Genomic DNA, 57,671 nt, shown 5'->3' on the forward strand with positions numbered 1-57,671 from the left:
TATTGGCCTGCGTCAGTATCGCCTTATCAGCCAGTAATTTTGCCAACAAGCGTTATGACCATGCCGCCTTACTGCGTTGCTTTGGCTTATCACGCTGCCAAACCCTATTGCTATTTAGCCTGCAACTTTTACTGCTTGGCGTGCTCGCCAGCCTCATTGCTATTGTTTTAGGTTGGTTTGGTCAGCAGGTTTTATTTGCGTTACTGGCCGACTTGCTGCCTGAAGACATTCCCCCAGCTGGGCTAGGCGCTAGCTTAACCGCTCTTTTTACCGGTTTAATCAGCCTACTGGGTTTTGGTTTGCCACCGCTGATAGCGCTAGGACAGGTATCGCCTTTACGGGTATTACGTCGTGATTTGCAGCCCATGCCCACTGCTGGCTGGCTGGTTTACTCACTAGCCATCACTGCTCTAGCATTGATTATGTGGCGCTTAAGTTTAGACCTGGGCCTAACGCTGGTTCTTTTATTTGGCGGCTTAGCCTTTTCCTTAGTTTTGGGGGCAGGTATTTTATTATTGCTTAAGCGTCTCACCGCCCTGTTAGCTCGTCGCAACCTCGCTTGGCGTTTAGGCTTAGGCCACCTGTTACGCAACCCGTTCTTGGCCGTAGGGCAAATCCTAGCTTTTGCTTTGATTATTTTCGCCATGGCTCTGGTGGTGCTGCTGCGTTCCGAGCTGCTAGAGAACTGGCAACAGCAACTTCCTGAGCAAGCCGCCAATCACTTTGCCTTCAATATCATGCCCCATGAGCAGGCTGACTTTGCCCAGCAACTGCACAGCATCAGCCCACAGATTGCTGAATTTTATCCCATGACCCCGGGCCGACTGACGCATATTAATGATCAGCCTGTGTTAGATCGCCTTGACCCAGACTCACGCGCGCTAAGTACCGTACAGCGGGATCTGAACCTAACCTGGAGCACCCAGGTGCCCAAAGACAACCAGATTACCGCCGGACAGTGGTGGTCAAATTCTGGCAATCCTCCAAGCGAGATTATCGAAATATCCGTGGAACAAGAGCTCGCCGAACGTCTTGACTTGCAGCTTGGCGATAGGGTCACTTTTAATTTAGGCGGGCAAATCATTGAAAGTCAGGTGAGCAATTTTCGCTCCGTGGACTGGGGCAGTCTGCAGCCGAATTTCTTTGTGATTTTTGCACCTGAACAGCTTGGTAATGTGCCCTACACATGGATTACCAGCTTTTATTTAGCACCCGAACAAGACACACAGCTGCGCCAATTAAACCAGAACTTCCCAGCGGTAAGTTTATTGCGGATTGAAGCGTTGCTTAGCCAACTACGAGCTATTTTGGCTCAGGTCACTTTGGCAGTAGAGTTTATATTGCTCTTTGTACTGGCTGCCGGCATCACTGTATTGCTTGCCGGCGTGCAGAGCACACTCGCCAGCCGCATTCATCAAGGTGCATTATTGCGCGCACTGGGAACACCCAAAAAGCTACTACTGAAAGTGAATATGTACGAATTTTCCACTTTGGGATTGGTCAGCGGCGTGCTGGCATGGTTGGGTTGCGAGCTAACCAGCTGGCTGCTGTATCAGTTCGTTTTCAAGCTCAGCTGGCAACCCCACCCTTGGTTAATACTGCTGCCACTACTTGGCGCACTGCTGATTAATATGGCGGGTTTTTTGGGGACACGTAAAGCTCTGAACAGCAGTCCTTTACGCATACTCAAAGACTAAGCACTGGCCAATGCTTGACTGAGCTGCATTCGCTGCTCAGCTTGGCTGACATTTAACGCATCCGTGCTCTTGCTTGTGCATTTGATTATTGCCGGAATGCTCATTTCAGCGTACTTGGCATAACGCCCTTTTTGCGTCCCGTAGTGCAAGATATTGGCGGCAATAACTACGTCTACATAATCAGGCTCTGCCTTGCCTGTTTCACGCAACACCGCCTCATGCCAGCGCGCCATCTGCACGAGCTCACCCGTCATGCCCCAATGTTTTAACAACATTGCACCCACATAAGGATGCAAAACCAACTCAAACTGCAAACGTTCTAGCTTCGAAAGTTCCACTCGCTGCAACAAGAAATCACGCAAAGGCAGCTTGCCAATATCGTGTAACAATCCACCCAAAGAAGCCAACTCTGCATCAAGACCTACATGCTGTGCTGCCAAGTTGTGGCACAGCGCACTGATATGTAAGCCGCTGGCAACGAACCCCTGCAAACGTGCAGTATCTTTACTGCCACGCATGGTTTGTAAAATAGCCAGCTGGGTCACCAGCGAGCGTACCTGATTGAACCCCAGACTCATTATTGCTTGTTTTAGCGCCGTGACAGGGATGCCGCGCCGCAAAGCAGAGCTATTAGCCACCTTGATGAGACGCGCTGCTATCGCTGCATCCTTAGCTACCTCACGCTCCAATACAGAGACTGAGCAGTCTGAATCGGCGGCCAACTCTCGCACCCGTATCGCCACTTCTGGCAAAGAGGGTAAAATCAAACGGTTGCTTAAAATATCTGTCTGAATCGTTTTTAACAGGTTTTGTGCACGCTCTTTCACCAGCCACCTTCCTTAACCGCTTATTCCTTAACCGCTTAGCTAATCGTATTGCACTGTTTAAAAACTCGACACATATGTTTTCAAGCCCCATACTTAATTCCATATTTTAAGTGCGCGCCAATGATATACTTTTATTGATTTTATAGCCATGAATCGACTATTGACAAACAACAGCTGTTTGCCGAAAGTCATTAGTGCAGACCTAGCAGCCATCAGCAATATCAGGAGTAGATATGCAGCTAAAACAATTATTAGTGGTTATTGATCCTACCGCTAAAAACTCACAACCTTCGCTCGAGCGTGCCGCTTGGCTGGCTTCTCAGACAAAAGCCGCTGTTGAGCTACTCATTTGCGATCATAACCAAGCCTTAGAAGATGGCTTTTTTAGCGATAAAGATACCCAGAAAAGAGCGCGTACAGCTTTACTGACCGAACGTCTTGATTGGCTGGAATCGCTCGCCGCCCCACTACGCGAGCAAGGCATTGAAGTAACCACCAAAGCTCGTTGGGGCAAGCCGTTGTACGCAGAAATCCTTAAGCATGTAGAAGAACTTAAGCCGGATCTGTTACTGCGCAATGCAACTACGCACGGTACGCTGCATCGCCTATTATTTAACAACACCAGCTGGCAATTAATCCGTTTCTGCCCTGTCCCACTATGGCTCGTTCGCAGCGGCGAGTGGAACCCTAAGAATATTGCTACAGCACTTGATCCCGTTCATTCAGCAGACAAACCTGCATCACTGGATCACAACTTAATTAAAGTAGCCAAACTACTGGGCGAGGAGCTCAGCATGCAGACGTATTTTGTCCACAGCTACAACCCCCTGCCAAGATCCTTGGTTTTTGAAGCTGAGCTAGTGGTTTCTTACGACTCTTATTTGGAAAATACCGAACAACGCCATAAGCAAGCTTTTAACGATTTACTTGGTCAGTATGACATTAGTAATGAGCAGCAGTTTTTACTCAGAGGGGTTACTGAAGAAGCAGTACCTCAGTTTATTAAAAACAAAAATGTCAATTTGCTGGTTATGGGTGCTATCTCACGCGGTAATATTGAGAACGCACTAATCGGTAATACGGCAGAGCGCGTTTTAGAAAACTCAGATTGTGACTTGCTCATCATTAAGCCCGAAGGCAAATAACGTATTACGCGTAAAAAAAAGCCGCACCCAGTGCGGCTTTTTTAATACAAACCTCAGAACAACCAAATCTTTGGATTTGCAATTGGCTGATTCTGCTCTAAAGCTTTCATGCCTTTGACGCAGCGAACAATGAGCCAAACGTAATACCCTAACAGCAATAAAAAACCTATAACTACAACCATCAGTAAAGCAGAAATAAACACATACAGTAAACCAATCCAGAATGTTCTAATTTGATACTGATAGTGGCTCTGCATCCACTCAGGCGCATCGTTTTTATTAATGTAGGCCATAATTACGCCAACCAGCGAAGTAATGCCAACGACAACTCCCACAAGATAGAGAATGTAGATTAGTTTGACATTTTTAGAGTCGTTACTGGCAGGCTGTTGTACAGGTACATCTGTCATAGTGCTTTCCATTCCTTTAATAGTGCTGTTTTAACGTGCACCACACAATAGCTGCCCCAAAGCCAGTACAGCTCGGCCTGCTGCGTATCCATGCGTGGTTCCATTATTAAGTGTGCGCCTACGCCTTTACTCTAAGCTGAAACGCATGCTTAAAGGCTGTTTGACATCACAAATAGATTCTAGCGTACTTTTAACAAAAGAACCCGTTAAACGCTGTTTACGACAACAGATACACTTCGCCAATATTTATTTTTTACGTAATTCTGTTACTTGCTCACCTTGAATGCCCCAGTTATCCGTATTGACCTCATCGATCACTACCACTGTAGTCGCTGGATTTTTATTAAGTACTTTTTGTAGTAACTCGGTTGCACCTTTAATGAGTGCTGCTTTTTGTTCTTTGGTGACACCTTCGTCGGTGATTTTAATATTTACATACGGCATGGTTTTTTATCCCCTAAAGCTATGCGCTACAAAATCTGTTGCGCCCTGACTGCTTGGCAGCATACAGCGCCTTGTCTGCTGCTTGCAACAAGGCTTGTTTATCCATAGTTAGGGTTGGTATCAGCGTAGCAATGCCAATGCTGACAGTAACCCTGCTAGAAACAGTTGATTTCTCATGTGCAATACCGATGGGCAACTGCATCACTTAGTCTCTGCGCAATATACAGCCCAGTATTCAGATATGCATTGCTGTAATGATGACCGTAGAGCACCTGCACATCCCTACTGACGCCAACCAACAGCCCGCATCCATATGCAACTCTGCTGGGTTAACGGTATGCAGCGCAAGCATGCGGTGTTCGTTCTGTGGCACACCTCTTACCTGCTGCAAAGTCAGTAGTTCACTAGCTTTTAAATGCTGAGCATAAGCTGGTTGCAGCAAGCCGGACTCAACAACAAGACCTTCTTTATACTCGAATGCTTTCGGCAAAGCCTTGCAACCGTTTACGCACAAATATGCCGCGCTCATCTTGGTGAATACATTGATGGACAAGCAAACAATTAAGTAAATTAAATTTTAGTAGCATGTTTCAGCAATGTGCTCAATATTCATTAATTGTCGTGCTGAAGAGAAGAAGCGTAACTGGCCTGTTAACGGATCAATAAAACGCAGGCTGCGGGCCAAAAGCTGTAAAGGTCGTTGGTAATTGTCCTGCTGAGAGGTTGTTAGCTGCGGATAAAAATCATCGCCCACAATAGGCGCACCCAAACTGGCCAGGTGCACACGCAATTGATGCTTGCGTCCAGTAACAGGATAAAGTACGTAGTGCCAGTAGGTCGGCCCTTGCTTAAGCACTTCAATACGCGTTTGACTGTTAGGCACTCCATCCTCCTCACGCATTAAAAAGAAACATTCAGGGTCTGCCTGTAACTGACTTAAGTGAGTGTAGGGAAAGGTTAGCTGAGGCAAAGCGGGTGCAATAGCTTCGTAGGTTTTCTCTACCGCATGCTCGCGAAACAGCCGCTGGTAAGCATCACGGTCTTGTGCGCGCTTAACCAGCAATAAAACGCCTGCAGTCAGCCGATCCAGCCGGTGCGCAGCGACCAGCTCCGGAATGTGCAAACGCCGTTGCAAACGCCGTAACACAGTTTGCTCAACATAATTGCCGACCGGTGCTGTAGCTAAAAAATGCGGTTTATCTACTACCAGTAGATGTTCATCTTCAAACAAGACCTGCTCTTGGAAAGGTACTTCAGGCTCGGCTGATAGCTCACGAAAATAGTACACCGTAGCACCAGGAACAAAAGGTGCGTCCAGTGCTATAGGCTGATATAGCTCGTTAAGGATCTTTTGTTGCAGGAAACGCGTGCGCCACACTTCAGGTGCGATGTTGGAAAAGTGTTGGCATAGATAAGCCAACACCGTTGACCAGCCACCCGCAGGTAACCTTACACGACTTACCCCTAGTGGTTTGCTGGCCATTACTTAGTGCAGCGTATGATTCGTGGCGCCGGTCGATTCTTCATCACCTTCTTCAAAATCTTCGGCTACCAGCTGCCCTGCTGTTTGCAAGCCTGCATGAAACATAGACTTGGCCACGTCAATGTACTTACCTTTCAGCAACTCACGCGCTTCCTTGGAAAACATCAGAGTAACCATAGGCGGCTCATCTTCTGAACGGCGCAAAATAATACGCCCATCGGGTAATTCAACAATTTCTAAAAATTCTTTTGACATAAACTTCCAATCTAAGACATTCACTCGACTGCCATTGCGGCCTAACGCTCGTAAAAGGAGTGGTATTGTACGCTAATGGTAATTAATTTCGACTGTTGATCCGCAATACCTGAAATAGATACCAGCGCCATGCTTTCACCGTTTGTATTCTGCGCTGGAAGGTAGAGTCTGTGCTCAGGCCATTGTTAAGCCTTGACTCAGCGCAGATAAATGGATTTTCCGCATGCAAGTGCGCGTTGAAAATATCATTGGAGAAAGCAGTTTGTGCAATATAAAAAACGCGCTCTTGCTCGGATAACTCGAGCAACTGATGACCTATTAGCGTTAACCTGAAATAGCCCTCAGCGCACTTAAACACTAACCCAAGCCAAATTAGCGCATTTAAATAATAATCCCATTGCCGCGGTACTAGCGCGTAATCAGCAAACAGTTCTTCTTTGCTGTACAGCTCATCGGCTGCCATGCTTAATAGCAGATTTAACAGGGTGTCCATGCTGTCCGCCTGTGGGAAAGGTGCACCGAAACCGGTCAACATTGGATTAATAGGTGTATTAAATAACTGCTGCGGATTCAGCAGCATCGGCTGCTCTAGCTTAAACAGTCGATAACCCACGTAATTAATCTGAGGAATACCGTTGTAATAGGTAAAGGGCAAAAAATGAAACAAACCGCCCGTCTCATAAAACATCAAATAAGTAACCACAGGTTTGCGCAATAATGCACTGTAATTCAGCTGTGGATAAAGGAGCTGCCTGAGGTTCATGTTGTTGGCAAAACCCATTTTCGCTTCAACCAGCAAGAGCCGATTTTGGCTTTCATAGCCGCCATCAACCTCTAGCTGCACCCCTGCGACCGGATAATGAACTTTGTAGTCATGGATGTCAGTTAAAGCAAACTCAAAGTTGGTCGAGTAACTGCGACCGCGCACCGTTAAATGTAAATACTGCACCTGCTCCAGCTCATGCAGCATCCCTGAGGCATAAGCTGCATCGAGGGCTTTAGACTCACTGGTAATATGTGCTGCTGCTAGGCTATGCAGGTAGTTGGGCAGCGCAAAGGTTTTATCAATGACTTTATCCTGCAGCCAATTGGTATTTATATCGATAAAGGGATGGGTGCGCGCCAACCTATACTGCTTATTCACAATAGCTAACACTGAAATGCTTAGCTGTTTTAAAATCTTGGGCTGCTGCTCAAGAAAATCAATTTTGCACATCAGGCGTGGCTCACGATAGTTCTTAAGCACACTCGACTGAACATCACAAAACCCATAGCTGTCGATGCACTGCAGCACCGCCGGGTTTTCCTGTAAAAAATCGTACCAAGCAACGTCATTAAGGGTATAGGTCATGTTTGATAATTACGCACTATAAGTTCAGTTACCTTGCCCCGCCCAGAAGCTTTGCTGTTCACCGCACGGCTGGCTTGCACCTCAATAACTTCATAGTCCTGATACAACTTATAAATCAGAGGAGCCGCGGAGTTAGACAGCATAAATTTCGCGCCAATAGCATCTATGTAATCACAGAGCTCTTTTAATCGCTGTTGCATGCTGTGGTCAAAACCCTGATCCGTATAGGAGGTAAAATTAGCGGTTGCAGAAACGGGCGCGTAGGGCGGATCTAAATACACAAAAGCATCTGCGCTTAATAATGGCCTGATAGCGTCAAAATCACCCTGCATAAGCTGCACATGCTGCAAAAACGCTGAGCACGCATAGATGGTTTCAGAATCAACAATAGTCGGATTCGCGTAGCGACCAAAAGGCACATTATGCTGACCTTTGGAGTTAACTCGATACAGACCGTTGTAACCGGTTTTATTAAGGTAAATAAAGCGGCTGGCGCGCGTTACTGCTGTGCGACGATTAAAATTATCTTGACGGTCCAGCGCACGCTGCTCGTAATAATAGGTTTCTGTATTGCGATGCTTGGCCAGACTGTCCAGCAACTGCCGCGGCTTGTCCCTCACCACCTGGTAAGCATTAACCAGCTCAGCGTTGTAGTCATTAATAGTGATGCTGCGTAGCTGCTGCGGATCAAGTGTCCACAGCAAAGCCCCCCCACCAATAAAGGGCTCAAAATAATCCGTTATTTTCTCTGGCAAATACCTTTGCAACTCAGGTAATAACTGCCGCTTGCCTCCCACCCACTTGATAAAGGGTTTGGGGCGGACAGTATCAAGTGGTGATACGTTCAAGGTCATAAATAAGGCAACAAACTAGCTTCTTTTAAACAATAAAAACAAACCACCGCCGGAAATCCAGCGGTGGTGTATCACGAGTGATTGAGTGTGTGCGGCAAGTAACTCACCGTTCTAAACTCTACTTTTTCGGCTTGCGCTTGTCTTCTACCACCCACTTATTGCCGTCATACAGTGCGCGCCAGCCAGAGGGTTTGCCATCTATTTCAGACTGTACGTATTGCTCTTTAGCTTTGCGGCTGTAACGCACCACGCTAGGTAAGCCATCGGGATCATGGGTTGGCGCGCTAAACAAGTAGCTGTATTTAACGTCAATCTCGTCTTTGTGCGGCAACAACTCGATCAGCAGGGGCGCACGGGTTTCGCGTTTTTTTGGAAACTGACTGGCAGCCAAAAACAAACCTGCGGCACCATCACGCAACACATAAGTATCATCCACTTTCTGGCACTGCAGCTCCGGCATAGGCACAACATCCATTTTAGGTGGAGCGGCCTCACCACTGGCTAAAAGCTTACGGGTGTTTTTACATTCAGCATTAGTACAGCCAAAAAACTTACCAAAACGACCGGTTTTTAGCTGCATTTCATTACCGCACTTATCGCACTCTAAGCTTGGACCTTCATAGCCCTTAATGCGGAACTGTCCCGTCTCAACTTCAAAGCCGGAGCAGTCTGGGTTGTTACCACAGATATGCAATTTGCGTGTTTCATCCAGCAAGTACGCATCCATTGCCGTACCACACTTGCCACAACGGCGTTTGTTACGTAACAGTAAAGACTCTGACTCACCTTCGTCATCTTCGGCAATTTCATTACCGGGCACAAGATTCATCGTTGATTTGCAGCGCTCTTTGGGCGGCAAGCTATAACCTGAGCAACCCAAAAACACGCCGGTGGTTGCTGTGCGAATCATCATCGGACGACCACATTCTTTACAAGGAATATCGGTGAGCGTCGGAGCATTTTCACGCATGCCGGCTTCGGCACTGTCAGCCAACTCTAACTTACCCTTAAAGTCACCGTAGAACTCATCCAGCAGCTGTTTCCACTCCAATTTACCGTGCGCCACATCGTCAAGACGCTCTTCCATTTTTGCGGTAAAGCTATAATCCATCAAATTGGCAAAGCTTTCGCCTAGGCGCTCGGTAACGATATCGCCAATTTTTTCCGCATGAAAACGACGGTTTTTCAAAGTCACGTAACCGCGTTCTTGAATCGTAGAAATAATCGCTGCATAGGTGGATGGGCGACCAATGCCCTGTTTTTCCAGCTCTTTAACCAAACTTGCTTCACTAAAACGTGCAGGCGGTTTGGTAAAGTGTTGCGTCGGATCCAGTTTAACCAGTTTTAATGCTTCGCCCTTTTGCAAGTCCGGTAACACAGCATCTTCAGCGTTCTTACCCTGCGGCGGCAACACCTTGGTGTAACCATCGAATTTCAAAATACGCCCACGTGCGCGCAGCTCGAACTCACCTGCCGCCACCGTAACGCTAGTCGACAAATATTCAGCCGCTGGCATCTGACAAGCAACAAATTGACGCCAAATCAAATCATAGAGACGCTCGGCATCACGCTCCATGCCTTTTAGCTCAGTAGGACGCACCGCCACATCCGAGGGGCGAATCGCTTCGTGCGCTTCTTGTGCACCTTCTTTGCTGCTGTAAAAATTAGGCTTGTCTAATAGGTATTTTTTGCCAAACTCATCTTCAATAAAGCCACGCACCATATCAATGGAATCGCTCGACAGGTTGGTCGAGTCGGTACGCATATAAGTGATGTAACCAGCCTCATACAAACGCTGGGCCATCATCATGGTTTTCTTTACACCATAACCCAAACGTGTGCTGGCTGCTTGCTGTAACGTTGAAGTAATAAAGGGCGCACTGGGACGACTGGAAGTAGGTTTGTCTTCGCGCTTAACAACCTTATAGTCAGACTGTTTTAAGAAGGCTAAAGCTTTGTCGGTTTGCTCTTTACTAACCGGGCGGAAGTTTTGTCCCGCCTCGCGTACCACCTCAAAGCGCGCGCCCTGCTGTTTTGGATTGGTTAAATCCGCATGTACTTGCCAAAACTCTTCAGGAATAAAAGCACGTATTTCTTTTTCCCGCTCAACCACTAACTTTACGGCTACCGACTGCACACGTCCTGCAGATAAACCGCGAGCTACTTTTTTCCACAGCAGCGGTGACACCATAAAACCAACCACACGGTCCAAAAACCTACGCGCTTGCTGAGCATTCACTTGGTTCAGATTGAGCTGACCGGGTTCAGCAAAGGCATTTTCAATGGCTTTTTTGGTGATTTCATTAAATACAACTCGCTTAAAGCGGCTTTCGTCACCGCCAATGGATTCGCGCAAGTGCCAAGCAATGGCTTCCCCTTCGCGGTCCAAGTCCGTTGCCAGATAGATAGTGTCGGCGTCTTTGGCAAGGCGTTTAAGTTCATCAACCACCTTTTCTTTGCCCGGCAGAATTTCGTAACGTGCTTTCCAACCGTTTTCTGGATCTACTCCCATACGCTTGACCAACTGCCGTTGGGCGCGCTCTTGGGCGCTGAGCTTTTCGTCGGTTTTTTCACGCTTGGTTGCCCCGCCACCGCTTGTTGGCAAGTCGCGAATATGACCCACACTGGACTTCACCACATACTGGTTACCCAGATATTTGTTAATGGTCTTGGCCTTGGCCGGGGATTCCACAATAACCAGCGATTTACTCATTGCTTAGAAATTTCCCAAGATAAAAAAGATCGTGTTTGAAGAGGCTATATATAACTGAGCCTGCCTTCTGGTCAAGCATTTGCGCCTAGTAACCAGAAAAAGTGTAATTTTTAGGCTCTACACCTTAAAGACTTGCCTTGTTATTGTCCAATACTCAAAGCATTGCCAAGCATAATCAGCGTTAATCTTCCTAAAAACATGGGCTCGTGTAACATTTTTATAAGAAGTCTTAGGCTTGTTCCTGCTGAACACAATATTAAACGGCTTATTTATAAGTGGGCGTTGAGTTAGTCCCATCACCGAAACATTGCATATCGCTAGCTGGTACTGTTACTCGCCGATCCGAAAATGTATTGCCTGCGCTGCTAGCTGCTCATCCGGCAAGGCAACTGTTTGCGGCAGCAATACTTTTGCCTGCACCTGATCACTGTAATGAATATCTAGCAGCTGTCCGCACTGCTGTTCCAGCCAATAACGCAAGTATTGTTCTTGAGCAAAGTTGCAATTCACCAGCCACTCTTGCATAGCAATAGGCCTAACCAACTGTAACGCCTGCACTACACCGTCTGCTGCTTGCCCATAGGCGCGCAGCAACCCGCCTGCACCTAACTTAATACCGCCAAAATAGCGCACCACTATCAACATTAAGTCACCGATATTTTTATGTTGCAGCACATTCAAGATAGGTTTACCTGCCGTGCCTGAAGGCTCACCATCATCATTGGCCGCCATGTTTGCAGCGTTATTAGGATCGCCAACCACATAAGCCCAGCAGTGATGACGCGCATCTGGGTAATCCGTTTTAGCCTGCTCTAAAAAAGCCAGCGCCTGCTCACGCGAAGCACAGGGATACGCCAGCGCAATAAAACGACTTTTTTTGATTTCCAAGGTAAAACTTGCGCTATTTTCAGCTTGCCAATAACTCATGGGAGAGATTTTCTTGCTAATAATGAGTCAACAAGCTTAGCTCAGCACCGCTAAGAGCGCAAAACAGCCATAAAAAAACCGGAGGTCTTGCCCCCGGTTTTTTATTTATCGACAGTTTACCTGTGTGAAAGCCTTTATACCCGCTCAAACACCGTGGTAATACCCTGCCCCAAGCCGATACACATGGTAGCTATACCAAGACGGCCATTGTTTTGCTTCATCACGTTCAGCAAAGTACCGGAGATGCGCGCTCCGGAACAACCAAAGGGGTGACCCAAGGCAATGGCACCGCCGTGTAGGTTAACTTTCTCGTCCATTTTATCGAGCAGTTTAAGGTCTTTTAGTACCGGCAATGCTTGTGCGGCAAAGGCCTCGTTTAGCTCAAAGTAGTCAATGTCATCAATGGTCAAACCCGCTCGCTGCAATGCTTTTTTGGTTGCAGGTACTGGGCCATAACCCATAATTGCAGGGTCCACGCCGGCTACGGCCATAGCTCGCACTATAGCCATAGGCTCGACACCTAGGTCTTTAGCACGCTGAGCCGACATCATAATCATGCAAGAGGCGCCATCGGTGATTTGCGATGAGGTACCTGCCGTGACTGTACCGTCTTTAGGGTTAAAAACCGGACGCAGTTTCGACAATCCTTCAACTGTAGTTTCTGGGCGAATGGTTTCATCATAATCAAACATCTTCAGAAAGCCATTTTCATCATAGCCTTCCATCGGGATAATCTCGTTTTTGAAGTTCCCCTCAACCGTGGCTTTGTGCGCCAAACGATGTGAACGCTCACCAAAAGCATCCTGCTGTTCACGGGTGATGCCGTGCATTTTGCCGAGCATCTCCGCCGTTAAGCCCATCATGCCCGAGGCTTTCGCCGCATAGAGCGACAAATGCGGGTTAGGATCAACGCCGTGCATCATGCCTACATGCCCCATGTGCTCCACACCACCGATAACAAACACATCGCCATTACCGGTTTGGATCGCCTGCACTGCAGTGTGCAATGCACTCATGGATGAACCGCACAAGCGGCTGATAGTTTGCGCGCCACTGGTGTGTGGGATCTGGGTTAGCAAAGACGCCATACGGGCAATGTTCCAGCCCTGTTCTAGGGTTTGGTTAACACAGCCCCAGATAACATCCTCAACTTCCGCTGGGTTAATTTTTTCATTGCGATTTAACAAACTGCTAATCAAGTGTGCTGACATATCTTCAGCACGAGTATTACGGTGCATGCCGCCTTTGGAGCGTCCCATTGGGGTACGGCCAAAGTCGACAATAACTGCATCTCTAGGATTTAAACTCATGTTCTTTACTCCAGCTTCAACGTGTTGGCTATTAACCGAAAAAAGATTGACCGATTTTAGCCATCTCGCGCAGCTTGTCAGTCGGCTGGTACAGCGCGCCCAACTCGGCATAGCTATCGGCTAAGGCAACAAATTCCGCCACACCCATAGTGTCGATATAGCGCAGTGCGCCACCACGGAACGGTGGGAAACCAATGCCGTAAATCAAGCCCATATCTGCTTCGGCTGCGGTTTCCACGATGCCATCTTCCAAACAACGTACGGTTTCTAGACACAGCGGGATCATCATCCAGTTGATAATGTCCTCGTCGGTTAGCTCGCGCTGTTCACGTACAATCGGCGCCAGCACACTGGCAATGGACTCATCCACGACTTTCTTCGGTTTGCCGCGCTTGTCGGTTTCATAGGCATAGAAGCCCTTGCCATTTTTCTGGCCTAAACGCTCGGCTTTATACAGCGCATCCACGGCGGTTTGCGCGTCTTCCTTCATGCGATCCGGGAAGCCTTCAGCCATCACATCACGGGCATGGTGCGCGGTATCAATCCCCACCACGTCCATTAAATACGCCGGTCCCATGGGCCAGCCAAATCGCTCCATGATTTTATCAATACGGGTGAAATCCACCCCAGCACTAATCAACTTGGCAAAGCCACCAAAGTAAGGGAACAGCACACGGTTAACCAAGAAGCCTGGGCAGTCGTTGACCACAATAGGGTTCTTACCCATTTTCTGTGCGTAAGCCACAGTGGTGGCCACTGCCTCGTCAGAACTGTGCTCACCACGTATCACTTCCACTAGTGGCATCATGTGTACTGGGTTGAAGAAGTGCATACCGACAAAGTTTTGCGGACGCTTTAGGGCTTTAGCCAGATGGTTAATGGAAATGGTTGAGGTGTTGGACGCTAAGATAGTACTTTCCCCGACCTGTTCTTCCACTTCAGCTAAAACGGCTTGCTTGACCTTGGGGTTTTCTACTACGGCTTCGACGACAATATCTACAGTGCCAAAGTCACCGTAAGAAGTCGTTGGGCGAATAGCATTTAGCACCTTAGCCATCTCAAGGGGCTCAATGCGTTTGCGCTCTAAGCGTTTTACTAACAGCTTAGCTGCTTCATCTAGACCAAGCTGAATGCCCTCTTCACGAATATCCTTCATTAAAATAGGTGTGCCTTTGAGCGCCGACTGGTAGGCAATACCGCCACCCATGATGCCTGCACCTAACACTGCTGCCATATTCACTGGTTTAGCAGCTTTCTCGTAGCCTTTGGCTTTACGCTTGAGTGCTTGGTCATTTAAAAACAATCCAATCAAGCTACTGGCTACAGTAGTCTTGGCTAGTTTAACAAAGCCAGCCGCTTCGATTGCCAAGGCTTTATCGCGGCCATGGTTAGCGGCTTTTTGCATGGTTTTAATTGCATCGACCGGTGCCGGATAGTGCGGGCCTGCTTTACCTGCCACATAACCTTTGGCACTTTCAAAGCACATCATCTGCTCAATTGGGTTGAGCTTGAGTTTTTCCAGTTTCGGCTGACGTTTGGCTTCATAATCCAGTTCGCCTGATATCGCACGCTTGGCTAAATCAAGCGCTGCATCCAACAGTTTATCCGCTGGCACCACCACATCGACTGCACCTACTTTCAGGGCTTCATCAGGACGCGCTTCTTTACCGGCAGCAATCCACTCAATGGCGTTATCAGCACCTATCAAGCGTGGTAAACGCACTGTGCCGCCAAAACCCGGGTAAATACCTAACTTCACTTCGGGTAAGCCAACCTTGGCTTTTTCCGACATTACTCGGTAATCGGCCGCCATGCACAGCTCAAAACCACCACCCAAAGCGATACCATTAATAGCAACCACTGTAGGAACAGCCAAATCTTCAAAATCATTAAAAATCTGATTGATTTCTAAATTGGCGGCAATGAGCTCATCTTCTGGAAGCTGGAAGTTTTCGACAAATTCGGTGATATCTGCACCGACAATAAAGGTGTCTTTACCACTAGTGACGACTACCGCCTTGATGTTTGTATCTGCACGCACAGCGTCTACGGCAGCACGAAACTCGGTCAATGTAAGTCGATTAAATTTGTTTACGGATTCACCCTCTAGGTCGAACTTAAATTCGACAATGCCATCTTCTAGGGTATTCACCGTGATGGCTACGCCTGCGTAAATCATCAACTGTTCTCCACTATTATTATGAAAACTGACTGCCCTACAGCATGTAATCCAGCCAATTTATTTTAACCAACAAGCATTTCATACGCTCGTTTGATTTATAACTACACATTCTCGGAATTTTCGGTCTTTGTCAATTACTCATACGTGTTTTTATACTATCGATAGTCAAAGCCAAAACCAGTCTGTTGATTTTCAAGCATTTTAATGAGGCTTTATTTTCGCTCACAAAAAAATAAACAGATCCGCCAAGCATGCTTTACATCGGGCTGCGCAAAGACTATAAACAGGTAAAGAAGATCAACGGAGATTCCAGTATGGCTTACCAGCATATTTTGGTCGCTACAGACATGAGCGAAGATTGTCACTGCGTATTACGCAAAGCAATAGAACTGCAATCAAGTTTTAACAGCAAAATATCACTCATTCATGTGATTGAGCCTCTGTCCATGGCCTTTGGTGGCGATGTGCCGATGGATTTGAGTTTGCTACAAGAGCAGCAAAATGAACAAGCGCAAACAAGGCTTGGGGAATTGCAGAGTCAGTATTCGCAACTGGACACTGAGCACTGCTTTGTACGTCATGGGCAAGCACGACAGGAAATTCACCAGTTAGCAGAAGAAGAAAACTGCGATCTGATTGTGGTTGGCAGTCACGGACGACACGGATTAGCACTGCTGTTTGGTTCAACCACCAGCGATCTGTTATCCCGTGCGCCTTGCGATATTCTCGCAGTCAGTATTAGGCAAGAAAGTTAGAGCTACCTTGCTTGCCAAATCTTTTGTGCCTGCGCAAAAGCTTCATCACGCTTTTGCCCTAAGCCACGCAGGCCCAAAGCGATGGTGGCGATAATGGCTTGCTCCCCATAGATGTCATTGTCTTGTCCTTGCCAAAGCGCTAACAAACGCTGCGGCTCTAAGGTTGGCGCTTTGACTTGGCGTGCAATCTGCGCAGGCCACTCTTCATCCCATGCCTGCCCATCAGTTGCACCCATTAGGGTGCCAGTTGCGTCGGGGCGTACTTCAATCTCTCCCCCATCACCTTTAATCACTAAAGAACGCTGCCCCAACAAGACGTTGGCTTGCTGTTGGATTGGCTGGTAGTTCGGATGAAAAATACCTTGTAAAACACAGTGCGCTTGCAAGGGATTAAGCAAGCGGGCCAATGAGTGTACTGGTGAGCGCAAACCTAGGGTGTTACGCAGCTCAATACAGCGTTGCAAGCGCGGCATCCACTGCCCCAACCCCATATAAGCCACATTCTGTTTATCCAGCGCCTGACTGACCTCGTACCAACTATTGCAATGGGGAATGCCCAAGGTTTCCAGCAAGTCTTCGGTATACAGCCGACCATCGGTATGCTGCCCGCCGCCATGAATAAAAACCCGTACACCTGATTGTGCTAGAGCTTTAATCGCTAATAAATACCAAGGCAGTTGACGCTTTTTACCAGCATAGCTGGGCCAGTCCAAATCCACTTGAATTTTGGGTGCTTGCACGCGTTTCTGCACCGCTTGGGCAAAACCAGCCAACTCTTCGGCGGTTTCTTCTTTAAAGCGCAGCAGCATTAGAAAAGCGCCCAGCTGAGTGTCTTCTATCTTGCCATCCAGCAGCATCCCCATAGCGGTATAAGCTTCTGCTCGAGTTAAGCCTCGAGATCCTTTTTGGCCCTTGCCTAAAATTCGAATGTAGGTCGCAAATGGATGTTCATGCTGAGTCATTAATTTTCCTTATTATTTAAGCGCAGCGCACCAGCGCACCGCTCTAGAATTCTCTTATTGAGTAGTTGCTTAAGAAGCCTCTGAATAACTACCTGCGTAGCTACCACTGCGTTAAAAACGTACTCAAAATGCTCATTTACTCGGTGTAAACTGCGCTTTTTCGCACGTTTTTGCCTTGTGTTAGCGTCCTCGGTAACGTTATTCAGAGGTTGCTTAAAAACTAAAAACAGTTGGCTGGCTTAGGTAAACCCGCCAAACGGGCAGCCAATTTAGCTGGTGTGCCCTTAAATAGGCTGTTTAGGTGCAGGCTATTGCCCACCTCTTTACCAAGACGCTGCGCTAGATATTTAACGAGTGCGCGATTAGGCGGTGATAAATCAAATTCTTGGTAAAAGTCGCGCAACGCATAGAGAACTAGCCAGTGCTCGGCTTGCAGCTCGATACCCTCCTGCTCCGCCAAAGCTTGTGCGACCTGCTCATCCCAATCAGCCAGCCTAACTAAACAAAGGTCTTCATCTAACTCAATGAGTCTTCCGGCTACTTGTAACGACTTTACCATGCCACCACCTTGGTATAGCTGGCACACAGGGCGACAAACTCTGGGTAATCCACACTCTTTGCCTGATTAAAAGACTCAAGCCCACGCGCTTGGACATCCTCGGCTAGCGCATACAGCCTAGGTGTTAAACCCAAGGGCTGACGCAACGCATAAACAGCATCGCCGCACAGCAGCAAGGCATCCGTATCCGCGATAAGCGCCTGACACGTCTGCACGTCAGCTAAATAATTAACAATATGTAAACTAGCCATTAGATGCTGAGTACCTGTTGATGTTGCCTAATAAGTTGTGCGATTTGCACTGCATCCACCACTGACACCTCCAGCACCAAGTCGGCTTCAGTTAAGCCGCGCTGCTCAAGACTGTGTTGCGCCACATAAAGTTTTTCCACGCCAAACAGTGGTAAAGCTCCCAGCTGGGCTTGTAAATTTTTTTGTTCAAGTTGTTGCGGTTGCTGCTCACCCACCAACTGCCAAACCCCTTCATCGAGCCACAGCATGCTCATCGGCAGTTCAAAAGCACCGCCCGACAAGGCAATATCCAAGGCTTCCCGCGCTACCAAACCTGACCAAGGGCTGCTGCGGCTAATCAATAAGACTGGAACGCTCATGCCTACCCCCTGAAGTGCACCATGCGTTCGGTCTGCTGAATAGCCTCATGCAACTGACCTAAACCTGAAAGCGTATAACCTTGCGCTAAATTACTCGCCTGTAATTGATAGCGTTTCGCCTCACCTTCATCCACTACGCCGCGACGCAAAGCGGCAGCGATGCACACCACAGCGTCAAGTTGGTGTTGCTGAATAAAGGTTTGCCATTGCTGGGCAATATTGGGCTCATCTTGCGGATACACCAACAGCTTGGACGCTATGTGCACGGCTTCTTGATAGAAAAACACACGCTCAAGGCTGTGCCCAGACCCAAGCAGCGCTTGAGCAAAGCGCAGTGCTCGCCGCGTGGCCGGCGACTGCGGTGCTGAGGAGATAAGTAAAACAAATTTCATGATATTTTTAGGCGGAAAATAGAGATACAATACTAGCAGCAGCACTCACAAATGCCAAAACATTCCCGCCAAGCTAGATGCTTGATGGCTTGCACCGAGTTTAATCGGCCACCACTTTGCGCTCTTTCTCCCGCGAACGACTGTCTTGCAGATGCATAATCACCCAAGCGACCACAAGAACAAAGGGAATTGACGCCAAATTAAGGCCCAGCCAGCCTAGCGCGTGTATTCCCTGTCCGGCAAACAGGCTGCCAACCGCTGCAGCCGTAAAAACTAAAAACTCATTAATCCCCTGCACCTTGCCCTGCTCGGACGGCTTATAGGTGTCGGTCAACAGGTGCGTGCCGCCAATAAAAGTAAAGTTCCAGCCCACACCCAGTAACAGCAGTCCCGCCAAATAGTGCGCAAAGCTCTGCCCCAGCATATGAATTACAATACAGATAAGCAGCAGCACACAGCCCCATAAAATAACGGTGCGTGAACTAAAACGGCGGATCAAGTGCCCAGTAAAAAACGAAGGGACAAACATACCCAACACATGCCACTGAATCACCGTGGTGATATCCGGAAAAGGAAAGCCATCATGCTGCATCGCCAAAGGCGTGGCGGTCATAAGTAGCACCATGATGCCGTATCCAATCGCACCTGCCGCAATGGCGGCAATCAAGATCGGCTGCTGAAACAAGGTGCGGTAACTGCGCGGGACTTGTGTGTGATCGCGAGCTTTCGCCGGCGGTAAAGGCAAGAGCGCAATTAATACCAACGCCAACGCATACAGACCGGCTAAGCCATAAAACGAGCCAACAAAAGGACTGCCGGAATACCAGTGTTGTGCCCAGTCGGCTATGTTAGGCCCCAAGATAGCCGCCAGTACGCCACCAGCCATCACCATACTGATAGCGCGAGAACGGTGATTAGGAGCGCAGTCCAAGGCAGCAAAACGGTATTGCTGACTGGTGCCAATCGCCACCCCAATCAACATAGTGCCCACGGCAAACAACCAAATATCACTGGCATGCAAGCCCTGCAATGCCACCCATGCCCCAAACAAGCCGATGCTATTACCCAACAAAAAACCTACTTTACGCCCCAAGTGTTGCATGATATGTGCGGCAGGCAAGGTGGCGGCAATCACACCCAAGAACTGAAACGCCATCGGCAAGGTAATCTGCGCCGGATGGGTCGCCAGCTCTTTACCTATCAAGGCAGACACGGCGACCAATAAGATATTTCCTGTGCCTAGCAACGCCTGCGCGATGGCTAAACCCCATACTGTAATAGGCACAATTGCCCTCCAAATTTAATCTGGATGAACTCTATACTTTTCAAATGATTCGTGTTGAGGTTTGGCTGGTGCCTGTGTGGGCACAAGTGCCCACCAATGACTCTACTGCAGGTACTGATTGGCCTGTACCAAATGCTGCTCATCCAGCGCGCCAACCAAAGCCGCCAACTGCAGCTGATGCACAATTAAGGCCACCTTGGCGTTGAGTAAATCAATTTGCACGCGGGTGAGCTGGTTGTCAGCATCCAAGGCTTCAAGGGTGGTTTTATCACCCAGTTTCTGCCCTAGGCGGGTGGACTCGGCACGTAACTGGCTTGCCTGCAGTGCCTGTTGCAAGGCATCAACCTGCTGTGCACTGACCTGCACCGCATGCCAAGCAGCGCGGGTTTGCTGCTGCACCTGCTGACGTACGTTTTGCGCTTGCGCCAACTGCTGCTCGTGGTTGTAAAACGCTTCTTTACGCTTGGCGCTGCGATAACCACCGGTGAAAATCGGCACGTTAACCTGCAGGCCAACCATCCAGTCATCGGCCTTGTTCAAGGCTGAGCCATAACGGCCGCTACCATCGAGCTTTTCATGGCTTAAACGGCCCACCAAATCCAGTGTTGGGCTTTGCCAGCTGGAATAGCTAGCAATCTCTTCTTGCGCAATGTACACGCCTTTATCCTGCATCAACACCGCTGGATTAAGCTGTACCGCATCCGCTAGCCAGTCACTTAAAGACGCCAATTCTGGGTGCTGCACCGGTGCGGCCAGTGGCAAACTCAATAACTTGCCTGGCGTCATACCGGTTAAATCGGTAAAGGCCGCTTCCGCCAAATGCTGCTGCATACGTGCTGCAAGCAATTGCGCCTCCAATGTACGAGCCTGTGCGCTGGCTTCGTAGCTGTCCGTCACTGGACGATCCCCCACCTCAAAGCGCGCTTGAGTTTCTTGCTGCGCAGTGCTGGCCTGAGTGTATTGCTGCTCGAGCAACTCGGTGGTTTGCCGGGCGACTAAGACATCAAAATAACGCTCAACCACCTTTATAATCAGCTGCTGCTGTGCATGCTGCCATTGTAAATCCGACAGCTCACTGGCCAAACGCAGCTGACGGCTTTGCGCGAGGCGCTCACGACTTAGCAAGGGTTGTTTTAAACCGATTTCATAGGCGCGCAAGTCGCCCCCAGTGATGGAGTTGTTAAACTCCACCTGATTATGCGTACCCATGCCCGGCGCTGAAAAGTTAGCGCCTTGGCTGGTACTCTTATGACCACCGCGCCCCGCTGTACCGCTGGCACCTATGGTTGGCAGCCATAAACTACGCGCCTGCTGTGTTTGCGTTCGTCCTGCCTCTGCAGCCGCCTGATCGGCGCGGTACTGCGGATCTTGCTGCACGGCGAGCTGCCATGTGCTTAACAAATCCAACGGCTTTGCACTGGCGGTGCCCTGCCATGCAGCTGCACAGAGGGCAAACGCCAAGCCGATTAAGCGTAGTTTTTTAGCTGCCATCATTTGCACCTTAACAACCCGGTTTTACACCTACTTTACGTAGAATGGTTTCCAGCAAGCACCACTTAGTCAGTCCGCTCTGGAAAATATTGGCGCCCACAAAAAGTGTGAAGGCTAAGAACCACTCATTCACAAAAATTGGGCTGGAAGGCACACCCAGCGCCAAAGTGAGCATGATAAAAACACCTGCAATCACACGTACAAGTTGCCATGAAGTCATTGTGTATCTCCTTGAGGAATAATGCGTTCAATTTTGTTGCGATAAGCTGCGTAATACAGCAAGGGAATCACCACTAAGGTGAGCAAGGTTGACACCAGCACACCAAAGATCAGTGAAATGGCTAAGCCGTTAAAGATAGGGTCATCTAGAATAAACAACGCCCCCAACATCGCCGCCAAACCCGTCAGCAAAATGGGTTGTGCACGAATAATGGCGGAGTCCACCACGGCTTGTTCAATAGTGCGTCCTTTGGCGATCTCAAGATTAATAAAATCAACCAAAAGAATGGAGTTACGCACGATAATTCCTGCCAGCGCGATCATGCCAATCATGCTGGTGGCCGTAAATTGTTGCCCCAGCAAGGCATGCCCTGGCATGACACCAATAATGGTCAGCGGAATGGGTGCCATAATAATTAACGGCGTTAAATAAGAGGAAAAGTGCGCCACCACTAGCAGATAAATCAATAGGATGCCCACCGCGTAGGCAGCGCCCATATCGCGGAAGGTTTCATAAGTAATCTGCCACTCCCCGTCCCACTTCATTGCGTAGTTACGGTACGGGTCGCTGGGCTGATTGATAAAGTACTCATCAAGCGGCGTGCCCGCGGGGGTGATAATTTCGCCAATTTCTGCGCGTGACCAGAACATGCCATACAACGGGCTATCAACCTTACCGGCCATATCTGCAGTGACAAAGTGTACGGGAAGCAGATCTTTATGGAAAATCGGTTGCTCACGCAAGGTGTCCGTAATCTGCACCAACTCTTCAATGGCAATCAGCGCACCGCTACGGCTACGTACTTTTAACTGCAACAGCGCATTCAAGTCACCGTGTAACTCAGGCTTTAATTGGATATAAGCCGAAGCAGGATACTTGCTGCCATCATGCAACCAAGCTGCATTTTCACCGTGCAAACCGGCGCGCAGCGTAGCAACAATATCCGCCTGTGCCACACCCAGCTGACTGGCCTTACTGCGATCAATAATCAACAGCTTGCGCGGGGCATCGGCAATTGCGCTGTCATCCAGATCAACAACACCCTCGACATTACCCAATGCCGCCAATACTGCTTCTGCGACCTCACGCCGGCCTTCTGCCGTTGGCCCGTAGATTTCCGCCACAATGGGCGCATGAACCGGCGGGCCTGGGGGGACTTCAACCACTTTGACATTGGCGCCAAAAGCCTCACCAATACGCTGCAACTCAGGGCGCAAGCGCGTGGCAATCGCATGACTTTGCTCTTTTCGCTCGGATTTATCCACTAGGTTGACCTGCAAATCACCGCTTTCACTGCCACTACGCAAATAATACTGACGCACCAAACCGTTAAAGTTTATCGGTGATGCGGTGCCAGCATAGCTTTGATAATTCACCACTTCCGGCACTGTGGACAGGTAAGCACCCAGCTCACCGAGCACCGCTGAGGTCTGCTCCAAGGGCGTACCTGCCGGCATATCCACAATCACCTGAAACTCGGATTTGTTATCAAAGGGCAGCATTTTTAACAGCACCAAACCGGTTACCGGTAACGCCATCGAAATACCAATCAGCCCCATCACCACCAGACCCAGAAAGAAGCGATTGCGCGTGCCTTTCTTCGTATCCAAGAAGGGGGCGAAAATGCCATGGAATAAGCGCGATAAGAATGCCGGCAATTTCGCTGGCTTTTCAGTTGTCTGCTCGGCGCTGCTAGGCACGGCTTTTTTCAGCCACAACCGCGCCAACCAAGGCGTTAACGTAAAGGCAATCGCCAGTGACAACACCATCCCCATACTGGCGTTAATCGGAATCGGGCTCATATAAGGTCCCATCAAGCCAGATACAAAAGCCATCGGCAGCAAGGCAGCAATCACGGTAAAGGTCGCTAGAATGGTGGGGCCACCCACTTCATCCACCGCTGGCGGAATAATTTGCAGCAGGGTTTTATCAGGATACAACTTTTGATGTCGGTGAATATTTTCCACCACCACAATGGCGTCATCCACCAAAATACCAATCGAGAAAATTAGCGCAAACAACGACACTCGGTTCAGGGTAAAACCCCATGTCCAAGAGGCAAACAGCGTTGCCGCAAGGGTTAAGCCTACAGCCACACCTAAAATAGCCGCCTCACGGCGTCCCAAAACAAAAAACACCAGCGCCACAACAGACAGGGTGGCAAAAATGAGTTTTTGAATCAGCTGACGAGCTTTTTCGTTGGCAGTGGCCCCATAGTCACGAGTTTCTACCACCTCTACATCCATAGGAATCAAGGTGTTTTGTAATTCAGCCACACGTGCCATTACCGCTTCAGAGACGTCAATGGCGTTTTCACCCGGTTTTTTTGTTACCGTCAACGTCACCGCAGGAAACTCTTGCGCCTGCTCACCAACACTGCCAAAACGTACATAGTTGCTCGGCGGCAACGGCCCTTCACTGACCTCAGCCACATCACCGAGGAAAATGGCACGGTCCTGATGCACACCTACCACTAGCTCGGCCACTTCGCGGGCATTGTTTAAAAAACGCCCTGCTTCAATTTGAATAGATTGGTTACCACTGATTAGCTCACCACTGGGCAAGCCCAGGTTGGCTGATTGCAAAGCTAGACGCAAATCATTAACGGTTAAACCCACTGCACTTAAACGCTCAGGCTCTAAATCAACCCGCACCACGCGCCCCGGCCCACCGATGGTGTCCACTTCTCGCGTACCTGGTACACGTTTAAGCTCCACTTCAATACTGTGAGCAATGCGCTGCAGATCATAGGCGCCAAAATCAGGGTTGGTGTGATACAGCGTCACCGTCACAATGGGTACATCATCGATCCCCATGGGACGCGTGATCGGCGGTAAAACACCCAAATCACGCGGTAACCAACTTTCGTTAGAACGCAGAGTATCGTGCAGCTTAACCAAGGCATCATTGCGGGTAACGCCCACTTCAAATTGCACGGTAATCACCGACACTCCCGGCTGCGAGGCGGACATCACATGCTCAACCCCTGCCATTTGTGATAACACCTGCTCGGCTGGGTTGGTGACCATGCTTTCGACATCACGCACCGCCGCACCCGGAAACGGAATAATCACGTTGGCCATGGTGACGTTAATTTGTGGCTCTTCTTCCTGTGGCGTCACCAAAATAGCGAACAAGCCCATCAACAAGGCCAGCAAAGCCAGTAGCGGGGTAATTTGTGCTGCCTGAAATGCCGCGGCAATGCGGCCTGAAATACCTAAGGGACGCATGCTTACTCCTTGCTCAACACATGAAGATCAAGATACACCCACTCGCCTTCGCTTAAACCGCTCAGCACCTCGATCTCGTCACCCGTTTGCGCGCCTAAACGCACCTGCCGCAAAAGGGGCTTACCCTCTTGCGCGCTTTTGACATACACCGCGGTCAGCTCGGCGCGGCGAACCACCGCCTTGGCAGGGATAAATAATTTGCTCTGCTGGGCAAGCTGCGGGCGCTGCAACTGAACCTTAACGGACTGACCCGGCACTAAACCGGTATTGCCGTTGGTAAGGGTTAAACGCAAACGTACGCTCTGTGAACTGGCATCCGCGGTAGGCAGGCGCTGTAAATTATTGACTGCTAGCACCTCTTGCCCGTGCTTTACTTTTATCTGTTCCAAGCTGAGGTTTTGCGCTGGCAAGGCATTCACAGGCACCGACACACCCACTCTTAACTGTGCAGGTTCAAACAAACTCAGCAGCGGCATGCCCGGCATCGCCATATCACCCTGCGTGGCCGGCACATCAATCACCACTCCAGCATAAGGCGCGCGAATAATAAAGAAGTCGCTTTGTACTTGTGCGGCCTGCACCTGTGCTTGGTGCGCCTTAAGTTGGGCGGCGGTGGCACGCTGCTCAGCTTCAATACGCTCTAACGCGCCTTGGCTAATATAGTTTTGTTCGAAGAGCTTTTTCTGCCGTGCCAGTTCTTGGGTTAGCGCATGCAACTGTGCTCTGGCAGCATCGGCCTGTGCTTGTGCGGCAGCTTGTTGTTGACGTGCCTGGCTGGCATCAATCTCTATCAGCAGCTGCCCAGCTGTGACTGTGTCACCAGCTTTGACATGTACTTGTTTAATTCTGCCGGTCACCTGCGCTGCAACACGGGTATCAGTGACTGCTTCTACCTGTCCTTCATACTCAGCACTGCTGGCCCAAGATGCACGCTTGACTTGCACCGCCGCAGAACTCTGCGCCGATGCCCAACCGCTTATGACAAGACCCGCGAACGCTAAGATAATCGCTAGTTTATTGTTCACCCGCACACTCTCCGAAGAAATATATAAACAGATTCTTAACTATTATGTAACTAAGCTTGCAACTATGCAAGTATCTAACTATCTTACCTACAGCATTGTTTAACTTGAGAATTGCAATGGAAAAAATGAGTCCACACGCCCTAGAACAAATAGCGGCCTACTTTAAAGCGCTGTCAGATCCCACTCGACTGCAGATTTTGCGTCTGCTGGGTGAAGGGCAATACAATGTCGGGGAGATTGCTCAGCGTTGCAACTTCAGCTCAGCTAACATCTCTCGCCACCTATCCATCCTTAATCGACACGGCTTGATTACCCGTCAATCACAGGGCACTCATGTGTTTTATCAGCTAACCGATGAGTCAACCTATGCACTCTGTGAGATGGTTTGTCAGATTATCGAGCGGCAGATAAGCGTACAAAAACAAGCGTTTGCTTAAACCTAAGAAGCCTCTGAATAACTACCTGCGTAGCTACCACTGCGTTAAAAACGTACTCAAAATGCTCATTTACTCGGTGTAAACTGCGCTTTTTCGCACGTTTTTGCCTTGTGTTAGCGTCCTCGGTAACGTTATTCAGAGGTTCCCTAAAACTTAAAGCATTTGCGCTATGCTATCGACGCGCTAAGCTGTGGCGTAGCGTCTGTAACTGCTGCTTCAACTGCACAGCGGGAACGGGGACATTGGCATATTCGTTCTGCTCATAACTATGCACAAAGGCATCCAATGCCATCCGTTGCGGTGGCGACAAGTCTGCCTGAATACGCGCCTGAAATGCACGCAAGCCTTCCGCTGGTTCGCGTTTATATTGGCGCTTTGCCAGTAAGCGCTCAAACTGTTTTAACAGACGTTGAGTTTCGCTTAGTCTGGTTTGCCAAGGTTTAAACAGCCATAGCGATATAAGGGCAAACAACAGCGCAATCGTAATCACCAAGCCCACGCCTATACGCTGCCAGCTTATTTCACCTAGCAAACCTTTAAGCCAGTTTTTTTGGCGCTCTGCCTGATAGCCTAAAACATTTTTCTGCCACGTGTAATTAAGCGTATCCCAGCTTATTCTTAGCTGATTAATCCAATTTATATGGCGATAACTTAATGGCGAGAACAGTCCGGTATTCAAACTCTCGCCGCGCAACGCTTCTTGCAAGCCTTGCTCGATACGCTCTGGCGCCACCTGAAACGTAGGGTCAACTCTGTGCCAGCCAAAACCCAAACGCCAATACTCAACCCACGAATGCGCATCATACTGGCGTACCTGCACATAGTTTTCCGCGCGATTAACTTCACCGCCCTGATAGCCTGTCACCACACGCGCTGGAATACCTGCTGCACGCAACACAAAGGTCATAGCGCTTGAATAGTGCTCACAAAAACCTGTTTGCGTGGCAAATAAAAACTCATCCACACTGTGCTTGCCTAGGCGCGGCGGTTTTAGGGTATAAAAATATTCTTCTTGGTTAAAGGTACGTAACACAGCCCGCACTAATGACTCATCATCAGGATAACGCTGGCGTAATTGTTGCGCCCATGCCCGCGCCTGTGGATTAACCTTATGCGGCAATTGTAAATAGAAGCGGTATTTTTCAGGGCTTAACTTAGGCTCAGCCAGGGCTTCAGGCCAAGCCCGAGCCTGATACAAATAAGTGCGGTGTATGGGCGTATTATGCTGCAAACGAAAATCATTCATCAGCCGAATATCTTTTTGGTCTGTCTGACTCACCGCCAAGCTGTACAACCAAGTCCGCGAACTAGGCTGCATAATCACACTGTATTCCAACATATCGCCTTGCGCTTGCCACTCTGGCGCAAGCAAATCAGAGGTCATGTTTTGCATGTGCCATGTACGGCCATCAAAGTACGGCAGGGTCAGTGCGCGCCAATACAGCTGGTTTTGTGTCGGTATTTCACCCGTAAAGCTGGCACGAAAAACCAACTCTGATGACTGACTAAGCTCAGCAATATCGCCCGGAGACATATGATCCGAGATACCGGTAACGCCTTTGTCCTTTGGCGTTGGTAAAACCCAAAGCGGATCTAAACGCGGGAAAAACAAAAACAACAGCAGCGCTACGGGAATGGCTTGCAGCAAGATTGCAGCAGCCTGGGTTACTGTTTTACCCGGTCGTCCTGTTAAGACTGTTTGCTGCAATCCAACCAGTGCCGCTAGTAACGCTGTGACAGAAAGCAGGCTATAACCAGCAGCTAGAATGCTGTCATCGAACAAATAACTGGTAACTACCGTAAAAAACCCAAGATAGATCAGCACCAGCGCATCACGCTTACTGCGCAGCTCAACCAACTTCAGCACAAAGGCGGTCAACAGCAGCGCCACCCCGGCATCTAATCCTACGAGACTGCCACGGCTTAGATACACCGCAAACGCAGCGCTAACCATCATCGCTACTTTTACTATCGCCTTGGGAAACTGCATACGCATACGAAACACCTGTATGCGCCATGCAGCACAGACGAGCCACAAGCCGATAATCCACAAGGGGACATGCCACAACAAAGGCAATATCACCAACACTTGGGCAATCAATAGCCAAATTAGGCTATTGCGTGGAATACTGGGTTTGATCTTATGTTCAGCCATGCTCTGCCCCAGCAAAGAGTGCCAAAGCGGTTAAACATTCTGCTTGATGTGCAGCCCCTGTGCCCGGTCCGATGGTTTGTTCCAGCAGTTGCAAACTAAAGGGAGTCTCTTGCTGGGTCAGCTTAAGAACCTGTGCACAGAGTACGGACAGGCGGTATTCAACATCACCGCCCAGCGCGGAAAAATTCAATTGCGTCTGTGCACCTTTAAGTTCAGCAAACTGCTTAATCCACAAACCCTGCCCCTTCGACCAAGCTTTCCAGTTTACTCGGCGCAAAGAATCGCCTTGCTGCCAGGCCTCCAGTCCTTGATAATCATCTACACCACGTCCAGCCGTAGCTAATCCCTCGACCTCATCCTCACCGACTGCCACACCTGCTAACTCCAACGGCGCTTCTATAGGTTTAGGGTAAACAAGCACGCTTTGCGCTAAATCCACCTGACTCCACGCAACCCAAATACCCAGCGGAAAGCGTGTTTCCACACGGATACGCTCCGCGCTATGCTTGCCTCGACGTTTGGCGGGCAAGCTCAACTCGACCTGCTGCTCGGAATTTTTTGCCACGTCCGTCATTACCATTTTCTGCAGCGACCAACCCAGTCCAATCGCCTGATATGTGCGCCGATCGGCTTGCAGACGTATTGGGAACCGAGCGTTTTCGCCGACAAAGCAGGCCTCTGCTGGCAAACCTATCAGTTGTAAGCCTGCCAAGTTACGCCATGTATGCAAAATGCTGAGCAGCCCCACAGAGGCCAACAAAAACGTTAGCGCATAAGCCAGACTGTTTTGATAATTAATCGCCACCATCAACATTAATAACAAGGCTGCTGCGAATGCATAACCGGCCAAGGTGGGCACGATAAATATATGCTTCTGCCCCAACTTCACTCGGGTTTGTGCCGGCAAACGTCGAGACCACCAAGCCGCCAGCCAATGACGCCAAGCGCTCATTAGAATACAGCCACTTCATTGAGCAGCCATTGCACTGCTGTGGAGTCTGTAGCGCCAGTTCCTGCGGCTGAATGGGCTAAACGATGCGCCACCACCTGTGGTAAAACACTCTGTACATCCTCTGGAATGACATAGTCACGCCCAGCCAAAAACGCCCAGGCTTTAGCTGCTGATAATAACGCCAGTCCGCCACGCGGTGATAAACCATAAACAAACTGTGCATTGGTGCGCGTGGCTTCTACCAAGCGCAGAATATAACTCACTAGTGCGTCACTCACCTTTACTTCACTGACTTGAGTTTGCGCTTTTAGCAGCTCATCTTTTTCTATTTGCTGGGTTAACGAAGCCGCTTGCCGTTTAGTAATGGTGCGAGTTAGCAATGCACGTTCCGCTTCGGCATTGGGGTATCCCAAAGACAGGCGCATTAAAAAACGATCAAGTTGAGATTCTGGCAAAGCGAAAGTGCCGCTCTGACAGATAGGGTTTTGGGTTGCAATCACGAAAAAAGGTTCAGGCAAAGGACGTGTTGAACCCTCGATGGTAACTTGCCGCTCTTCCATGGCTTCCAGCAACGCACTTTGGCTTTTAGGAGTGGCCCGATTGATTTCGTCGGCCAGCAAAAGCTGAGTAAAAATTGGCCCCGGGTGAAATACAAACTGCCCTGTGTTGCGCTCAAACACCGAAGTACCCAGAATATCCCCCGGCAATAAATCGGAGGTGAACTGCACGCGCTGATAACTGAGCCCCAGCACCTGCGCTAAGGCATGACTGAGAGTTGTTTTGCCCATCCCCGGCAGATCCTCAATCAACAAGTGCCCACGTGCCAGCAAACACGCCATAGCCATGCGCACCTGATGCTCCTTACCCAGTAACACCTGATTAACGGCGTGCAGGCAATTTTCCAGCTGTCTTAACATCACCCCAACTCCTGTAACCTTTATTTTCCGTTATGAGTATAAACAAATTTCGTTTAACTTCATCGGGTGTGCGACAGTGCAAACCTCAGTTAACCATTAACGCCCAGCGCGTGATTCAGCGATGTAAAAGCGTGCACGCTTAGCTTTTTGTTTGCAGCTGGCAAATCTCTCAAACTGCTGCTGTGTTTTTGCAGCGGTCAGTAAAGCCAGCGCTTTGGAATAACTCACCGTGCCAGCAAACCCTTCAGCTTCAGCAAAATTTAACTCTTTCCACGCCGCATCAATCTGATTACTGCAGGCAGAACGATCATAGGTTTTTCCAGCGCAGCCTGTTAATAGCACAGCACTTAAAATCAACCCTAAACCAAATACTTTATTAAGTTTCATATATTACTCCTTACGGGTTCTATTTTTGGTTTTGTTATGCTTAGACTCACTGATTGAAATCCATTCACTAAGCAAGCTATAGGCTACTGCAAGCAACGTTGGGCCTAAAAACAAGCCCATAAAACCAAATGCAATAAGTCCACCAAACACACCAATAAGAACCACAATTAGGGGTAAGTTCCCACCACGGCTAATCAAATAGGGTTTTAAAATATTATCTACACTGCTAATAACAACAAAACCCCAAACAGCCATAAAAATAGCCATCGTATAGTTTTCTTGGAAAAACAACCAAGCGACGGCCGGTATCCACACCAAAGGCGGACCCATGGGTATGAGGCTCAGCATAAAGGTCATACCTGATAACAACAAAGCTCCGGGAACACCTGCAATCCAAAAACCAACAAATGCCACTATTGCTTGGGCTGTTGCCGTACCTATCACACCGTTAACCACGCGGCGTACAGTACCTGCCACCAGCTCTATATAATAATCAGTACGTGTGCCTAACAATCTATGCACCAGTGCACGCACAAACAGCGCTAAACGCTCACCATCTCGATAAAAGAAAAACACCAAAAACAAACTGAGCGTGAGCTCCAGCATACCGCCTGCAATACTGGCACTGCGCCCCAGCAGCCAGTTACCAAGCATCCCCATGTAGGGTTTTACCGCAGAGAACAGCACTGGGCTTTCTTCATCTAAAGTAATCCACATTTCGTGTAGACGCTCACCAAAGAAAGGCACATTTTGCAGCCAGTCAGGCTCTGGCGGCATGCCCGTGATACGCAGATTTTTTATCATCTCCGTCCCATCACGGATGTAATCGGCAATGTTAAAACCAATCCAGAAAAGAGGGATAGCCACCAGCAGCACCCAGCCTGTCGTGAGTATGGCGGCCGCTAAGGCAATATTCCCATTAAGCTTAGCGGTTAATAGGCGCATCAATGGCCAGCTAGCAAAAGCCACCACAGCCGCCCAAAAAAGTGCCGACATAAAAGGAGCTAACACCCACAAGCAGGCGCCTATCAAAGCCAGCAAAAGAATCTGCGTCAGTAAACGATCGCTGCTAATCATTGTTGTTCCTTGTTATTCATTCGTTTCTTACCCAAGCATGCAGCTTACTTGTTAATCCTTTTTAGCCACATCAGCAGTCTTGGCTATTGAATAAGCTGCAAGTAAAGTTTTGAGTTTTCAGCAGAATCAAGCTCTACGCGATTGGCTTTTACTCCAGCCGCTATCAACTCTTCGTACCAAAGCGCTGCGTTTTCGCCCCCAATAACCACTCTAAAAGCTGCGCTTTGATTGAGTGTACGCACGAGCAAGGCCAGCCACTGCGGTTCTGGTTCGGCTGGTAAATGAGTCAGCATTAGTTTTCCACCCTCACGCAACTGACGCAGTAGCGTAGCTGGAGTTGGGCGTAAATCACTAGGCATTGAGTCAGCAGCCAGCTGCTCAAAATGTAACAAGGAACGTCCATTACCGCGCGTAATCGCATAGACAGTGATCAGCGAACCGTCTTTAGGTTGAATAAAAGCAGCATAACTCTGCTGTTCATCCGGCCCATACAGGCGCGCGGTATCAAATACCGCATTAGCCCACAGATTACTTGGCCCGCAGTCCTTTCCTTCACACCAAAATAGCATTTGCGCATCATGCTGTTCTAAATAGTCACGTGCGGCCATAAAGGCATCGCCTGCTGTATGTGTTGATGCTAACTGTACGGTTAAAACAGATTGTTGCCCGTGCAGTAACACCTCACCGGTATAACGCAAACGACCACTAATACGACGCACAGAACCCAGCGGATAAATCTTTTCTACAGCCTCCTGCTGCGAGGAGTTAATGACACGGGCATTTTGCAAAGGTGGTAGTGCTTGCAGTGACTCGAATAGAGCTTGTGCAGGCAAGGCATGTGCAACAAGCAGCATGCCCACACCTAGCAATACAGAAACAAGTTTAGTCATTATTTCACCAACATCGATTGCGCTGTACCGATGGAGTCTTCTTTGGGTTGTTGCGAGTGTGGTGTTTGCATACCCTTTTGTACTGCTGGCCTTTGCCCAACCACCTCTAGCCAGCGCTGCAAATGCTCCAAGCCTGCAACTGAAACGCCAGCCCACTCATATGCCGATACCCAAGGGTAAGTCGCCATATCAGCAATGCTGTAATCACCCGCCAAATACTCTGCCTGCGTCAGACGTGTGTTGAGCACCTCATACAGACGGCGTGTCTCATTTTGATAACGCTCAATTGCAGCAGGGATTTTTTCTGGAAAATAGCGATAAAAAACATTGGCCTGCCCCTGCATAGGCCCAATCCCGCCCATTTGAAACATTAACCATTGCATAGTTACAGAGCGTTGTTTGGCATCAGTCGATAAAAACCGTCCTGATTTTTCAGCCAAATACCAAAGAATCGCACCGGATTCAAACACTGCAAAATCACCATTATCACGATCAACGATCGCAGGAATCCGCCCATTTGGGTTAATGGCTAAAAATTCCGGTGCTTTTTGTTCTTTTTTATCAAAGGAAAGCACATGTAATTGATACTCAAGCGCCATCTCCTCTAAAGCAATAGAAGCCTTATGCCCATTCGGTGTTGCTGCCGTATATAAATCAATCACTTAAACCCCCTTGCTTACTCGCTATCTAGCTGCTAAAAACTCAGCAAAGCATTCAGCTACAGCTTGCGCACCCTGTTCATCATCAAGATGCAGGTGGTGACCACCTAAAACTCTGTGTATCACCATATTTTGTTTGTCCAATGTATCCATAAAGGCCATAAACTCTGGCACATTAACCAGTAGACCCTGCTCTGCCAAGACTAGGCTAACTGGGCACTGAAGTGCCTGCACAAAAGCCTGTGCATGCTTGATGGTTAAGCGCAGAGGTGAAGGCAAGGTTAAACGCACATCCGTATTCCAGCAATAACCACCACCCACCGGACTCAGCCCGCGCGACACCAGTAACTGTGCCGCCAACTCACTCACCGGCATAAAGCCACGCACCCGTGCCTGTACAGCCTGAGCTTCAGAGCTATAGACCGTTTTCTTTTTAGTATGCACATCAATTTGCGCCAACAACGCTTCACCCAACTTTTTCGGTGATTGCGCGGCCTCGCCAGTATCAGGCACCAAACCATCAATCAGCGCCAAACGCTCAATACGTTCTGGCACGGCAGCAGCAACCAACACACCGACAATGCCACCTAGCGAATGACCTAAAATTGAAAACTTAGACCAGCCTAACTCCTGGGTAGCCAACAAGGCATCAGTGGCAAAGTCCCATAACTGATAACCCGCACCCGGAGCACGACGACCAGAAAAACCATGTCCTGCCATATCCAAGGCGACAATCCGCAAGCCTGGAAGCTTAGGTGCTAACAACTCAAAACTCATGGCATTATCAAGCCAGCCATGTAGGGCTAATACTGGAACACCGTCTTCAGGTCCATAAACACGAGCTGCGAGATCGATATGCGGTAATTGAATACGTATTTCTTTTGCTGGGTAGCTCACTGGCTCTCCTTCTTGTTAATTTTGTACATGCTGCACTGACAACAGATTCATTGCTGCCGCCAGGCAATCCCCCTCTAACTGCACCACAGTAGCTGTAGCTAATGGCATTGAATACTGCGCGCTGCCATCACAAAACCAGCCAACTAGATTGCCCAATAACGGCTGATGACCTATTAATAACAAGCTATCCACAGTATAGCTAGCCAAATAACGCTGCGCTTCAGCCACGCTACTTTCTGGGGTTAGCCAAGGTACTATTTCGGGCTCTTTGTGATAATCCACTGCCGGCAAAAAAATCTCTGCTGTTTGCCTGGCCCTAATATAGGGGCTGCATAAAGCGTGGGAAAACCTGTTACCCGCGACACTTTGCGCTGCCTCAATCACTTGTTTACGACCTCGCTCAGTCAGCTGCCGCTCAGCATCTTTGCGCTGGTAGGGTTGCGCTTCACCATGACGTAACAACCAAAGCTTCATATGTATTATCTACTCTGCTGTGTCCACTTCTTTGCGTGATTGATAAGCTGCTTCGCCTTCGGCCGGATAAGCTTGGGGCCAGTCAGCAATTGGCCAAGGCTTTTCATCTGTACTGAACACCTCAAAACGCCCAATTTGTAGCAAATATTGGCTTAACGAGTCACCGAAGCTCATCAGGTTTTGATGAGGCGCCGCATAGATCAAACGAAACACCAACTGCGCCAAAACCACTAACCCCAACAAGGGTACCGCTATCTGCCAAACCAACAAAAAAACCAACATCCAGATGATACGCAAAACGATAGCTTCTCGAGCTATACGTTTGGCTAGCCTATTCATGCTCATACTCCAAAACCCTCGGTGGAGATAAAGTCAACCTCTGTTTTGGGCTCGCCCAGCATCAAACCACCCACCACCTGCTTCATGGTGTAGCCATCAAACAACACGGCATACAAGCCCGTAACCAAGGGCATATAAACACCCAGTTCTTCGGCTTTCTGTTTGAGCACCTTAATAGTGTGCACGCCCTCAGCCACCTCACCCAAACGCTCCACGGCCTGCTCTAAGCTCAGACCTTCACCCAACGCATAACCAATTTGGTAGTTGCGACTTTTTACCGAACTGCAGGTCACCACCAGATCGCCCACACCCGCCAAACCTAAAAACGTCATGGGATTTGCACCCAGCTTGACCGCAAAACGAGTCATTTCTGCTAAAGCCCGAGTAATCAGCATACTGCGAGTATTCTCGCCCATGCCCATAGCCACCGCCATGCCCGCTATAATAGCGTAGACATTTTTCAATGCCCCACCCAACTCAACACCAAAGCGGTCCGCACTGGCATACACACGAAACGTGTCGCCATGCAGCACTAACTGCACTTGTGCACACAAGTCGGCATCTTCACTGGCAATCACGCTGGCGGTCAACGCATGTTCGGCAATTTCGCGCGCTAAATTAGGGCCCGACAGCACACCGATACGCGCCTGGGGCGCAATGTCCTCTAAAATCTGACTCATCAACTTAAAGGTATCTGCTTCAATCCCCTTGGTGGTGCTAATCAGCAGCTTGCTGCTCAGTATATCCGCATAAGGCTCTAACACGGCGCGCAACGCTGTTGAAGGCAAAGCCACAAAAACCATATCGCAGGCGACCAAGCTCGCAGCCAAGTCAGTAACAGGCTCGATACCCTTGAGCAAAGGCACATCCTTTAAATAGCGCGGGTTTTTACCATGCTCACGCATATAAGCAGCTTGTTGTTCATCGCGCATCCACAACAAAACACGCTGTCGATTGCCCGCTAATAAATTAGCCAGCGCCGTACCAAAACTACCGCCACCTAAAACGGCAACAGGTTTAGTTGTTGTCATTACATCTCTCTCCCACCGCCTATAGCGAATCCAAGCATTATAGAGAACTCACCTGCCTTCACCAATCTATTTACATGGCTCAGCTTGGCAGTAGCATTAACACCAAGGGCAGACTCAACGCAGCCAATAACGTTTGCATGGTAATAATCCCCGCCATCAACTGACTGTCCCCGCCCATTTGTCGAGCTAAAATATAGGCACTGGGCGCCGTTGGCAGGGCAAAAAATATCACCACTAAAGCGCCAGCCAAAGCGGGCAACTGCAACAACCAAGCGAGTAAACCAACCAAGCACGGAAGTAACAGTAACTTACCAGCACTATTTAGCAACAAGGCATGCCGCTCACCCAGCAAATACGCCGGCTGTAAAGCGGCTCCCACACAGAGCAACCCCAAAGGCAAACTAGCCGCACCCAGCATGCTTAAAAACCTGTCGCTACCTAACGGCAATCCCACCTCAGATAAATTCAATGCAATGCCCACAACACAGGCCAAAATTAAAGGGTTCTTCAGAACAGGCAACAGCAGCTGCTGAATGCGCACCTCTTTACCCGCTGCCAAAGCCCACACAGATAACAGATTAAGAATGGGAACTTTAATCGCTAAAATAATGGCAGCCAAAGCCAAGCCATCCTTGCCAAACATCGCAGCAACAACAGCCAAACCCAGATAGGTATTAAAGCGCAGCGCGCCTTGCGCCAAGACACCAAATCGCGTGGCAGGCCAGCTATAGCGCTTACGCAACAACTGTAAAACAGCCCAAGCCACTGCAATACTCAAAACAATCAACAGTGCCATCTGCGGTAAGTCGGGACTAAAAAACGGTGCCAGTGTTAGGCTGCTAATCAATAGCGCTGGAAATAAGAAAAAATAGTTTAACTTTTCCGCACCCACCCAAAATTCAGCGCCAAAAAGCCGCAGTTTTTGCAACACAAACCCACTTACAATCAAAGCAAAGATAGGCCATAACGCCAATAAAACACCCTGCATAACAGCCCCTATTTGTTCTACGCCTACATTTTTTCCTGCTCGATACTATACAAGACAAAGCGCTTTACAGCGCAACAGGAAAGGTCCGCTTTGCCATATTAATGCTCCAAACACGCATTACTACAACGAACATGTGACTTAGGTTAAGTGGCACTTGTCTATCTGTACTGTAAAATGCTGTTTTTTTAGTTAAAGCCTCCCTGCATTACTAACGAGCAGCTTTGCGTCAACACAATATAAAGTCTTAAGTTCTATAGATTTTTCTTGTTACCCAGATTTAAATAGGCAATTATTTTACGCCTACTAAGAGAACACTTTACAAGGATCCAGCATGAGCAAACAAAATTCCTTTACCTACGAAGAGCTTCTAAAGTGCAGTCGTGGAGAACTCTTCGGACCCGGTAATGCGCAGTTGCCAGCGCCCAATATGCTGATGATTGATCGCATTACGCACATCTGCGAAACAGGTGGTAAGTACGGTAAAGGTGAAATTGTCGCCGAGTTAGATATTAATCCTGACCTATGGTTTTTCGGCTGTCACTTTGAAGGTGACCCAGTAATGCCCGGCTGTCTTGGTCTAGACGCCATGTGGCAATTGGTTGGTTTTCACTTAGGCTGGCAAGGTAACCCTGGCCGCGGTCGCGCATTAGGCTCGGGGGACGTCAAATTTTTTGGTCAAGTACTACCCACAGCTAAAAAGGTCACTTACAACATTCATATCAAGCGCACCATTAACCGCTCACTAATCCTAGCAATTGCTGACGGCACCGTGAGTGTTGATGGTCGTGAAATCTATAGTGCCGAAGGCTTAAGAGTCGGCCTATTTACTTCCACTGATTCTTTTTAAGGATGGAATGTATGCGTCGTGCAGTAATCACAGGTATTGGTATTGTTTCTTGCTTAGGAACAGATAAAAACACAGTTATAGACAGCTTGCGTACTGGTCGCTCTGGTATTCGTTTTAACCCAAGCTATGCTGAGGCTGGCTTGCGCAGCCAAGTTTCCGGCTCTGTAGATATCGATTTAAACGAATTGATTGATCGCAAAGTACTTCGCTTTATGGGCGACGCAGCTGCCTTTGCCTATCTTTCCATGCAGCAAGCGATTGAAGATAGCGGCCTAACTGAAGAGCAGGTATCTAACCCGCGCACGGGTTTGATTGCGGGCTCCGGCGGCGCCTCCACCTTGAACCAAATGGAAGCCATCGACACCCTACGTGAAAAAGGCGTTAAGCGCATCGGTCCTTACCGTGTCACTCGCACCATGGGCAGTACCGTTTCAGCCTGTCTGGCGACTCCTTTCAAAATCAAAGGGGTTAACTACTCTGTTTCCTCTGCGTGCGCCACCAGCGCTCACTGTATTGGTCAGGCCGTTGAGCAAATTCAGCTCGGCAAACAAGACGTCGTTTTTGCCGGTGGTGGCGAAGAAGAGCATTGGAGCCAAAGCTGCCTGTTTGATGCCATGGGCGCGCTCTCCACTCAATACAACGACACCCCAGACAAAGCTTCCCGTGCTTACTGCAGTAAGCGTGATGGCTTTGTCATTGCTGGCGGTGGCGGCATGATAGTTGTTGAAGAACTTGAGCATGCCTTAAAGCGCGGCGCTAAAATTTATGCTGAGATCGTCGGCTACGGCGCTACATCCGATGGTTACGACATGGTCGCACCTAGCGGCGAAGGTGCTGTACGCTGCATGCAACAGGCCCTAAACAACGTGGACGCTCCGGTTGACTACATCAACACGCACGGCACTTCTACCCCTGTGGGCGATACAGCAGAACTTAACGCTATCCGCGAAGTATTTGGCGATAAAAACCCTGCAATCAGCTCCACCAAGAGTTTGTCTGGCCACTCTTTAGGCGCCACTGGCGTACAAGAGGCCATTTACTCGTTGCTGATGATGGAAAATAATTTTATTGCCGGTTCGGTCAATATCGAAGACATGGATGAAGCGGCTAAGGGTTTAAATATAATCACCAAAACCCAAGAAAACGTAACGCTCAATACCATTATGAGTAACAGCTTCGGTTTTGGTGGCACTAACGCCACGCTGGTGTTACAACGTTATAACCACTGATTTAGTTAGCACTGCACAAAAAAGGCTGCCGCGGCAGCCTTTTTTATTGCTCTAATTTAATCAACGCGCACTAAAATACGTCCGCGTTGCTGACCAGCCAGCATGGTTTTTATCGCCTCGGCAACTTCACTAAGATTAATCTCTTGCACTAGAGACTCTAAATCCATTTTCCATTGCAATGACAACTTATCCCACATCGAGGCCTTAACCACTATAGGCAACTCAACTGAATCAACGCCTAAGAGGTTCACGCCACGCAAAATAAATGGGAAAACATTACCCTTAAAATCAGTTCCAGCAGTTAACCCACAACAAGCCATGCTTGCGCCGTAATTCAATGCTTTAATCACATTGAACATCATCTCGCCACCGACTGTATCCACTGCACCGGCCCATCTTGGACGCAGCAAGGGTTTGTCGGCCCCTTCTAAGAGCTCAGCACGATTAATCACCTGACTAGCGCCTAATTGTTTTAAAAAATCAGCCTGCTGTTCTACTTTTCCTGTTGCTGCGACCACGGAGTAACCCAACTGGCTTAGCAGCTTAATCGCGATCGAGCCTACACCTCCTGTGGCGCCGGTCACCAGCACGTCACCATCACTTGGTCGCAAACCAGCTCGCACCAGCTTTTCAACACACAAGGCAGCGGTCAAGCCAGCCGTACCTAGAATCATCGACTCACGTAAAGACAAACCCTGTGGTCGCTTGATAACCCAGTCGGCAGGCACGCGAATATATTGCGCCAACCCACCAAAGGTATTCATACCTAAATCGTAGCCAGTGACTATAACCTCATCACCCTGGGCAAACTCGGGCACATTAGAGCTTTCCACCACCCCCGCCGCATCAATACCTGGGGTATGTGGATACTTTCTAGTGACCCCTTTATTACCCATTGCCGACAGTGCATCTTTATAGTTCAGTGAGGAGTATTTGACTCGAATAAGCACATCACCCTGTGGCAATTCTTCTTTAGCTCGCTCGACAACTTGCTGCTGAAACTCAGGCTCTTCTGTGACCCATAGCGCTAGATAACTGCTCATCATTTTCTCCACCACATACGTTTAGGTTGGGAAGACTCTATCGCACGTTCTACCCAGAAAGCGCACCCAACCAAATGGATGCCTGTATTTAATTCACACTATCCGTCTAGACTAACGCCAAAACCTTTGCTGTAACAGTCTTTCCCACCAACGTAGTAGAAACGAATCTGTGGTCAACAATGCTGCAAGACCGATACGTTCCTGCATGCTTTTGCGAAATGCGTACTCCAATGCGTAAACTTTACTTTCTTGCGCTCGCTTAGACAGATATTCATCACTGGTTTGTAACTGATCCACCAACTCAAGCTTTAGCGCATCGGTTCCCAGCCAAATCTCACCTGTAGCAACTTTGTTGATATCCAGCTGCGGGCGATAACCAACCACAAACTCTTTGAATAAATCATGAGTGGTTTGTAAATCCTCTAGAAACTTTTTACGACCTTGCTCGGTATTTTCACCCAGCACCGTTAATGTGCGCTTGTATTCACCCGCTGTCAGAATTTCCACGTCAATATCATGCTTTTTCAGTAGTCGATGAATATTGGGCAACTGCGCTACCACACCCACTGACCCCAAAATCGCAAAGGGTGCGCTAAGGATTTTATCCCCTAAGCACGCCATCATATAACCGCCACTGGCCGCCACCTTATCCACACAAATAGTTAACGGAATACCAGCTTGGCGAATCCGCGCCAACTGCGATGCAGCAAAGCCATAGCTGTGCACCATCCCCCCTGTACTTTCCAGCCTGAGCACCACCTCGTCGTCTTTCTTAGCCATGGAGAGCAAAGCCGTCACTTCGTGGCGTAAACTATCCGCCGCTGAAGCTTTTATATCACCAGCAAAATCCAGCACAAAGACACGCGACTGTTCAGTTTTTTGTTTCTTCGCGTGTTTCGCCTTATCAGCCTCTTGTTTATTCACGGCTTTAAACTGTTTCTTATCCAGCAACTCAGCCTGAAGTTGCTGCTTAAGATCACCATAAAACTCATTGAGCGACTTCACATGCAAACTGCCTTCTTTGCTTCTGCCGCGGCCTTTTGCGCTGGCCGCGAAAGCTAAGATGATAGCCACCACCATAACTACGGTAACTGCACGCAATAAAAATCCTGCATAGTCCAGAATAAAGTCCACAAAGCCTCCATAAAGCTCGGATAATTAGTGTAAAAACGATTGCTCAATTATACAGCAAACTGACAAACCCATAAGGATTTCAAACATGCGTATGAAACTATTTGACAGCACAGCTGCTTAACCCTACTCTTTAGCTGTAAACAGCGACCACCGCTACCCTTCTATCAATTATCTAATAAGGATAAAAACCATGTCTGCTGCTGAGATTATTGAAAAATACATCGCAAACTTCGACTCTGCCGCTGCTGCTGGCCTTGATCTTACTTTCCAGCTCAACATCACCGATGGCGAAAATTACCACCTCATCGTAAAAGACGGAACCTGTAATGTACAGGCGGGTGATGCAGCCGATGCAAATGTCACGCTCATTATGGACAGCGATACCTTTAAAGAAATTGCCAGCGGTGAAACCGATGGTATGCAAGCCTTTATGGGCGGCAGACTCGCAGCGGAAGGCGATATGATGCTCGCTATGAAGCTTGGCGAGTTGTTCCCCGTTTAAAACAAAAAAGCTCCTAAACCGTGTTTAAGAGCTTTTTAATGCAACGCAAGAGCCTAGTCAGCAACAGCTGCTAGGCTCTTTTTTAATCGTTATTGTGTTTACCAATCGCTTGCAAAACATACTGCGGTAGCGCAAACGCTGCCTGATGAATATCCGCGTTGTAATAACGTGTGGTCACGCCACTCTCAGCATAGCGCTGACGCAACACCGCTAAGGGCTGCTGGCGTGCCGCCGGATTCTTAGCCGCCCACGCAAAGGTCATCGCCCCACCAATGTAAGTCGGTACTGCTGCATGGTAAAAATGCCAGTCGGCAAACAAAGATGAAATATGCTTAGCTGTGGTTTTCACCTCATCCAACTGCAAGAAAGGCGTACCGTTTTGGGCGACCAAAATCCCGTCAGCGGTTAGACAGCGATGGCACGCCTCGTAAAACCCTTCCGAGAACAGCACTTCTGCAGGGCCTGTTGGGTCTGGGCAGTCACTAATAATGACATCAAATGTATCAGTGCAATTAGCCACGAAACTCATACCGTCATCAATCACTAGGTTGACACGTGGATCATCAAACGCACCGTTGGAGTGCTTGGGCAGATACTCTTTACACATATCCACCACCGCTTGATCGATCTCGACCATGGTCACATGCTCAACGCTGGCGTGACGACACACTTCGCGCAACATACCGCCATCACCGCCGCCGATAATCAGCACACGACGGGCAGCGCCATGCGCCAAAATAGGTGTATGGGTGAGCATTTCATGGTAAAAAAACTCATCCGCCTCAGTGGTCTGGATAGCACCATCAAGCGCCATCACTCGCCCCATTAAGGCATTTTCAAAAATAACCAAATGTTGGTGTTCGGTGCGCACTTCATGCAGCATTTTATCCACTGCAAAGTACTGACCATAATTCTTGTGTAGTGTTTCGCGATACTCAGCCATTACCCGACCTCTCCTTAAACTAATAATAGCTAGCCCAGCAGCCATAATAAGGCGCGCATAGTAGCAAGCAACCCTAGCCAGCTCAATGTTACTAATAGCTGGGCAATTTCACTCCAGCAAACAAAGCATTAATTTCTTCTTGATTGCGGCACTGTATGACTTGCGATTGCACCTTTGGGGTTAGATGCGGGGCAAAACGCTCAATAAACGAGGCCATATAGCCACGTAAAAAAGTACCGCGCCTGAAAGCAATTTTAGTCACACTCGGCTCAAACAACTCACTGGCATCCAAAACCACCAAGTCGCTATCTTCAACCTCATCCACCGCCATACGCGCTACGATGCCCACGCCTAAGCCCAGTCGCACATAGGTTTTAATCACGTCAGAGTCAGCCGCCGTAAACACTACTTTGGGTTCCAGACCTTGTTCCTTAAACGCCTCATCCAGTTTAGAACGACCGGTAAAACCAAAGACATAGGTCACAATGGGATGCTGTGCCAAGGTGGTTAGACTGATTTTTTTCTCTTGTGCCAACGGGTGTTCTTTAGGCACAACGACGCAACGGTTCCAGCTATAGCACGGCATGGTAATCAGCTCGGGGAAGTCTTCTAGCCCCTCGGTGGCAATAGCAAAGTCCACTGAGCCATCAGCAGCCATTTCGGCAATTTGCGCCGGTGTACCCTGATTCATATGCAAAGACACATCAGGAAACTCTTGGATAAACTGACCTATAACCTTAGGCAGCGCATAGCGCGCCTGTGTGTGCGTCGTAGCTACCGTCAGTTCACCGGCACGCTCGTTAGAGAACTCTTGTGCAATCTGCTTAATGCTTTCGCATTGGCGCAATATCTCCCCAGCCGTATCAATAATGCGCTGACCCGCTGCGGTGATATGGGACAGGTGCTTGCCGGAGCGGGCAAATATCTCTACCCCTAGCTCATCTTCCAGCAAGCGAATCTGTTTACTGATGCCTGGTTGAGAGGTATATAAAACCTGCGCTGTTGCTGATACATTTAACCCATTACGGGAGACTTCCCAGATATAACGAAGCTGCTGTAATTTCACCTTGACCTCTACGTTGCCGAAAATGACTTTAATACCTTATAATCAAACACTCTAAATAACACTACTCTTATAACACAATTCAACTCATTGGATAAAGCCATTAACGCAAAAGCACCTCAGCAAACAAACAAAACTCCCTTTATTACCCAGATTAATCAGGACTGGCCCTTTAACAATCCATGGTCAGGTTGCGCGTTTGCCTCGTCTAACTTTAATGCTGGGTTGGTCAGCAGTACAGATTTTGAAAAACTGGCCCTGCCCCCACTTAAGGCCACCAATAAACGCCAAGCTGAGTTTGTTGCGGGGCGTTACTGTGCGCAACACGCACTGAACCAAATTATTGCCAGCCCTATTGTTCCTGCACGCCATCCAGATACAGGACAGCCTGACTGGCCACAAGGTTTATGTGGTTCAATCAGCCATAGTCACGGCTGGGCCGCTGCAGTGGTATCGCGGCAGCAAGATTGGTTGGCATTAGGTTTGGATATTGAGCGCTGCATAGCAAGCACTCGCGCTGAGCGCCTGCACAAAGCAGTGCTTAGACAATCGGAGTTGGACTTGTTTGAATCCGTCAATCTCTGGACGTTTGCGGAATTTTTAACCTGTATTTTTTCCGCTAAGGAAAGCCTGTTTAAAACGCTTAACCCACTCACCCAGCGTTACTTTGGTTTTTTGGATGCAGAAGTCATCAGTCTCAACGATGACGGAATCTTTAAAATTCGTCTATTAAAAGAACTCTCTAGCCACTGGCCCAGCCAAAGTATTATCAGCGGCCAATGGGTACGATTTGCCCATGGCTTTATTACTATTGCAGGGGTTCAAGCAGCGGAACCCTTGCATAGCAACTGAACAAAACAGCCTAGGCCGTCAACACGCGTGCCAAGATGGATTTCACCTTATCCATGCCTGTTTTAATCGCCGCATCGATTTGCGCCATGGTAATCACTCCATCTGACTTACCCGCGGCAGGATTCACCACCAAAGCGAGGCTGGCATAGCTAAGACCAAGCTCACGCGCTAAAGCCGCTTCGGGCATGCCGGTCATACCTACAATATCGCAGCCATCACGTTCCATGCGCTTAATTTCCGCTACGGTTTCCAGACGCGGCCCTTGAGTACAGCCATACACCCCATGGTACTTACAGGAATACCCATGCACGGCTATCGCCGCACTTAACCGCTTACGCAGGTTGGCATCGTATGGATAGCTAAAATCCACGTGGGTAACATGCTGCAAATCACCTTCAAATAGCGTGTGTTCACGCCCCCAAGTGTAATCAATGATTTGATCGGGAACGCAAAAATGTCCTGTTTCTAAATCGCTGGCAATGGAGCCGACGGCGTTGACTGAAATAACCTTATCCGCTCCAGCATGGCGCAAAGCCCAGAGGTTGGCGCGGTAGTTGACCTGGTGCGGAGCAATGCGATGCGGGTGACCATGACGGGCTAAAAACAACACCTCACGTCCGGCATACATACCATGCAAAACTGCCGAAGACGTAGCGCCATAAGGCGTGTCAAGCATTTCCGCATTGCGAATGGTTAAACCCTCAAGCTGGGTTAATCCGGTACCACCAATAATTGCAAATTTAGACATAAAATCCCCTACTGCGCGGCCAATAAGCTTATCGCTCGGCGCGCTAATTGAAATTCTGGCTGAGACTGAAACTCTTTTTGTAATCTGTTTTTACCAAGCATTATAGAGGTGTGTGCACAGGGTTGGATTTTCTCTGTTTGCATCGTCACCAAGGCTTGCTCGGCAGCAGCAGGATCATTGCACACCAGTGCAATATCACAACCTGCACTGATTGCTGCCAAGGTACGCGCGGCCATATCACCCACCACATGAGCACCCGCCATACAAAGATCATCACTAAAAATCAAACCCGTAAAACCCAGTTGCTCACGCAATACTTGCTGTAGCCAAAAACTGGAAAAACCTGCTGGCAATTCATCTATCTCAGAATAAATAACATGAGCAGGCATAACGGCTGTCATTTCTTGCGCCAATTCAGCAAAAACCCTAAGATCTGTTTTCTCTATAGCGCTCAAACTGCGTCTATCAATCGGCACGGCAAAGTGAGAGTCCGCCTCGACCCAACCATGCCCTGGGAAATGCTTGCCCACGTTGGCCATGCCTGCCTTAGCCATGCCCTGCATAAAGGCGCGGGCTAGACTCGTCACCTGTGCCACTTGCGCGCCAAAAGAGCGGTTGCCAATCACGGTATTATGGCCATAGTCCAGATCCAGCACGGGTGCAAAACTAAAATCAATACCAACAGCCAATACCTCTGCAGCCATTAGCCAACCACAAAGCTGAGCATTTTTTTGCGGCTCACTGCTCTGGGCGATAGCTTGCATAGAAGGCAAAGCGCTAAAGCCACGGCGCAAACGCCTCACGCGGCCGCCCTCTTGGTCAACAGAAATTAACAAATCATTACGTACCGCTTTAATGCTGCGACACAGTTCTGCGACCTGTTCCGGATGCTCGACGTTACGCGCAAAAAGAATCACACCGCACACCTCTGGCTGACGCAAAATAGCGCGCTCGTGGGCAGTTAACCAAGTGCCCTGCAAATCCAACATTAATGAGCCTTGCATAAAACTTCTTCCTTATAAAAAATACTCATCAAAACAATCACTTCTCATTAATGTGCACTAAAGTACCAACGCTCACCTGATTAAATAGCTCAGCCAACTCTTGGTTTTCCATGCGGATACAGCCATGTGATACGGGCTGTCCTAGCAAGTGCGTATCTGGCGTGCCGTGAATATAAATATAACGCGCAAAGGTATCTACTTCGCCTAGTCTGTTTTTACCCAGCTCACAACCGCTCAACCAAAGGATGCGCGTTAGAATCCAATCCCGCTCAGGGTGTTGCTCCTGCAGTTCAGGCGTGCAAATCTCGCCCGTCCAGCGTCGTCCGCTAAAGACCGCACCCAGAGGCATATCCGCGCCAATTTTAGCGCGCACATAGTGTTTGCCACGCGGTGTACAGCCAGAGTTTTTTTGCTCACCGGCGCCGGCCAGAGCCGTAGAAATACTATAGGTTTGAATCAGTTCTTCGCCCGCATAAGCAGTCATGCGTTGTTGCGCAATAGAAACATATAATGCATCAATGTGGCTTCTATACAGCTTCACTAATCTTACATCTCCAGTGCAATAGGTTGTACGTCTTCTAAAGCTTGTTTGGCGCTAGGCGCCTGCATTCCAGCAGCCAAAAATGGCACCATCATGCGCATAATTTGCTCAGTTGAGGTTTTAACATGAAAATCAGTTTCGGCCATGGCACGCAAGGCTTTAATACCTGACATGCTAAAGGACACTGCGCCGATCATGAAATGTAGACGCCAGAACAGCTCTAGGGGTGACATTTGCGGCGCTGCTTTATGCAATAAAGCCACATAACGGCGAAAAACCTTGCCGTATTTTTCGTCTAAATAGCGCCGTAAATGCCCCTGACTTTGACTAAAAGATAAGCCCACCAAGCGCATAAAGACCGACAAGTCACTGCGGTTACGCGGCTCTAGTTTGAGGGTTTGCTCCAACAGCAACTCTAGCAAAGACTCTAGGGTTTCTGGCTGTCGCTGGCTGGCCTCTAAGCGATCCAGCTCAGCATCCAGGTTGGCGCAGAAGGGTTCTAGAAAGCGCGAAAAAACCGCCTGAATCAGCGATTTCTTCGAACCAAAATGATAATTCACCGCAGCCAAATTAACCTGAGCCTTACTGGTTATAAGGCGTAGTGAGGTCTCCGCAAATCCTTTTTCCGCAAACAATGTTTCCGCTGCATCTAAAATACGTTCAACTGTGTCTAACTGAGCCATGTCTATACTCAAAAACAATAAAAATCAAACATACGTTTTAAACGTAATCACTGTCAAGATTTTAAATGAGCAACAGGCGGTTTAGTCTATATAGGCGGCCTAACACAGGATTCACAAAACTTCTTGCGATTGTTGATCTGCATGGTAAGACGAGCGCACCAAAGGGCCCGACGCCACATTCTTAAAGCCCATTTTCAGGCCTTCCTCCGCAAACCACGCAAAGGTATCTGGGTGCACATAGCGCTGTACCGGCATATGATCCCGTGAAGGTTGTAAATACTGCCCCAAGGTCAGCATATCAATCTGATGCTCACGCATACGCTGCATCACCTCGATCACTTCCTCGTCAGTTTCTCCCAGTCCTAGCATTAAGCCCGACTTGGTTGGCACTTGGGGTGTTGTCTGCTTAAAACGCTCCAGCAAATCCAATGAACCCTCAAAGTCTGAACCTGGACGAGCTGCACGGTACAAACGCGGCACGGTTTCTAGGTTGTGGTTAAACACATCCGGAGGAGTCTGGGCTGTAATTGCCAACGCCACTTCTTCACGCCCACGGTAGTCCGGCACCAGAGTTTCAATCTGAATATTCGGTGACAACGCCCGTATTTCGCGTACACAATCAGCAAAATGCTGCGCCCCGCCATCACGCAAATCATCGCGGTCAACCGAAGTAATCACCACATAGTTCAAGCCCATATCCGCAATGGCTTTGGCGAGGTTATGCGGCTCATTCGCATCCAATGCATTGGGACGGCCATGGCCCACGTCGCAAAACGGGCAACGGCGGGTGCAGATATCACCCATAATCATAAAGGTAGCTGTACCGCTAGAGAAACACTCACCCAAGTTTGGACAGGAGGCTTCTTCACATACGCTGTGCAATTTGTGCTGGCGTAGCGTTTGTTTAATACCCTCAACTGCAGGCGAAACCGGCACTTTAACCCTAATCCAATCAGGTTTACGCAGCACATCATCCGTTGGAATCACTTTGATCGGAATACGTGCCAGCTTTTCAGCACCACGTAGTTTTACTCCAGTTTCAACAGGACGCGATTTTTGCGCTGCAGCTTGGGTTTGCTTATTCATAATTCGATGCCACCGTTTTGCGGGATAATGTGTTGGTAGCCAAGCTCTGCGCTAAGGATAGTGCTTAGCTGTTGCCCGACCTCAATTAGATTAACAGGTGTTTGTACGAGCGCGGCCATCTGGGTCATAGCCAAGCCTTGATAACCACAGGGATTAATGCGCTGGAAAGGCTGTAAATCCATGTCCACATTCAGTGCTAAGCCATGGAAAGAACAGCCTCTACGGATACGCAAACCCAGCGATGCAATTTTCGCCTGACCCACATACACACCCGGTGCGTCAGGTTTGGCATACGCCTCAATACCGTAACCAGCTAGCAGCTTGACCAAAGTAGTTTCTAGTTTAGACACTAGCTCGCGCACGCCCATTTGCGCGCGGCGTACATCAATTAACACATAGGCTACCAACTGGCCAGGACCGTGATAGGTCACCTGCCCGCCACGATCCACCTGTACCACTGGAATATCGCCGGGCATCAGCAAATGTTCAGCCTTGCCAGCCTGCCCCTGCGTAAAAACAGCGGGGTGCTCCAGTAACCAGATTTCATCCAGGTTCTGCTCGTCACGTGTATCGGTAAAATGCTGCATCGCATGCCAAACAGGTTCATAAGGAACCATACCTAGATTGCGTAGCTGGATATGTCTGGGCATTAAAGCACCATGCGTACCATGCCAGTCTCGCGTAACGCTTCATTAAGCTTGCTTAGATGTTCTTCACCGTGAGCGGTAATACATACCCGTACCGAGATAAAGCGACCATTGCTGCTTAAGTGCTGTTCTACCTGCTGCTCAAAATCAGGGCAGTGTTGGCAAACGATGCCCACTACCGTATCAATAAATTTATCGCAGTTATCACCAATAATTTTTATTGGATAGTCTGCACAAGGAAACTCTATTTTGGGGGGCTGGGGTTCTACTTTGCTCATAATTTGACCGCTAACCATGTAATCCTAGGCACGCTTGACTCACGCACCCTGGGCTTAAATTAATTAAATAAATTATAAAAAAACAAACGTACACTGTCCCATATACGTTTAAAGAAACCACCCTGCTCTACAGTTTCTAGGGCAACCAAATCAGCGCTATGCAATAACTCACCACTTAAACGCACTTCAACAATGCCCAGGCGTGTACCCTTTTCTACCGGGGCAACGATTCCCTTATCTAACACGGCTTCTGCTGTCAATTTTTGCGCTTGACCGCGCGGAACTGTCAGAGTGAGGTCTTTAACTAGACCTACGTCAATTTGATTTTTGCTGCCCTTCCAAACAACCGGACTGGCTAACGCCGTACCTTTAGGATAAAAGGTTCTGTTTTCAAAAAATCTAAAGCCGTAGGTTAATAATTTCTGTGTTTCTGCAGCACGACTGGCTTCGTTCTTGGTTCCAAAAACCACTGAAATTAAACGCATGTCATCACGCACTGCAGACGCGACTAAACAGTAACCCGCTTCATCCGTATGACCCGTTTTTAAGCCGTCTACGGTGCTATCGCGCCAGAGCAATAGGTTTCTGTTTTGCTGCTTAATATCATTAAAAATAAATTCTTTTTGTGCGTAGATTGCATAATGCTCAGGCTCATCATAGATAATCGCCCGCGCCAATTTAGCCATATCTATAGCTGACGAATAATGATTCTCCATCGGCAAACCTGTCGCATTTAAAAAGTGCGTATTGGTTAAGCCAAGGTTTTTGGCGGTGGCATTCATCATGCTGGCAAAGGATTCTTCACTGCCGGCAATGTATTCAGCCAACGCCACGCTAGCATCATTACCGGACTGAATAATTACACCACGAAGCAGGTCAATTACCGAAACCTGTTTACCCACCTCAATAAACATGCGTGAACCGCCTGTGCGCCAAGCTTTCTCGCTAATAGTTACGAGGTCATCTTCAGCAATTTGACCGTTTTGTATTTCTTTAGTAGCGATATAGGCCGTCATCAGTTTAGTCAAACTAGCTGGCGGCAATTCTTCTTGCCCATTATGCTCAACCAGTATTTTCCCTGTTTCAGCATCCATGAGCACATAGGATTTAGCAGCTAACGTAGGCATGCTTGGAATTACCGGCTGGGCGGCATATGCATGACTTGTAAGGGTAAGCAAGGCTAAACAAAGTAGTTTATAAACACGTTTTTTGAGTTTCATTTTTATTCCAATTCCAGCCAAATCAATGTGATTCGTTGTGCAGACTAATTATTAAAAACTAGAGACGGGGTTGCTAAGTTAGCTTCCCGGATTCGCTGCTGTAAGAGTTCAGCGTCGTCGCGTGATGCAATGGGTCCGATACGCACGCGGTGCAGAACCTGCTCTTCAATGACCACGGAGCTCACAAATACCGTGCTTTGCGTCATATCTGTCAGCTTATCACGTAACAGCTGCGCCGCATCCGGATTCGCAAAAGCACCCGCCTGCAGATACAGACCCGTGGTGATATTGTGCGTGGCTTGCTGCTGTATCTGTAACGGCAATACAGCGCCCGCATGCTGTGCCAATGGTGGCTCATACTGTTCCTCAGCGTCTTGCTTAAGTGTATTCGAAGCTTGATAAGTACCCATCACCGGCGTTTGCTTGCCCTGCTGTGCCCACCACTGTTCAGGATTAATTCCTTCTACTTTTACTCTAGCCACGCCTTTTTCGGCAAAACCCAGCTTTTTCGCAGCTGCAAAAGAAAGGTCAATAATGCGATCCGCATAAAAAGGGCCGCGGTCGTTAACACGCAACACTACTTTTTCGCCATTATCCAAGTTGGTTACTTGCACATAGCTGGGCAAGGGCAACGTCTTGTGCGCTGCGGTCATGCCGTACAGATCGTATTTTTCACCATTGGCGGTGTCTTGCCCATGAAACTTGGTACCGTACCAAGACGCCAAGCCCGTTTCTTGGTACTGGCTTGCATCCTGTATAGGGTAATATTTTTTACCTAAAACCGCATAGGGTGCTGCTTTATAAGGACCATAATGAGGCGTTGGTACGGCGTCAGGTATGCTGGACACATCTTTATCCCACCAGGGCGCACCATCTTTTGCCGTACGCTTAATGGTTTGAGTCGCAGCAGGCATAGATGCTTCTGGCTGACTGACCATCTTGCCTCTGTTTTGGCAGCCTGAGATAGACACTGCTATGGCTAGCAGCCAGCAAAACTTAGATATTGGTTTTCTCATTACGCTTAATCCCGATACTGCTGTGCAAGTTCGTGTGCCAACTGTGTTACTGCCATGGCGTACATTTCACTGCGGTTATACTTGGTAATAGTTTGGAAGTTTGTTAACCCCAACCAATACTCATCACCCTGCTCTGCGGCCAATTTAAAGGCCGTCACCATAGCATCATCATTGACCGTTTGCTCTGTGCTCCATCCCATGGCTGCTAGTTCTTTAAAACTATGCTTAGGCGTCAAAGAACCTGTTAAACCCTGCTCCGCTGCCTGGCTATTTAACTGTGCCTGTACAGCAACGTCCTGCTCAGGCTGCCAGCCATGCTTAATAAAATAATTAGCCACGCTGCCAATAGCATCCTCAGCATCAGTCCAAATATTTATTTTACCGTCCTGATTAAAATCTACCGCATACGCACGAAAACTTCCCGGCATAAACTGCGGCAAACCCATTGCACCTGCATAAGAGCCTGTTAACTCGGTTGGCTCAAACAGTTCTTCGCGTACCAGCAACAAAAACTCTCTTAACTGTGAACGAAAAAAAGGCGCGCGCGGTGGGTAATCAAAGCTCAATGTCGATAACGCATCCAGTACGCGATAACGACCGGTATTGCCACCGTACATGGTTTCCACACCTATAATAGCCACGATAAACTCTGCCGGAACGCCATATTCTCGCTCTGCTTGCGCCAGTGCTTGCTCATGTTCGCGCCAAAACGCTAGACCTTTATCAAGGCGTTGCTGGGTTAAAAAAATGGGTCTATATTCTTTCCAAGGCTTCACCCGCTCGGCCGGGCGCGAAATCGCATCTAAAATACTCTGTTGCTTTTTTGCTTGACCTAAAACCTGCTGTAAATATTCGGCTGAAAAGCCATATTCAAGCACCATTTCTTCAATAAAATCCTGTACTTGAGCTTGTTCAGTATAGTTTTGCGCCATAGCTGTAGACAGCCCACAGCTTAACAACAAAGCAGATAGAGTTTTCTTAATCACAATCACCTTCCATAAAAGCTAGATTTACGCATAAGAAATCCATTTTCTATGTGTATGAATCGCCATCAAAATACCAAAACCTGACAGCAGTGTTACCAAGGATGTTCCGCCAAAACTAATGAAGGGCAGGGGCACTCCCACCACGGGTAGCAGCCCGCTAACCATGCCTATGTTAACAAAAACATAGATGAAAAATGTCAGTGTAATAGAGCCCGCCAACAGCTTATTAAAGACTGTTTGTGCCTGCAAAGTAATAATAAACGCACGCGCAATCAGCAATAAATAACAGAGTAAAAGCAGGCACACACCCACCAAACCAAACTCTTCAGCGAGTACCGCAATAATAAAGTCAGTATGGCTTTCAGGTAAAAAATCCAAATGCGACTGGGTTCCTGCCAACCAACCTTTACCCGTAGTACCGCCAGAACCTATAGCGGCTTTAGACTGAATAATATTCCAGCCACTGCCCAGCGGATCGCTCTCTGGACTTAAAAAGGTCATAACACGCTGACGCTGATAACTGCGCAAAAAAAACAGCCAGGTCACTATACCTGCTGGCACAGCCGCCGCTATGGCAGCAATAATCCAACGCCAACGCAAGCCGCTTAAAAACAACACAAACAAGCCCGAAGTCGCTACCAACAAGGATGTACCCAAATCGGGCTGGCGTGCAATAAGCGCACAGGGCAGCACAATCAACAACAAACTGACCACGATGTGTTTAAAAGTCGGCGGCAGATTATGACGCACTAAATACCATGCGACAGCGAGCGGCATAAATAATTTCATTAATTCTGAGGGTTGAAAACGCATGACGCCTGGAATATTTATCCAGCGGGTCGCCCCCATGGCGTTATGCCCCATCACCTCAACCACAACCAACAGGCCAAAACCAATTATGTATAATCCTGCTGCCCAACGCGCCATCAGCCTTGGTTCTAGCTGAGCGATAACAGCCATGACAAATAAACCCACTGCAAAAGAGCTTGCCTGCTTAATCAGCAAAGCTTCACTTTTACTGCCCGCGGAATACAGAATAAAAAACCCCACGCTACTAATCAGCAAAATTAACAGCAATAACCAACCATCTAAATGCACCCGCTGCAACAAAGAAACTCGACGACGCGTCACATCACCGCTATCAAGCAAAGCATCGAATTTCTTCTGCATTATTCTGTTTCCTGAGTCTGTGGCTCAATGTCTTCATCAGCCGTTGGGCCAAGCAGCCAGCCATCCAATACCATTTTTGCTACCGGCGCTGCTACACCTGAGCCAGACTCACCGTTCTCCACCATTACAGCAACAGCTATTTGCGGGTTCTCTACGGGAGCGTAGGCAATAAATAAAGCATGGTCACGGTGGCGCTCTTGCACCTTATCACGGTCGTATTTTTCGCCCTGTTTAATGGCAACCACTTGTGCTGTACCGCTTTTCCCTGCGATTCTGTATGGCGAGCCTTCACCCACTTTTCTCGCTGTACCTCTGGCTCCATGCATCACGCTTTCCATACCGTCACGCACCGACTCCCAATACTTACTGTTAGATAACTTAATATCCGGGTGTGGGGATTCATCAGTCACGGGCACGCCACCTACTGTTTTAGCCAAATGCGGACGTACCCACTTACCACGAGTGGCCATTAAACCAGTCGCATGCGCCAACTGCAGCGGCGTAGATTGCATATAGCCCTGACCAATACCCAGAATTAAAGTTTCACCTGGATACCAAGGCTGACGATAGCGCGCACGCTTCCAATCTCTGGAAGGCATCAGGCCGGCACTTTCCCCAAACACATCCAAGGCTACCCGCTGACCAAAACCAAAGCTGTCCATGTATTTGTGTAAATTATCGATACCTAGCTTATAAGCCAGATCATAGAAGTACGTATCATTGGAACGTGCTATAGCTAAATCAAGATCCACCCAACCATCGCCAAGACGGTTCCAGTTGCGGTACTTGTGGGTATTGTTGGGTAGTTGATAAAACCCTGGATCAAACACCTTGCTGCTCGGTGTTATCACTCCTGTATCCAGACCTGCAACAGCCACCATGGGTTTAATGGTTGATCCAGGCGGATACAGACCGCGTAAAACCCGATTAAACAAAGGCTGATCGATTGAGTCCCTTAGCTCGCCATAGGCTTTAAAACTAATCCCTGTAACAAACAGATTGGGATCAAAGCTTGGCTCACTGACCATAGCTAGAATCTCACCCGTATCAGGCACTAAAGCAACCACCGCGCCACGCCGCCCTGCTAGCGCTCTTTTGGCTACCTGCTGTAATTCATAATCCAGCGTTAAATAAATATCCTTACCGGATTGAGCTTCGTTACGTTTCAGTACGCGCAAGACGCGTCCACGGGCATTCGTTTCCACTTCCTCGTAGCCCACTTCGCCGTGTAGCTCATCTTCGTAAAACCGCTCAACGCCTGTTTTGCCGATATGGTGCGTGCCGCTGTACCGTACTTTATCGAGTTTTTTTAGCTCATCTTCGTTAATACGACCGACATAACCCACCGAGTGAGCAAAGCTTTTACCCTTGGGGTAGTGACGCACCAGATGCGCAGCTACCTCAACCCCGGGCAAACGGAACTGATTGATCGCGATAAGTGCGATCTGCTCTTCTGATAATTCAAATAAAATAGGTACCGGCTCAAAAGGACGTCGCGCCTGTGCAACCCGCTCTTCAAACAACATGAGGTTTTCTTCATCGAGCTGCAAAACCTCGACAATCTTTTGCAGTACATCTTGCCACTCGCCGGCACGCTCTTTGGTGATGGTCAAACTAAAGCTGGGTCGATTTTCCGCTAAAATGACACCAGTGCGATCGTAGATTAAACCGCGCGTGGGCGGCAAAGGCTGCACATGAATGCGGTTGTTTTCAGCCAAAGTGGAGTGGTGCTCATACTGCACAACCTGCAAGTAATACATGCGCGCTACCAACACCATCGATAGCAATAAAATGAACACGCCAGTCATCATTAAACGAGAATGGATCAAACGTTTGTCGCGCGCATGATCTTTTAATCGAATAGGTGATGACATAAAAGTAAGCTCTATTTACTTATGATAGGGATGACCGCTTAACACAGTCCAAGCACGGTAGATTTGTTCGCCCACCAAAATACGCACCAAAGGATGGGGCAAGGTCAGCGCTGATAAGGACCATTTCTGGTCACTACGTTCAATCACCTGCTGCGCTAAGCCTTCGGGTCCGCCCACCATTAGATTGACGGTGCGTGCGTCATTGCGCCACTTATCCAGCTCCACCGCCAGCTGTTCGGTACTCCAAGCCTTACCCTTCACCTCTAGGGTAACGACAGCCTCGCCCGGCTGCACTTTGGCCAGCATCAGATCACCCTCCTGACGAATCAGGCGAGCAATATCAGCATTTTTACTGCGCGTGGATAGGGGTATTTCAACCAATTCAAGCTGTAGCTCGGGCGGCATACGCTTAGCATAAGCGTGCCAGCCCTCCTCCACCCAGCGCGGCATTTTACTGCCTACAGTGATTAAACGAACACGCACTCTTTAATCTCTCTGCACAGTACCCTGCTCTATACGGCTTTGTTCAGCACCCTGCCAAAGCTTTTCTAAGTCATAAAACTCGCGTACTTCTTCTTGCATGATATGCACCACCACATCACCCAAATCAATCAGCGCCCACTCACCATTGTCTAACCCTTCACTGCCCAAAGGTTTGCAGCCTTGCTCTTTGGCCTTGACCAAAACAGCATTAGCAAGTCCTTTAACATGACGCGCCGACGTGCCCGAAGCAATCACCATAAAATCAGTGACGCTGGTTTTGCCGCGCACATCAATATCCAAAATATTTTTGGCTTTACCGTCATCCAGCGCTTCAATTACCAGAGCTACTACTTGTTCATTAAGCAACATTCAATTTCTAACCTCAGTTAAACAGGCCGATATAAGCCCTGTGTTTGTATAAATTCTAAAACCGCATCCGGCACTAAGTAACGTATGTTTTCGCCTTCGCTTAACAGCGCTCTAATCTGCGTTGCAGAAACGGCCAAGGGTGTTTGCTGTAAAAAAACTACCGAACCGGCTGGACTCGTTATCTCCTGCCAATCAGTAGCTACTTTGTTGTCAATCAACGCATGCACAGCCGCTGGTGCTTGCAGTTGCATATCAGGGCGCTGCAATACCAACAGATGGCAGTGTTCTAACAATTCATCCCAACGATGCCAGCTAGATAAACCACAAAAAGCATCCCAACCAAGCACAAAAAACAACTGATCGTGCGGTGCCAACTCTTGGCGTACTGATATAAGTGTATCTATGGTCCAAGAAGGCTTATCACGTTTAAGTTCACGCGCATCCACAGTTAACAAAGGCTCATTGGCAATCGCTAGCTCCACCATCTGCAAACGCTGCTGTGCACTGACATTAGGTGCAGCACGGTGCGGTGGCAGCGCATTGGGAACAAGGCGTACCGCATCCAGCTTGAGCGCCTGCGCCACCTCCAGCGCACTGCGCAAATGCCCTATATGAACCGGATC

General features: G+C 48.6%; 62 protein-coding genes (2 of these 62 cut by a window edge). 8 read left to right on the forward strand and 54 right to left on the reverse strand.

Annotated elements, in window-relative coordinates:
* Nucleotides 1–1,697: the 3' portion of an ABC transporter permease gene (locus QEZ41_RS07280; RefSeq protein WP_289410736.1), read on the forward strand. It extends 808 nt beyond the left edge of the window; 1,697 of the gene's 2,505 nt are visible here — the last part of the coding sequence; the start codon falls outside the window, past its left edge; its stop codon occupies nt 1,695–1,697.
* On the opposite strand, the gene QEZ41_RS07285 is transcribed toward QEZ41_RS07280, so the two are convergent.
* On the reverse strand, nt 1,694–2,524 hold the full coding sequence (locus tag QEZ41_RS07285; RefSeq protein ID WP_289410737.1) for an HDOD domain-containing protein: 831 nt from the start codon (nt 2,522–2,524) through the stop codon (nt 1,694–1,696). The genes QEZ41_RS07280 and QEZ41_RS07285 overlap by 4 nt on opposite strands.
* A gap of 233 nt (nt 2,525–2,757) precedes the next feature.
* Here QEZ41_RS07285 and QEZ41_RS07290 point away from each other — a divergent pair, with 233 nt between their 5' ends.
* A complete protein-coding gene (locus QEZ41_RS07290) occupies nt 2,758–3,669 on the forward strand; it encodes a universal stress protein (RefSeq protein ID WP_289410738.1) in 912 nt (303 codons plus the stop codon).
* 53 nt (nt 3,670–3,722) lie between these two features.
* On the opposite strand, the gene QEZ41_RS07295 is transcribed toward QEZ41_RS07290, so the two are convergent.
* The 12 genes from QEZ41_RS07295 to fadB form a co-directional block, all read right to left on the reverse strand.
* On the reverse strand, nt 3,723–4,079 hold the full coding sequence (locus QEZ41_RS07295) for a DUF4870 family protein (RefSeq protein ID WP_289410739.1): 357 nt from the start codon (nt 4,077–4,079) through the stop codon (nt 3,723–3,725).
* Nucleotides 4,080–4,325: 246 nt separating this feature from the next.
* Nucleotides 4,326–4,523 (reverse strand): tautomerase family protein, encoded by a 198-nt coding sequence (locus tag QEZ41_RS07300; protein WP_289410740.1) that lies wholly within the window; start codon nt 4,521–4,523, stop codon nt 4,326–4,328.
* 19 nt (nt 4,524–4,542) lie between these two features.
* On the reverse strand, nt 4,543–4,725 hold the full coding sequence (locus tag QEZ41_RS07305) for a diguanylate cyclase domain-containing protein (protein WP_289410741.1): 183 nt from the start codon (nt 4,723–4,725) through the stop codon (nt 4,543–4,545).
* A 33-nt stretch (nt 4,726–4,758) separates the two neighbouring features.
* A complete protein-coding gene (locus QEZ41_RS07310) occupies nt 4,759–5,013 on the reverse strand; it encodes a hypothetical protein (RefSeq protein WP_289410742.1) in 255 nt (84 codons plus the stop codon).
* An 87-nt stretch (nt 5,014–5,100) separates the two neighbouring features.
* Nucleotides 5,101–6,006 (reverse strand): pseudouridine synthase, encoded by a 906-nt coding sequence (locus QEZ41_RS07315; protein WP_289410743.1) that lies wholly within the window; start codon nt 6,004–6,006, stop codon nt 5,101–5,103.
* A gap of 3 nt (nt 6,007–6,009) precedes the next feature.
* Entirely contained in the window at nt 6,010–6,261 is a 252-nt protein-coding gene (locus QEZ41_RS07320) for a hypothetical protein (protein ID WP_289410744.1), read from the reverse strand.
* A gap of 82 nt (nt 6,262–6,343) precedes the next feature.
* Nucleotides 6,344–7,612, reverse strand: a complete 1,269-nt coding sequence (locus tag QEZ41_RS07325) for a type II restriction enzyme (protein WP_289410745.1) — start codon at nt 7,610–7,612, stop codon at nt 6,344–6,346.
* Complete coding sequence (locus QEZ41_RS07330; protein WP_289410746.1) at nt 7,609–8,466, reverse strand: DNA adenine methylase; 858 nt, start codon at nt 8,464–8,466, stop codon at nt 7,609–7,611. The genes QEZ41_RS07325 and QEZ41_RS07330 overlap by 4 nt, the downstream gene beginning before the upstream one ends.
* 118 nt (nt 8,467–8,584) lie before the next feature.
* Complete coding sequence (gene topA, locus QEZ41_RS07335) at nt 8,585–11,179, reverse strand: type I DNA topoisomerase (protein WP_289410747.1); 2,595 nt, start codon at nt 11,177–11,179, stop codon at nt 8,585–8,587.
* Between the two features lie 330 nt (nt 11,180–11,509).
* Nucleotides 11,510–12,106, reverse strand: a complete 597-nt coding sequence (locus tag QEZ41_RS07340; protein WP_289410748.1) for a YigZ family protein — start codon at nt 12,104–12,106, stop codon at nt 11,510–11,512.
* A 134-nt stretch (nt 12,107–12,240) separates the two neighbouring features.
* Nucleotides 12,241–13,416 (reverse strand): acetyl-CoA C-acyltransferase FadA, encoded by a 1,176-nt coding sequence (fadA, locus tag QEZ41_RS07345; protein ID WP_289410749.1) that lies wholly within the window; start codon nt 13,414–13,416, stop codon nt 12,241–12,243.
* 31 nt (nt 13,417–13,447) lie between these two features.
* A complete protein-coding gene (fadB, locus tag QEZ41_RS07350; RefSeq protein WP_289410750.1) occupies nt 13,448–15,595 on the reverse strand; it encodes a fatty acid oxidation complex subunit alpha FadB in 2,148 nt (715 codons plus the stop codon).
* Between the two features lie 317 nt (nt 15,596–15,912).
* On the opposite strand from fadB, the gene QEZ41_RS07355 reads away from it, so the two are divergent.
* The gene (locus tag QEZ41_RS07355; protein WP_289410751.1) at nt 15,913–16,353 is read left to right on the forward strand and encodes a universal stress protein; all 441 of its coding nucleotides are present in this window, start codon (nt 15,913–15,915) and stop codon (nt 16,351–16,353) included.
* A gap of 2 nt (nt 16,354–16,355) precedes the next feature.
* Here QEZ41_RS07355 and QEZ41_RS07360 read toward each other — a convergent pair whose 3' ends face one another.
* From QEZ41_RS07360 to QEZ41_RS07405, 10 genes are all read right to left on the reverse strand, one after another.
* Nucleotides 16,356–17,315, reverse strand: a complete 960-nt coding sequence (locus QEZ41_RS07360; protein WP_289410752.1) for a glycosyl transferase family protein — start codon at nt 17,313–17,315, stop codon at nt 16,356–16,358.
* Nucleotides 17,316–17,535: 220 nt separating this feature from the next.
* A complete protein-coding gene (locus tag QEZ41_RS07365; protein ID WP_289410753.1) occupies nt 17,536–17,874 on the reverse strand; it encodes a TusE/DsrC/DsvC family sulfur relay protein in 339 nt (112 codons plus the stop codon).
* On the reverse strand, nt 17,868–18,125 hold the full coding sequence (gene tusB / locus QEZ41_RS07370) for a sulfurtransferase complex subunit TusB (RefSeq protein ID WP_289410754.1): 258 nt from the start codon (nt 18,123–18,125) through the stop codon (nt 17,868–17,870). Before tusB ends, QEZ41_RS07365 begins: the two co-directional genes overlap by 7 nt.
* Nucleotides 18,125–18,484, reverse strand: a complete 360-nt coding sequence (gene tusC, locus QEZ41_RS07375) for a sulfurtransferase complex subunit TusC (RefSeq protein ID WP_289410755.1) — start codon at nt 18,482–18,484, stop codon at nt 18,125–18,127. Before tusC ends, tusB begins: the two co-directional genes overlap by 1 nt.
* A gap of 2 nt (nt 18,485–18,486) precedes the next feature.
* The gene (gene tusD, locus QEZ41_RS07380; protein ID WP_289410756.1) at nt 18,487–18,876 is read right to left on the reverse strand and encodes a sulfurtransferase complex subunit TusD; all 390 of its coding nucleotides are present in this window, start codon (nt 18,874–18,876) and stop codon (nt 18,487–18,489) included.
* A 100-nt stretch (nt 18,877–18,976) separates the two neighbouring features.
* Complete coding sequence (locus QEZ41_RS07385; protein ID WP_289410757.1) at nt 18,977–20,161, reverse strand: MFS transporter; 1,185 nt, start codon at nt 20,159–20,161, stop codon at nt 18,977–18,979.
* A gap of 102 nt (nt 20,162–20,263) precedes the next feature.
* Nucleotides 20,264–21,652 (reverse strand): TolC family outer membrane protein, encoded by a 1,389-nt coding sequence (locus QEZ41_RS07390; RefSeq protein ID WP_289410758.1) that lies wholly within the window; start codon nt 21,650–21,652, stop codon nt 20,264–20,266.
* Between the two features lie 10 nt (nt 21,653–21,662).
* Entirely contained in the window at nt 21,663–21,872 is a 210-nt protein-coding gene (locus tag QEZ41_RS07395) for a YgaP family membrane protein (RefSeq protein WP_289410759.1), read from the reverse strand.
* Nucleotides 21,869–25,102, reverse strand: a complete 3,234-nt coding sequence (locus QEZ41_RS07400) for an efflux RND transporter permease subunit (protein ID WP_289410760.1) — start codon at nt 25,100–25,102, stop codon at nt 21,869–21,871. The genes QEZ41_RS07395 and QEZ41_RS07400 overlap by 4 nt, the downstream gene beginning before the upstream one ends.
* A 2-nt stretch (nt 25,103–25,104) precedes the next feature.
* Nucleotides 25,105–26,127, reverse strand: coding sequence for an efflux RND transporter periplasmic adaptor subunit (locus QEZ41_RS07405; RefSeq protein ID WP_289410761.1), 1,023 nt, complete (start codon nt 26,125–26,127; stop codon nt 25,105–25,107).
* A gap of 125 nt (nt 26,128–26,252) precedes the next feature.
* Here QEZ41_RS07405 and QEZ41_RS07410 point away from each other — a divergent pair, with 125 nt between their 5' ends.
* Complete coding sequence (locus QEZ41_RS07410; protein WP_289410762.1) at nt 26,253–26,564, forward strand: ArsR/SmtB family transcription factor; 312 nt, start codon at nt 26,253–26,255, stop codon at nt 26,562–26,564.
* Between the two features lie 172 nt (nt 26,565–26,736).
* Here QEZ41_RS07410 and QEZ41_RS07415 read toward each other — a convergent pair whose 3' ends face one another.
* From QEZ41_RS07415 to QEZ41_RS07470, 12 genes are all read right to left on the reverse strand, one after another.
* Complete coding sequence (locus tag QEZ41_RS07415) at nt 26,737–28,719, reverse strand: transglutaminase TgpA family protein (protein WP_289410763.1); 1,983 nt, start codon at nt 28,717–28,719, stop codon at nt 26,737–26,739.
* Entirely contained in the window at nt 28,712–29,671 is a 960-nt protein-coding gene (locus QEZ41_RS07420) for a DUF58 domain-containing protein (RefSeq protein ID WP_289410764.1), read from the reverse strand. The genes QEZ41_RS07415 and QEZ41_RS07420 overlap by 8 nt, the downstream gene beginning before the upstream one ends.
* Nucleotides 29,671–30,588 carry an AAA family ATPase gene (locus QEZ41_RS07425; protein ID WP_289410765.1) on the reverse strand — a complete coding sequence of 306 codons (918 nt, stop codon included), beginning with the start codon at nt 30,586–30,588 and terminating at the stop codon, nt 29,671–29,673. The genes QEZ41_RS07420 and QEZ41_RS07425 overlap by 1 nt, the downstream gene beginning before the upstream one ends.
* A 96-nt stretch (nt 30,589–30,684) precedes the next feature.
* Nucleotides 30,685–30,975 carry a hypothetical protein gene (locus QEZ41_RS07430; RefSeq protein ID WP_289410766.1) on the reverse strand — a complete coding sequence of 97 codons (291 nt, stop codon included), beginning with the start codon at nt 30,973–30,975 and terminating at the stop codon, nt 30,685–30,687.
* 3 nt (nt 30,976–30,978) lie between these two features.
* Nucleotides 30,979–32,052 (reverse strand): AI-2E family transporter, encoded by a 1,074-nt coding sequence (locus tag QEZ41_RS07435; protein ID WP_289410767.1) that lies wholly within the window; start codon nt 32,050–32,052, stop codon nt 30,979–30,981.
* 83 nt (nt 32,053–32,135) lie between these two features.
* Entirely contained in the window at nt 32,136–32,942 is an 807-nt protein-coding gene (locus QEZ41_RS07440) for a DUF4892 domain-containing protein (protein WP_289410768.1), read from the reverse strand.
* Nucleotides 32,942–33,604, reverse strand: coding sequence for a glutathione S-transferase family protein (locus tag QEZ41_RS07445; protein ID WP_289410769.1), 663 nt, complete (start codon nt 33,602–33,604; stop codon nt 32,942–32,944). The genes QEZ41_RS07440 and QEZ41_RS07445 overlap by 1 nt, the downstream gene beginning before the upstream one ends.
* A gap of 21 nt (nt 33,605–33,625) precedes the next feature.
* Entirely contained in the window at nt 33,626–34,498 is an 873-nt protein-coding gene (locus tag QEZ41_RS07450; RefSeq protein ID WP_289410770.1) for an alpha/beta hydrolase, read from the reverse strand.
* Nucleotides 34,499–34,513: 15 nt separating this feature from the next.
* Entirely contained in the window at nt 34,514–34,972 is a 459-nt protein-coding gene (sixA, locus tag QEZ41_RS07455) for a phosphohistidine phosphatase SixA (RefSeq protein ID WP_289410771.1), read from the reverse strand.
* A 9-nt stretch (nt 34,973–34,981) separates the two neighbouring features.
* Nucleotides 34,982–35,311 carry a DUF4389 domain-containing protein gene (locus QEZ41_RS07460; RefSeq protein WP_289410772.1) on the reverse strand — a complete coding sequence of 110 codons (330 nt, stop codon included), beginning with the start codon at nt 35,309–35,311 and terminating at the stop codon, nt 34,982–34,984.
* 2 nt (nt 35,312–35,313) lie between these two features.
* Entirely contained in the window at nt 35,314–36,342 is a 1,029-nt protein-coding gene (locus QEZ41_RS07465) for an NAD(P)H-dependent glycerol-3-phosphate dehydrogenase (protein ID WP_289410773.1), read from the reverse strand.
* 79 nt (nt 36,343–36,421) lie between these two features.
* Complete coding sequence (locus QEZ41_RS07470; protein WP_289410774.1) at nt 36,422–37,330, reverse strand: AEC family transporter; 909 nt, start codon at nt 37,328–37,330, stop codon at nt 36,422–36,424.
* Between the two features lie 331 nt (nt 37,331–37,661).
* Here QEZ41_RS07470 and fabA point away from each other — a divergent pair, with 331 nt between their 5' ends.
* The gene (gene fabA, locus QEZ41_RS07475) at nt 37,662–38,177 is read left to right on the forward strand and encodes a 3-hydroxyacyl-[acyl-carrier-protein] dehydratase FabA (RefSeq protein ID WP_289410775.1); all 516 of its coding nucleotides are present in this window, start codon (nt 37,662–37,664) and stop codon (nt 38,175–38,177) included.
* 11 nt (nt 38,178–38,188) lie between these two features.
* Nucleotides 38,189–39,406 (forward strand): beta-ketoacyl-ACP synthase I, encoded by a 1,218-nt coding sequence (gene fabB / locus QEZ41_RS07480; RefSeq protein WP_289410776.1) that lies wholly within the window; start codon nt 38,189–38,191, stop codon nt 39,404–39,406.
* 56 nt (nt 39,407–39,462) lie between these two features.
* Here fabB and QEZ41_RS07485 read toward each other — a convergent pair whose 3' ends face one another.
* Nucleotides 39,463–40,449: a YhdH/YhfP family quinone oxidoreductase gene (locus QEZ41_RS07485; RefSeq protein WP_289410777.1), complete on the reverse strand. Its 987-nt coding sequence runs from the start codon at nt 40,447–40,449 to the stop codon at nt 39,463–39,465.
* Nucleotides 40,450–40,560: 111 nt separating this feature from the next.
* Nucleotides 40,561–41,583, reverse strand: a complete 1,023-nt coding sequence (sohB, locus tag QEZ41_RS07490; RefSeq protein ID WP_289410778.1) for a protease SohB — start codon at nt 41,581–41,583, stop codon at nt 40,561–40,563.
* A gap of 190 nt (nt 41,584–41,773) precedes the next feature.
* Between sohB and QEZ41_RS07495 the strand changes: the two genes are divergently transcribed.
* The gene (locus tag QEZ41_RS07495) at nt 41,774–42,085 is read left to right on the forward strand and encodes an SCP2 sterol-binding domain-containing protein (protein ID WP_289410779.1); all 312 of its coding nucleotides are present in this window, start codon (nt 41,774–41,776) and stop codon (nt 42,083–42,085) included.
* An 82-nt stretch (nt 42,086–42,167) separates the two neighbouring features.
* Here QEZ41_RS07495 and speE read toward each other — a convergent pair whose 3' ends face one another.
* Together speE and cysB are read right to left on the reverse strand one after the other, a co-directional pair.
* A complete protein-coding gene (speE, locus tag QEZ41_RS07500) occupies nt 42,168–43,028 on the reverse strand; it encodes a polyamine aminopropyltransferase (RefSeq protein ID WP_289410780.1) in 861 nt (286 codons plus the stop codon).
* 91 nt (nt 43,029–43,119) lie between these two features.
* Nucleotides 43,120–44,094, reverse strand: a complete 975-nt coding sequence (cysB, locus tag QEZ41_RS07505) for an HTH-type transcriptional regulator CysB (RefSeq protein WP_289410781.1) — start codon at nt 44,092–44,094, stop codon at nt 43,120–43,122.
* Nucleotides 44,095–44,181: 87 nt separating this feature from the next.
* On the opposite strand from cysB, the gene QEZ41_RS07510 reads away from it, so the two are divergent.
* A complete protein-coding gene (locus QEZ41_RS07510) occupies nt 44,182–44,943 on the forward strand; it encodes a 4'-phosphopantetheinyl transferase family protein (protein ID WP_289410782.1) in 762 nt (253 codons plus the stop codon).
* 10 nt (nt 44,944–44,953) lie between these two features.
* Here the strand turns inward: QEZ41_RS07510 and QEZ41_RS07515 are convergent, their stop codons facing one another.
* From QEZ41_RS07515 to nadD, 15 genes are all read right to left on the reverse strand, one after another.
* On the reverse strand, nt 44,954–45,691 hold the full coding sequence (locus tag QEZ41_RS07515; protein ID WP_289410783.1) for an S-methyl-5'-thioinosine phosphorylase: 738 nt from the start codon (nt 45,689–45,691) through the stop codon (nt 44,954–44,956).
* An 8-nt stretch (nt 45,692–45,699) separates the two neighbouring features.
* Nucleotides 45,700–46,695 carry a beta-N-acetylhexosaminidase gene (gene nagZ, locus QEZ41_RS07520; protein WP_289410784.1) on the reverse strand — a complete coding sequence of 332 codons (996 nt, stop codon included), beginning with the start codon at nt 46,693–46,695 and terminating at the stop codon, nt 45,700–45,702.
* 37 nt (nt 46,696–46,732) lie between these two features.
* Nucleotides 46,733–47,236, reverse strand: a complete 504-nt coding sequence (locus tag QEZ41_RS07525) for a L,D-transpeptidase (RefSeq protein WP_289410785.1) — start codon at nt 47,234–47,236, stop codon at nt 46,733–46,735.
* A 5-nt stretch (nt 47,237–47,241) separates the two neighbouring features.
* Nucleotides 47,242–47,919: a TetR/AcrR family transcriptional regulator gene (locus QEZ41_RS07530; RefSeq protein WP_353061896.1), complete on the reverse strand. Its 678-nt coding sequence runs from the start codon at nt 47,917–47,919 to the stop codon at nt 47,242–47,244.
* A 111-nt stretch (nt 47,920–48,030) separates the two neighbouring features.
* Entirely contained in the window at nt 48,031–49,005 is a 975-nt protein-coding gene (gene lipA / locus QEZ41_RS07535; protein ID WP_289410786.1) for a lipoyl synthase, read from the reverse strand.
* On the reverse strand, nt 49,002–49,655 hold the full coding sequence (gene lipB, locus QEZ41_RS07540) for a lipoyl(octanoyl) transferase LipB (RefSeq protein WP_289410787.1): 654 nt from the start codon (nt 49,653–49,655) through the stop codon (nt 49,002–49,004). The genes lipA and lipB overlap by 4 nt, the downstream gene beginning before the upstream one ends.
* Nucleotides 49,655–49,930: a YbeD family protein gene (locus QEZ41_RS07545; protein WP_289410788.1), complete on the reverse strand. Its 276-nt coding sequence runs from the start codon at nt 49,928–49,930 to the stop codon at nt 49,655–49,657. The genes lipB and QEZ41_RS07545 overlap by 1 nt, the downstream gene beginning before the upstream one ends.
* 59 nt (nt 49,931–49,989) lie before the next feature.
* The gene (locus QEZ41_RS07550; RefSeq protein ID WP_289410789.1) at nt 49,990–51,150 is read right to left on the reverse strand and encodes a D-alanyl-D-alanine carboxypeptidase family protein; all 1,161 of its coding nucleotides are present in this window, start codon (nt 51,148–51,150) and stop codon (nt 49,990–49,992) included.
* A 44-nt stretch (nt 51,151–51,194) separates the two neighbouring features.
* The gene (locus tag QEZ41_RS07555) at nt 51,195–52,166 is read right to left on the reverse strand and encodes a septal ring lytic transglycosylase RlpA family protein (protein WP_289410790.1); all 972 of its coding nucleotides are present in this window, start codon (nt 52,164–52,166) and stop codon (nt 51,195–51,197) included.
* A 5-nt stretch (nt 52,167–52,171) separates the two neighbouring features.
* A complete protein-coding gene (mltB, locus tag QEZ41_RS07560) occupies nt 52,172–53,098 on the reverse strand; it encodes a lytic murein transglycosylase B (RefSeq protein ID WP_289410809.1) in 927 nt (308 codons plus the stop codon).
* 78 nt (nt 53,099–53,176) lie between these two features.
* Nucleotides 53,177–54,322, reverse strand: a complete 1,146-nt coding sequence (rodA, locus tag QEZ41_RS07565; protein WP_289410791.1) for a rod shape-determining protein RodA — start codon at nt 54,320–54,322, stop codon at nt 53,177–53,179.
* Nucleotides 54,322–56,196 (reverse strand): penicillin-binding protein 2, encoded by a 1,875-nt coding sequence (gene mrdA / locus QEZ41_RS07570; RefSeq protein WP_289410792.1) that lies wholly within the window; start codon nt 56,194–56,196, stop codon nt 54,322–54,324. Before mrdA ends, rodA begins: the two co-directional genes overlap by 1 nt.
* Nucleotides 56,197–56,211: 15 nt before the next feature.
* On the reverse strand, nt 56,212–56,679 hold the full coding sequence (rlmH, locus tag QEZ41_RS07575) for a 23S rRNA (pseudouridine(1915)-N(3))-methyltransferase RlmH (protein WP_289410793.1): 468 nt from the start codon (nt 56,677–56,679) through the stop codon (nt 56,212–56,214).
* Nucleotides 56,680–56,682: 3 nt separating this feature from the next.
* A complete protein-coding gene (rsfS, locus tag QEZ41_RS07580; protein ID WP_434556801.1) occupies nt 56,683–57,048 on the reverse strand; it encodes a ribosome silencing factor in 366 nt (121 codons plus the stop codon).
* A 17-nt stretch (nt 57,049–57,065) separates the two neighbouring features.
* On the reverse strand, nt 57,066–57,671 hold the 3' portion of the coding sequence (gene nadD / locus QEZ41_RS07585; protein WP_289410794.1) for a nicotinate-nucleotide adenylyltransferase. Its footprint extends 36 nt past the window's final position; the window shows 606 of its 642 coding nt (coding positions 37–642); its start codon lies off the right edge, out of view; the stop codon is at nt 57,066–57,068.

Origin of the sequence: Thiopseudomonas acetoxidans (assembly GCF_030362935.1) — a bacterium.
Classification (GTDB): domain Bacteria; phylum Pseudomonadota; class Gammaproteobacteria; order Pseudomonadales; family Pseudomonadaceae; genus Thiopseudomonas; species Thiopseudomonas acetoxidans.

Bases quoted from the DNA above. Each gene is read 5' to 3' on its own strand.
- QEZ41_RS07515 (WP_289410783.1), bottom strand. From the start codon at position 45,691: ATGTCTAAATTTGCAATTATTGGTGGTACCGGATTAACCCAGCTTGAG.
- QEZ41_RS07430 (WP_289410766.1), bottom strand. From the start codon at position 30,975: ATGAAACTTAATAAAGTATTTGGTTTAGGGTTGATTTTAAGTGCTGTG.
- rsfS (WP_434556801.1), bottom strand. From the start codon at position 57,048: ATGTTGCTTAATGAACAAGTAGTAGCTCTGGTAATTGAAGCGCTGGAT.
- QEZ41_RS07355 (WP_289410751.1), top strand. From the start codon at position 15,913: ATGGCTTACCAGCATATTTTGGTCGCTACAGACATGAGCGAAGATTGT.
- QEZ41_RS07400 (WP_289410760.1), bottom strand. From the start codon at position 25,102: ATGCGTCCCTTAGGTATTTCAGGCCGCATTGCCGCGGCATTTCAGGCA.
- QEZ41_RS07470 (WP_289410774.1), bottom strand. From the start codon at position 37,330: ATGCAGGGTGTTTTATTGGCGTTATGGCCTATCTTTGCTTTGATTGTA.
- lipA (WP_289410786.1), bottom strand. From the start codon at position 49,005: ATGAATAAGCAAACCCAAGCTGCAGCGCAAAAATCGCGTCCTGTTGAA.
- QEZ41_RS07545 (WP_289410788.1), bottom strand. From the start codon at position 49,930: ATGAGCAAAGTAGAACCCCAGCCCCCCAAAATAGAGTTTCCTTGTGCA.
- QEZ41_RS07340 (WP_289410748.1), bottom strand. From the start codon at position 12,106: ATGAGTTATTGGCAAGCTGAAAATAGCGCAAGTTTTACCTTGGAAATC.
- QEZ41_RS07325 (WP_289410745.1), bottom strand. From the start codon at position 7,612: ATGACCTATACCCTTAATGACGTTGCTTGGTACGATTTTTTACAGGAA.
- mltB (WP_289410809.1), bottom strand. From the start codon at position 53,098: ATGGCGCAAAACTATACTGAACAAGCTCAAGTACAGGATTTTATTGAA.
- nagZ (WP_289410784.1), bottom strand. From the start codon at position 46,695: ATGCAAGGCTCATTAATGTTGGATTTGCAGGGCACTTGGTTAACTGCC.
- QEZ41_RS07365 (WP_289410753.1), bottom strand. From the start codon at position 17,874: ATGGTAAAGTCGTTACAAGTAGCCGGAAGACTCATTGAGTTAGATGAA.
- fabB (WP_289410776.1), top strand. From the start codon at position 38,189: ATGCGTCGTGCAGTAATCACAGGTATTGGTATTGTTTCTTGCTTAGGA.
- sixA (WP_289410771.1), bottom strand. From the start codon at position 34,972: ATGAAGCTTTGGTTGTTACGTCATGGTGAAGCGCAACCCTACCAGCGC.
- topA (WP_289410747.1), bottom strand. From the start codon at position 11,179: ATGAGTAAATCGCTGGTTATTGTGGAATCCCCGGCCAAGGCCAAGACC.
- QEZ41_RS07550 (WP_289410789.1), bottom strand. From the start codon at position 51,150: ATGAAACTCAAAAAACGTGTTTATAAACTACTTTGTTTAGCCTTGCTT.
- QEZ41_RS07305 (WP_289410741.1), bottom strand. From the start codon at position 4,725: ATGCAGTTGCCCATCGGTATTGCACATGAGAAATCAACTGTTTCTAGC.
- QEZ41_RS07420 (WP_289410764.1), bottom strand. From the start codon at position 29,671: ATGAGCGCTTGGCGTCATTGGCTGGCGGCTTGGTGGTCTCGACGTTTG.
- QEZ41_RS07300 (WP_289410740.1), bottom strand. From the start codon at position 4,523: ATGCCGTATGTAAATATTAAAATCACCGACGAAGGTGTCACCAAAGAA.
- QEZ41_RS07530 (WP_353061896.1), bottom strand. From the start codon at position 47,919: ATGGCTCAGTTAGACACAGTTGAACGTATTTTAGATGCAGCGGAAACA.
- QEZ41_RS07440 (WP_289410768.1), bottom strand. From the start codon at position 32,942: ATGACTAAACTTGTTTCTGTATTGCTAGGTGTGGGCATGCTGCTTGTT.
- QEZ41_RS07485 (WP_289410777.1), bottom strand. From the start codon at position 40,449: ATGAGCAGTTATCTAGCGCTATGGGTCACAGAAGAGCCTGAGTTTCAG.
- QEZ41_RS07555 (WP_289410790.1), bottom strand. From the start codon at position 52,166: ATGAGAAAACCAATATCTAAGTTTTGCTGGCTGCTAGCCATAGCAGTG.
- fadA (WP_289410749.1), bottom strand. From the start codon at position 13,416: ATGAGTTTAAATCCTAGAGATGCAGTTATTGTCGACTTTGGCCGTACC.
- mrdA (WP_289410792.1), bottom strand. From the start codon at position 56,196: ATGTCATCACCTATTCGATTAAAAGATCATGCGCGCGACAAACGTTTG.
- rodA (WP_289410791.1), bottom strand. From the start codon at position 54,322: ATGCAGAAGAAATTCGATGCTTTGCTTGATAGCGGTGATGTGACGCGT.
- QEZ41_RS07465 (WP_289410773.1), bottom strand. From the start codon at position 36,342: ATGACAACAACTAAACCTGTTGCCGTTTTAGGTGGCGGTAGTTTTGGT.
- QEZ41_RS07410 (WP_289410762.1), top strand. From the start codon at position 26,253: ATGAGTCCACACGCCCTAGAACAAATAGCGGCCTACTTTAAAGCGCTG.
- QEZ41_RS07320 (WP_289410744.1), bottom strand. From the start codon at position 6,261: ATGTCAAAAGAATTTTTAGAAATTGTTGAATTACCCGATGGGCGTATT.
- QEZ41_RS07460 (WP_289410772.1), bottom strand. From the start codon at position 35,311: ATGAATAGGCTAGCCAAACGTATAGCTCGAGAAGCTATCGTTTTGCGT.
- lipB (WP_289410787.1), bottom strand. From the start codon at position 49,655: ATGCCCAGACATATCCAGCTACGCAATCTAGGTATGGTTCCTTATGAA.
- QEZ41_RS07425 (WP_289410765.1), bottom strand. From the start codon at position 30,588: ATGTTAAGACAGCTGGAAAATTGCCTGCACGCCGTTAATCAGGTGTTA.
- fabA (WP_289410775.1), top strand. From the start codon at position 37,662: ATGAGCAAACAAAATTCCTTTACCTACGAAGAGCTTCTAAAGTGCAGT.
- QEZ41_RS07395 (WP_289410759.1), bottom strand. From the start codon at position 21,872: ATGACTTCATGGCAACTTGTACGTGTGATTGCAGGTGTTTTTATCATG.
- QEZ41_RS07435 (WP_289410767.1), bottom strand. From the start codon at position 32,052: ATGATTAGCAGCGATCGTTTACTGACGCAGATTCTTTTGCTGGCTTTG.
- QEZ41_RS07495 (WP_289410779.1), top strand. From the start codon at position 41,774: ATGTCTGCTGCTGAGATTATTGAAAAATACATCGCAAACTTCGACTCT.
- QEZ41_RS07390 (WP_289410758.1), bottom strand. From the start codon at position 21,652: ATGGCAGCTAAAAAACTACGCTTAATCGGCTTGGCGTTTGCCCTCTGT.
- tusB (WP_289410754.1), bottom strand. From the start codon at position 18,125: ATGGCTAGTTTACATATTGTTAATTATTTAGCTGACGTGCAGACGTGT.
- QEZ41_RS07290 (WP_289410738.1), top strand. From the start codon at position 2,758: ATGCAGCTAAAACAATTATTAGTGGTTATTGATCCTACCGCTAAAAAC.
- fadB (WP_289410750.1), bottom strand. From the start codon at position 15,595: ATGATTTACGCAGGCGTAGCCATCACGGTGAATACCCTAGAAGATGGC.
- QEZ41_RS07360 (WP_289410752.1), bottom strand. From the start codon at position 17,315: ATGACTCAGCATGAACATCCATTTGCGACCTACATTCGAATTTTAGGC.
- tusD (WP_289410756.1), bottom strand. From the start codon at position 18,876: ATGAAATTTGTTTTACTTATCTCCTCAGCACCGCAGTCGCCGGCCACG.
- QEZ41_RS07315 (WP_289410743.1), bottom strand. From the start codon at position 6,006: ATGGCCAGCAAACCACTAGGGGTAAGTCGTGTAAGGTTACCTGCGGGT.
- QEZ41_RS07415 (WP_289410763.1), bottom strand. From the start codon at position 28,719: ATGGCTGAACATAAGATCAAACCCAGTATTCCACGCAATAGCCTAATT.
- speE (WP_289410780.1), bottom strand. From the start codon at position 43,028: ATGGCTGAGTATCGCGAAACACTACACAAGAATTATGGTCAGTACTTT.
- tusC (WP_289410755.1), bottom strand. From the start codon at position 18,484: ATGAGCGTTCCAGTCTTATTGATTAGCCGCAGCAGCCCTTGGTCAGGT.
- QEZ41_RS07330 (WP_289410746.1), bottom strand. From the start codon at position 8,466: ATGACCTTGAACGTATCACCACTTGATACTGTCCGCCCCAAACCCTTT.
- QEZ41_RS07295 (WP_289410739.1), bottom strand. From the start codon at position 4,079: ATGACAGATGTACCTGTACAACAGCCTGCCAGTAACGACTCTAAAAAT.